The sequence below is a fragment of the Xanthomonas sp. 3075 genome (genome assembly GCF_014197275.1).
GTDB lineage: Bacteria > Pseudomonadota > Gammaproteobacteria > Xanthomonadales > Xanthomonadaceae > Xanthomonas > Xanthomonas campestris_B.
Genome location: NZ_JACIFI010000012.1, coordinates 115,344 through 170,700, shown reverse-complemented (window position 1 = coordinate 170,700; position 55,357 = coordinate 115,344). Strand labels below are relative to the sequence as shown.

At 65.6% G+C, this 55,357-nt stretch carries 41 protein-coding genes (1 of these 41 running past the window's edge); 26 read left to right on the top strand and 15 right to left on the bottom strand.

Features of this window, described 5'->3' with window-relative positions; translation table 11 throughout:
* Positions 1-219: 219 nt before the first annotated feature.
* Positions 220-375 carry an AraC family transcriptional regulator gene (locus GGR62_RS21255; RefSeq protein WP_184408328.1) on the bottom strand — a complete coding sequence of 52 codons (156 nt, stop codon included), beginning with the start codon at positions 373-375 and terminating at the stop codon, positions 220-222.
* A gap of 178 nt (positions 376-553) precedes the next feature.
* Between GGR62_RS21255 and GGR62_RS13150 the strand changes: the two genes are divergently transcribed.
* Entirely contained in the window at positions 554-1,075 is a 522-nt protein-coding gene (locus tag GGR62_RS13150; protein ID WP_260305961.1) for a hypothetical protein, read from the top strand.
* Positions 1,076-1,089: 14 nt separating this feature from the next.
* Here GGR62_RS13150 and GGR62_RS13145 read toward each other — a convergent pair whose 3' ends face one another.
* Together GGR62_RS13145 and GGR62_RS13140 are read right to left on the bottom strand one after the other, a co-directional pair.
* Positions 1,090-1,752 carry a hemolysin III family protein gene (locus GGR62_RS13145; protein ID WP_184408327.1) on the bottom strand — a complete coding sequence of 221 codons (663 nt, stop codon included), beginning with the start codon at positions 1,750-1,752 and terminating at the stop codon, positions 1,090-1,092.
* A gap of 217 nt (positions 1,753-1,969) precedes the next feature.
* Positions 1,970-2,434 (bottom strand): hypothetical protein, encoded by a 465-nt coding sequence (locus GGR62_RS13140; protein WP_184408326.1) that lies wholly within the window; start codon positions 2,432-2,434, stop codon positions 1,970-1,972.
* Positions 2,435-2,716: 282 nt separating this feature from the next.
* Here GGR62_RS13140 and GGR62_RS13135 point away from each other — a divergent pair, with 282 nt between their 5' ends.
* The 3 genes from GGR62_RS13135 (at position 2,717) to GGR62_RS13125 (ending at position 8,386) form a co-directional block, all read left to right on the top strand.
* Positions 2,717-5,209 (top strand): DEAD/DEAH box helicase, encoded by a 2,493-nt coding sequence (locus tag GGR62_RS13135; protein WP_184408325.1) that lies wholly within the window; start codon positions 2,717-2,719, stop codon positions 5,207-5,209.
* Complete coding sequence (locus tag GGR62_RS13130; protein WP_184408324.1) at positions 5,206-6,984, top strand: ribonuclease H-like domain-containing protein; 1,779 nt, start codon at positions 5,206-5,208, stop codon at positions 6,982-6,984. The genes GGR62_RS13135 and GGR62_RS13130 overlap by 4 nt, the downstream gene beginning before the upstream one ends.
* 613 nt (positions 6,985-7,597) lie before the next feature.
* Positions 7,598-8,386: a DUF1868 domain-containing protein gene (locus GGR62_RS13125; RefSeq protein WP_184408323.1), complete on the top strand. Its 789-nt coding sequence runs from the start codon at positions 7,598-7,600 to the stop codon at positions 8,384-8,386.
* 213 nt (positions 8,387-8,599) lie between these two features.
* Here the strand turns inward: GGR62_RS13125 and GGR62_RS13120 are convergent, their stop codons facing one another.
* The 3 genes from GGR62_RS13120 to GGR62_RS13110 form a co-directional block, all read right to left on the bottom strand.
* Positions 8,600-9,715 carry a saccharopine dehydrogenase NADP-binding domain-containing protein gene (locus GGR62_RS13120; protein ID WP_184408322.1) on the bottom strand — a complete coding sequence of 372 codons (1,116 nt, stop codon included), beginning with the start codon at positions 9,713-9,715 and terminating at the stop codon, positions 8,600-8,602.
* A gap of 345 nt (positions 9,716-10,060) precedes the next feature.
* Complete coding sequence (locus tag GGR62_RS13115) at positions 10,061-11,869, bottom strand: M56 family metallopeptidase (RefSeq protein WP_184408321.1); 1,809 nt, start codon at positions 11,867-11,869, stop codon at positions 10,061-10,063.
* Positions 11,870-11,872: 3 nt separating this feature from the next.
* Entirely contained in the window at positions 11,873-12,259 is a 387-nt protein-coding gene (locus GGR62_RS13110) for a BlaI/MecI/CopY family transcriptional regulator (RefSeq protein ID WP_184408320.1), read from the bottom strand.
* 840 nt (positions 12,260-13,099) lie between these two features.
* On the opposite strand from GGR62_RS13110, the gene GGR62_RS13105 reads away from it, so the two are divergent.
* Positions 13,100-21,643 (top strand): glucoamylase family protein, encoded by an 8,544-nt coding sequence (locus GGR62_RS13105; protein ID WP_184408336.1) that lies wholly within the window; start codon positions 13,100-13,102, stop codon positions 21,641-21,643.
* Positions 21,640-21,918, top strand: coding sequence for a hypothetical protein (locus GGR62_RS13100; protein ID WP_260305960.1), 279 nt, complete (start codon positions 21,640-21,642; stop codon positions 21,916-21,918). Before GGR62_RS13105 ends, GGR62_RS13100 begins: the two co-directional genes overlap by 4 nt.
* 334 nt (positions 21,919-22,252) lie before the next feature.
* On the opposite strand, the gene GGR62_RS13095 is transcribed toward GGR62_RS13100, so the two are convergent.
* Positions 22,253-22,867, bottom strand: coding sequence for an NAD(P)H-dependent oxidoreductase (locus GGR62_RS13095; RefSeq protein ID WP_184408319.1), 615 nt, complete (start codon positions 22,865-22,867; stop codon positions 22,253-22,255).
* 315 nt (positions 22,868-23,182) lie between these two features.
* Between GGR62_RS13095 and GGR62_RS13090 the strand changes: the two genes are divergently transcribed.
* On the top strand, positions 23,183-23,527 hold the full coding sequence (locus tag GGR62_RS13090; protein WP_184408318.1) for a hypothetical protein: 345 nt from the start codon (positions 23,183-23,185) through the stop codon (positions 23,525-23,527).
* Between the two features lie 83 nt (positions 23,528-23,610).
* Here the strand turns inward: GGR62_RS13090 and GGR62_RS13085 are convergent, their stop codons facing one another.
* Entirely contained in the window at positions 23,611-24,885 is a 1,275-nt protein-coding gene (locus tag GGR62_RS13085) for a DNA topoisomerase IB (protein WP_184408335.1), read from the bottom strand.
* A 57-nt stretch (positions 24,886-24,942) separates the two neighbouring features.
* On the opposite strand from GGR62_RS13085, the gene GGR62_RS13080 reads away from it, so the two are divergent.
* The 4 genes from GGR62_RS13080 (at position 24,943) to GGR62_RS13065 (ending at position 32,025) form a co-directional block, all read left to right on the top strand.
* Positions 24,943-25,323: an I78 family peptidase inhibitor gene (locus GGR62_RS13080; RefSeq protein WP_184408317.1), complete on the top strand. Its 381-nt coding sequence runs from the start codon at positions 24,943-24,945 to the stop codon at positions 25,321-25,323.
* A 202-nt stretch (positions 25,324-25,525) separates the two neighbouring features.
* Entirely contained in the window at positions 25,526-29,998 is a 4,473-nt protein-coding gene (gltB, locus tag GGR62_RS13075) for a glutamate synthase large subunit (protein ID WP_184408316.1), read from the top strand.
* A gap of 176 nt (positions 29,999-30,174) precedes the next feature.
* A complete protein-coding gene (locus tag GGR62_RS13070) occupies positions 30,175-31,656 on the top strand; it encodes an FAD-dependent oxidoreductase (protein WP_184408315.1) in 1,482 nt (493 codons plus the stop codon).
* 15 nt (positions 31,657-31,671) lie between these two features.
* Positions 31,672-32,025, top strand: coding sequence for a hypothetical protein (locus GGR62_RS13065; RefSeq protein ID WP_184408314.1), 354 nt, complete (start codon positions 31,672-31,674; stop codon positions 32,023-32,025).
* Positions 32,026-32,261: 236 nt separating this feature from the next.
* Here GGR62_RS13065 and GGR62_RS13060 read toward each other — a convergent pair whose 3' ends face one another.
* Positions 32,262-33,320 carry an NAD(P)-dependent alcohol dehydrogenase gene (locus GGR62_RS13060; protein WP_184408313.1) on the bottom strand — a complete coding sequence of 353 codons (1,059 nt, stop codon included), beginning with the start codon at positions 33,318-33,320 and terminating at the stop codon, positions 32,262-32,264.
* 310 nt (positions 33,321-33,630) lie between these two features.
* Between GGR62_RS13060 and GGR62_RS13055 the strand changes: the two genes are divergently transcribed.
* The 4 genes from GGR62_RS13055 to GGR62_RS13040 all read left to right on the top strand — a co-directional run bounded on the left by GGR62_RS13055 (position 33,631) and on the right by GGR62_RS13040 (position 38,418).
* Complete coding sequence (locus GGR62_RS13055) at positions 33,631-34,704, top strand: glycoside hydrolase family 5 protein (protein WP_184408312.1); 1,074 nt, start codon at positions 33,631-33,633, stop codon at positions 34,702-34,704.
* A gap of 313 nt (positions 34,705-35,017) precedes the next feature.
* The gene (locus tag GGR62_RS13050; protein WP_260287959.1) at positions 35,018-36,064 is read left to right on the top strand and encodes a glycoside hydrolase family 5 protein; all 1,047 of its coding nucleotides are present in this window, start codon (positions 35,018-35,020) and stop codon (positions 36,062-36,064) included.
* Between the two features lie 545 nt (positions 36,065-36,609).
* Positions 36,610-37,671, top strand: a complete 1,062-nt coding sequence (locus GGR62_RS13045) for a glycoside hydrolase family 5 protein (RefSeq protein ID WP_184408311.1) — start codon at positions 36,610-36,612, stop codon at positions 37,669-37,671.
* Positions 37,672-37,974: 303 nt separating this feature from the next.
* On the top strand, positions 37,975-38,418 hold the full coding sequence (locus GGR62_RS13040; RefSeq protein ID WP_184408310.1) for a PepSY domain-containing protein: 444 nt from the start codon (positions 37,975-37,977) through the stop codon (positions 38,416-38,418).
* Between the two features lie 151 nt (positions 38,419-38,569).
* Here GGR62_RS13040 and GGR62_RS13035 read toward each other — a convergent pair whose 3' ends face one another.
* The gene (locus GGR62_RS13035) at positions 38,570-40,387 is read right to left on the bottom strand and encodes a M28 family metallopeptidase (protein WP_184408309.1); all 1,818 of its coding nucleotides are present in this window, start codon (positions 40,385-40,387) and stop codon (positions 38,570-38,572) included.
* 58 nt (positions 40,388-40,445) lie between these two features.
* Positions 40,446-41,102, bottom strand: coding sequence for a hypothetical protein (locus tag GGR62_RS13030; RefSeq protein WP_184408308.1), 657 nt, complete (start codon positions 41,100-41,102; stop codon positions 40,446-40,448).
* Positions 41,103-41,229: 127 nt separating this feature from the next.
* Here GGR62_RS13030 and GGR62_RS13025 point away from each other — a divergent pair, with 127 nt between their 5' ends.
* Positions 41,230-42,498: a peptidoglycan DD-metalloendopeptidase family protein gene (locus GGR62_RS13025; RefSeq protein WP_326520259.1), complete on the top strand. Its 1,269-nt coding sequence runs from the start codon at positions 41,230-41,232 to the stop codon at positions 42,496-42,498.
* Between the two features lie 104 nt (positions 42,499-42,602).
* Entirely contained in the window at positions 42,603-44,114 is a 1,512-nt protein-coding gene (locus GGR62_RS13020; protein WP_184408306.1) for a S41 family peptidase, read from the top strand.
* A 309-nt stretch (positions 44,115-44,423) separates the two neighbouring features.
* Here the strand turns inward: GGR62_RS13020 and GGR62_RS13015 are convergent, their stop codons facing one another.
* The 3 genes from GGR62_RS13015 to GGR62_RS13005 all read right to left on the bottom strand — a co-directional run bounded on the left by GGR62_RS13015 (position 44,424) and on the right by GGR62_RS13005 (position 46,511).
* Positions 44,424-45,410: a D-2-hydroxyacid dehydrogenase family protein gene (locus GGR62_RS13015; RefSeq protein ID WP_184408305.1), complete on the bottom strand. Its 987-nt coding sequence runs from the start codon at positions 45,408-45,410 to the stop codon at positions 44,424-44,426.
* Positions 45,410-45,730 carry a DUF1820 family protein gene (locus GGR62_RS13010; protein ID WP_184408304.1) on the bottom strand — a complete coding sequence of 107 codons (321 nt, stop codon included), beginning with the start codon at positions 45,728-45,730 and terminating at the stop codon, positions 45,410-45,412. Before GGR62_RS13010 ends, GGR62_RS13015 begins: the two co-directional genes overlap by 1 nt.
* Positions 45,731-45,818: 88 nt before the next feature.
* Positions 45,819-46,511, bottom strand: a complete 693-nt coding sequence (locus GGR62_RS13005; RefSeq protein ID WP_184408303.1) for a rhomboid family intramembrane serine protease — start codon at positions 46,509-46,511, stop codon at positions 45,819-45,821.
* A 216-nt stretch (positions 46,512-46,727) separates the two neighbouring features.
* Here GGR62_RS13005 and GGR62_RS13000 point away from each other — a divergent pair, with 216 nt between their 5' ends.
* Together GGR62_RS13000 and GGR62_RS12995 are read left to right on the top strand one after the other, a co-directional pair.
* The gene (locus GGR62_RS13000; RefSeq protein WP_184408302.1) at positions 46,728-48,080 is read left to right on the top strand and encodes an outer membrane protein transport protein; all 1,353 of its coding nucleotides are present in this window, start codon (positions 46,728-46,730) and stop codon (positions 48,078-48,080) included.
* A gap of 344 nt (positions 48,081-48,424) precedes the next feature.
* Positions 48,425-49,126 (top strand): 2OG-Fe(II) oxygenase, encoded by a 702-nt coding sequence (locus tag GGR62_RS12995; RefSeq protein ID WP_184408301.1) that lies wholly within the window; start codon positions 48,425-48,427, stop codon positions 49,124-49,126.
* Positions 49,127-49,255: 129 nt separating this feature from the next.
* On the opposite strand, the gene GGR62_RS12990 is transcribed toward GGR62_RS12995, so the two are convergent.
* Positions 49,256-50,350, bottom strand: coding sequence for a PA0069 family radical SAM protein (locus GGR62_RS12990; RefSeq protein WP_184408300.1), 1,095 nt, complete (start codon positions 50,348-50,350; stop codon positions 49,256-49,258).
* Between the two features lie 134 nt (positions 50,351-50,484).
* Between GGR62_RS12990 and cls the strand changes: the two genes are divergently transcribed.
* From cls to GGR62_RS12960, 7 genes are all read left to right on the top strand, one after another.
* Positions 50,485-51,945: a cardiolipin synthase gene (cls, locus tag GGR62_RS12985; protein WP_184408299.1), complete on the top strand. Its 1,461-nt coding sequence runs from the start codon at positions 50,485-50,487 to the stop codon at positions 51,943-51,945.
* Positions 51,946-52,021: 76 nt separating this feature from the next.
* Positions 52,022-52,288, top strand: a complete 267-nt coding sequence (locus GGR62_RS12980) for a hypothetical protein (protein WP_184408298.1) — start codon at positions 52,022-52,024, stop codon at positions 52,286-52,288.
* Between the two features lie 10 nt (positions 52,289-52,298).
* The gene (locus GGR62_RS12975; RefSeq protein WP_184408333.1) at positions 52,299-53,066 is read left to right on the top strand and encodes a pyridoxine 5'-phosphate synthase; all 768 of its coding nucleotides are present in this window, start codon (positions 52,299-52,301) and stop codon (positions 53,064-53,066) included.
* Positions 53,067-53,203: 137 nt separating this feature from the next.
* Positions 53,204-53,461 (top strand): hypothetical protein, encoded by a 258-nt coding sequence (locus tag GGR62_RS21250; RefSeq protein ID WP_260305951.1) that lies wholly within the window; start codon positions 53,204-53,206, stop codon positions 53,459-53,461.
* 63 nt (positions 53,462-53,524) lie between these two features.
* A complete protein-coding gene (locus GGR62_RS12970) occupies positions 53,525-54,253 on the top strand; it encodes a transglutaminase family protein (protein WP_326520258.1) in 729 nt (242 codons plus the stop codon).
* Positions 54,253-54,918 (top strand): hypothetical protein, encoded by a 666-nt coding sequence (locus GGR62_RS21245; protein WP_260305949.1) that lies wholly within the window; start codon positions 54,253-54,255, stop codon positions 54,916-54,918. Before GGR62_RS12970 ends, GGR62_RS21245 begins: the two co-directional genes overlap by 1 nt.
* Positions 54,912-55,357, top strand: the 5' portion of a protein-coding gene (locus GGR62_RS12960; RefSeq protein WP_184408297.1) for a hypothetical protein. 4 nt of this gene lie beyond the right edge of the window; only the first 446 of its 450 coding nucleotides appear in the window; it begins with the start codon at positions 54,912-54,914; its stop codon lies off the right edge, out of view. Before GGR62_RS21245 ends, GGR62_RS12960 begins: the two co-directional genes overlap by 7 nt.

The window sequence follows — 55,357 nt, the reverse complement described above, 5'->3', positions numbered from 1 at the left end:
CACGCGTAAGCGCTTGATTTTCAGTAAGGGCATTTGTCGGGATCAGGCGAGGCTACAAGCTTCCCCCGATGGTCGGTGAGTTGTTCAGAGGTTCCTTAGTGGGCGGCAAGATCACTGCGCTGGGAATTCGCTGATATTATGTGTCCCCATGTGGTCGGCAGATGCGGCAGGTCATCTGCTCAAACGGCGGGCGTTCGTAGAGAGACCCATGCTGCGCGCTTACGCCACTTGCCCGAATCCGCTGCGGTACACCGAGGGTATCACTCCGACATAGCGGCGGAAGGCAGCCCGGAACGCATCCAGCATGCCGCAGGCGTCGGCGATGCGAGCCAGGTCCAGCGGGTCTTGTTCCAGCAGCACCGTTGCCGCGCGCACGCTCGCCCTGCAGCCAGTACGCCGTTGTGGTGACGATGGTGGCCGATGCTGCATCGTCAAAGCGATGCAGCTGGCCCATACCTGGCGATGGGACGGAAAGCAGCCGATACTGCGCGCCCGCGTTGCCTTGCGTAGGCGGTGCATATGCCACGCACGCTGCCCGTCCTGGATGTTTCGCTTGCCGCACAGTTCATTCCGTCTTTTCATGCCGCTGGCCTTGCTCGGCCTGCTGGTCGCCTGCTCTGGTGGCAGCGCACCTGACGCCACACCGCGCCCGGCGTCAGAGCACGTCAATCTTGACGATCTGCGACAGCTGGGTTGCAGCGTCGCCGCCACGCCCAAGCGCGATCTGCGCAGCATCCCGTTGATGGGCCAGATCGATGGCTATGGCTTTACCAGCACCACGCCCTGCGCGACCCAATTGGTCAGCCTGCTGCAATCGGCCGAGTACGAAGATGCGGCGTGGGAAGGCGCGCGCACCGCGGCCCGCTCGTTCGCCAAACAGCACGGGTTCGAGCAGGACAGTGGCGAAGGCCGGATCGGCGAGTACAGCGAGATCGAGATCTTCAGCCGCAACGGCACGCCGGTGGGGTTCGAATACAGCGTGCAGGCCAAGGGCCGGCTGCATTCGGTGATCCTGCTTTCCGACAGCATTGCGCCGGATGCCGCGTTCGAAGCGGTGTTGACGAAGAAACTGTAGGCGGCCCGCGCCTGCTACACCCCGCCCAACGGGCCCAGGCACAACCAGATCGCATACCAGTGCGACAACGCGCCACCGAGGACGTGGGCATGCCAGATGGCGCGGTTGTAAACCATCGATTTGCGCACGTAGAAGGTCACGCCCACCGTGTAGAACGCACCGCCGCCAGCGATGAGCCAGAGCACCGTGCTGTCCAGCCCGGCCATGATGGGCTTGATCACCACGATGCCGGCCCAGCCCAGCAGCAGGTAAATCGCCACCCAGAACCCCTTGGCGATACCGGGCAGGCACAACTTGGCGAAGACGCCGAACAAGGCCACGCTCCAGACGCCCAGCAGCATCGCCCAGCGCCAGGTGCCATCGAGCGTGACCAGAAAGAAGGGGGTATACGAGCCGGCGATCATCACGAAGATGCCGGCGTGGTCGAACTTGCGCAGCATCGGTTGGCGCTGCGGCGGAGCAAAGTTGTAGGCGGCCGAACAGGCGAACATCACCAGCAGCCCTGCTGCATAGACGCAGATGGCAAGCACCATCGTCTGGTCGGCATGGGCGCGCCAGACCATCCAGGCGCCCCCGACGATGGCCAGAAATAGGCCGGCAGCGTGGACGACGACATCGGCACGGCGGGCGCCGGCGGTCTTGTAATGTGCAGCAGGGGCGGGAGCAGGCACGGACAAGGGGGGTCTTCGACGCGTCAGGGACGGCGCCGCTGCGCGAGGGGGGAGCACAGGATACGCGTTGGCCGCGACGATCAGCTAGGCGTCGTCGGACCGCGAGCGCGCACATCGACGCGTGCTGCCGGCTTGGCTGGCTGGCAGCACGCGCCACGCAGGCAAGCGCGGCCACCCCGTTGCAGGCGCTGGAACGGCAAGCGCTAGCCTTCGGTTGCGACAATCACGCGCCGGTGGCGTAGAGCGCGTCGATGGAACGCTTGTTGTCCGCTGCCGAAGGGTGGCTCATGGCGCCTTCGCGCTCCAGTTCCACTTCCCAATCGCTCACCTGCACCTTGAGTTCGCGCGCGCAGCGCTTGAGTTGGGACAGCGTGACCTCTGCCTCGTCGCTCCAGAACGCCGCGTCGACCGACGTACGGAACGTGCCGTCGGCATAGATCCACAGGGCACGCCCGACCGTGCTGTCGTCGCCCTTGCGCTGGCCGAGCGCCTCGGCGTCGGCGGCGCTGCGCAGGGTGCCATGGATCTCGAAATCGGTGCGCTGCGCGTTGGTGAAGGTCACCTTCAGATGCGCGTGCAGGCCTTTGGCATCCTTCAACTTGCTGGTGACATCCTTGATGTAGACATCCTGGGCCGTCGAGGCCTTGTTGCTGAAACCGTTGTCCTGCAGAAACTGGGCACTGACCATGAGCTGACTCCGTAAGGGTAGGTAGAGGCATCCGTCGCCACGCGAAGGACATGCGCAGCGTAGGGACGCCGCGCATCGCACCACCATCGGTGCGATGCCCATTTCCGCTGCCCGATACACTGAGAACAAAGGCCCCCGGAATACCGTCGTCCCAACCTCTGATGATGGTGGCGTGCGCTGCGGGGATGAAGCGATCAGCTACGCGACCTGTCTGGCGTTGCTCCCGCGTCTCACTCTCTGAGACTCTTTCCTGCTCCCCTGCAACGCTTTGGATTCTCACGCATGGTTTACGCCCTAGCCCGCCGCACCGAAACCGCCGAACGCGCGCTGGCCACCACCGATGGCCGCCCCAGCCGCGATGGGGCGTTGCTCACCGAGCGCCTGGAACGGCGCTACCACGACCGCATCACCGGCAGCTTCACCCTGCCCGGGCGCGACGGCCGCTATGCGCCGATCCCCGACGATGTGCCAAGCGCGCTGGCCGATGCACTGCGTGCGCGCGGCATCAGCCAGCTCTACAGTCACCAGGCCGAGGCGTGGGCGGCGACCCAGCGCGGCGAGCACGTGGCGATCGTGACGCCCACCGCCTCCGGCAAATCGCTGTGCTACACGTTGCCGGTGGTGAGTGCGGCGATGACCTCCGGCGCCAAGGCGCTGTACCTGTTTCCGACCAAGGCGCTGGCGCAGGACCAGGTGGCCGAGCTGCTGGAGTTGAACCGCGCCGGCGAGCTGGGGGTCAAGGCCTTCACCTTCGATGGCGACACGCCCGGCGATGCGCGCCAGGCGATCCGCCTGCATGGCGACATCGTGGTGAGCAACCCGGACATGCTGCACCAGGCGATCCTGCCGCATCACACCAAGTGGGCGCAGTTCTTCGAGAACCTGCGCTATGTGGTGATCGACGAGATCCACACTTATCGCGGCGTGTTCGGCAGCCATGTCACCAACGTGCTGCGCCGGCTCAAGCGCATCTGCGCGTTCTATGGCGCCAACCCGCAGTTCATCCTGTGCTCGGCCACCATCGGCAACCCGCATGCGCACGCGCAGGCCTTGATCGAAGAACAGGTGCATGCGATCACCGAATCCGGCGCGCCCACCGGTGACAAGCATGTGCTGTTGTGGAACCCGCCGGTGGTCAATGCCGACCTGGGCCTGCGTGCGTCGGCGCGCTCGCAGAGCAACCGCATTGCGCGTATCGCGATCAAGAGCGGGCTGAAGACGCTGGTATTCGCGCAGACGCGCCTGATGGTGGAAGTGCTGACCAAGTACCTGAAGGACATCTTCGACCACGACCCGCGCAAGCCGCCGCGCATCCGTGCGTACCGAGGTGGCTATCTGCCCACCGAGCGGCGCGAGGTGGAGCGTGCGATGCGCGCCGGCAACATCGACGGCATCGTGTCGACCTCGGCGCTGGAACTGGGGGTGGATATCGGCGCGCTGGATGTGGTGATCCTCAACGGATATCCGGGCAGCGTGGCGGCGACCTGGCAGCGTTTCGGCCGTGCCGGGCGGCGCCAGCAACCGGCGCTGGGCGTGCTGGTGGCCAGCTCGCAACCGCTGGACCAGTACGTGGTGCGGCATCCGGACTTCTTCGCCGATGCCTCGCCCGAGCACGCGCGTATTGCGCCGGACCAGCCACTGATCCTGTTCGACCACATCCGTTGCGCCGCGTTCGAATTGCCGTTCATTGCCAGCGAACCGTTCGGGCCGATCGACCCGCTGGTGTTTCTGGAAGCGCTGGCCGAGAGCGAAGTGATCCACCAGGAAGGCGACCGCTGGGAATGGATCGCCGACAGCTACCCGGCCAATGCGGTGAGCCTGCGCTCGGTGGCCGACGGCAACTTCGTGGTGGTGGACAAGAGCGATGGCAAGCAGCAGATCATCGCCGAGGTGGATTATTCGGCCGCTGCGCTGACCCTGTACGAAGGCGCCATCCACATGGTGCAGAGCACGCCGTACCAGGTCGAGCGGCTGGATTGGGAGGGCCGCAAGGCCTATGTCACGCGCACCCACGTGGACTACTACACCGACAGCATCGACTACACCAAGTTGAAGGTACTGGACCGCTTCGACGGCAGCGTGGCCGGGCGCGGTGACTCGCACCATGGCGAGGTGCATGTGGTGCGGCGCGTGTCCGGCTACAAGAAGATCCGTTATTACACGCACGAGAACATCGGCTACGGCCCGGTCAATCTGCCCGACCAGGAATTGCATACCACCGCGGTGTGGTGGCAGTTGCCACAGGCCACGCTGGGGAAGGCTTTTGCCTCCAAGCAGGATGCGCTGGACGGATTTTTGGGTGCGGCATATGCGCTGCACGTGGTGGCCACGGTGGCGGTGATGGCCGATGCGCGCGACCTGCAGAAAGCCGTAGGCAACGGCGACGGTGCGTGGTTTGCGGTGGCCGACCAGACCGGACGCGGACAATTGCGCGGCGTGGACGAAGGCGAGCAAGGCGCGGTGGAACTGCAGCAGGCCTTCGTGCCCACGGTGTACCTGTACGACAACTTCCCCGGTGGCGTGGGCCTGAGCGAGCCGTTGTGGCTGCGCCAGGCCGAACTGTTGCAACGCGCCGATGAGTTGGTGCGGCGGTGCGATTGCAGTGCCGGCTGCCCGGCGTGTGTGGGACCGGTGCTGGCCGCGCATGAGGAAGGCAAGGGTGAATCGCCGAAGTCCTTGGCATTGACGGTGCTGGCGCTGTTGTTCGATGCGGATGCGCCGTTGCGGCATGCCACGCCGTTCGACGACGACCTGGCGCTGGATGTGCTTGCATGAGCGTGAGTGCGGACCGGTTGCGGGTGTTGCGTCGGCAGGCGGGACATGCGGATGTGCGTGCGCCAGTGGTGGTTGCGGACGGCGATGCACCGCATGACACGCAGGCAGCGGCTGCAGTTGATGCGAATGCCGACGTTGTGGGTGGCCTGTCGCAATCGCAGTCCAGTGCAGGCGCGCGTGGCGTACCGCATAGAGCGATGGCACGGCAGGTCGCGCGTCCCGCTCCCGCCGATGATGCTGCGCATGCGGGTGTGGGTTCGCCGCGGTTGCACGGTGAGGTGCGCAGTAGCGTCGTCTCGTCCTGCACTGCGCCGGCAACCGCGCAGAGCGGCCTGAGCGATGAAGTCGTTGCGTTGGCGACCGACGGCACGATGGGTTCGTCTACGCAACAGATGCATTCCGTCGTGGTCAAGCGCACGTCTGGCGACGCAACCGGCGTGGTCGCTGTTGTCGGCAGCGCGCACACCGGTCCGGCAACGGCAATGGCTGCAGCCGCACAGCCGCCGCGTGACCCCGCGCCGGCCCTGCCTGGCAGCGGCCCCGGTGTCAGCGCAGAACGTCTGCGCTTGCTACGCCGTCAGGTCGGCGGGCTGACACCTGCAGCGCGCAAGGACGAGGCGGTGATACCGACGCGTGCGCAGCGTCAGCCTGCGCCCGGTGCCACCTCGCAGGGGTGGCGCGCTGCGCCGCGCGATGCTGCTGCGCCAAGCGCGCAGGCAGGCAACGTAGACGCTGGCAGTGACAGGCATGCCCAGGCAGAGACACCGTCAACGACGCGCCGCACCTTGCAGGCACCGGGTGCTGCAGCACCGGCGCGCGATGCCTCCGTGTTTGCATGGGTGGAGCACGACGTGCGCCACCGGCCGGCATCGCCGTTGCAGTCGCAATCGCAGTCGACTGCAAATGCCGATGCCGCAAAGCGTCTGGCTACATCGAATGAAACATCCATCGCACCACTGCCCGCTTCACAGCGACGCACCGATATCGCCGGCTTGCGCAAGATGATCGGGCTGCGCGAGCGCGCCGTATCGGCGCAGACGCCAGTGCGTGTGACGTCCACCGACCGCCATCTGCCCGGCAACGAGATCGCCCCCGGCCTGCATCTGATCGAAGCATTCCTGCCGCAGCCGATTCCGCAGGAAGCCTTGTCGTTGGCATTCGCCAAACGCCAGGACGCGGTGAACCCGATGGATCTGCTGTTCTTCGATACCGAAACCACCGGCCTGGCCGGTGGCACCGGCACCCGCGCCTTTATGATCGGCGCAGCCGATTGGCAGGTGGATCAGGCACACGGTAGCGGCTTGCGCGTGCGCCAGTTGATGATGTCCACGATGGCCGCCGAAAGCGCGATGCTGGATCTGTTCCGTAGCTGGCTGTCGCCGCAGACCGTGCTGTCCAGCTACAACGGCCGCTGCTATGACGCACCGTTGTTGAAGACACGCTACCGCCTGGCGCGGCGCGGCGACCCGATTTCCGCACTGGATCATGTGGATCTATTGTTCCCCACGCGGCGCCGGTATCGCGGCACCTGGGAGAACTGCAAGCTGTCCACCATCGAACGCCAGTTGCTGCGCGTGGTGCGCGAAGACGACCTGCCCGGCTCCGAAGCCCCGGCTGCATGGTTGAGTTACCTGCGCGGCGGCAGCGCGCGCAACCTGCGCCGCGTGGCCGAGCACAATCACCAGGACGTGGTGACCTTGTCGCTGTTGATGCAGCGCCTGGTGGCGGTGGACGCGCAGGAGCGTGAAGTGATTCCGCTAATGGATACGCCGTAGAGTGCATGCGCACGGCTGGGCATACCTCGCCGGTAATCGCCAGCTGCGTGTGGCCATGCACCGGGAACAGGGGGTGCGTGTGCTGCATGCCGCACGCAAATCCGGTGTTCCGGCTTGTTTCCGCGTGGCGGCAAGCGCAGTGCGTGGATCGCCACGTCCGATGGACGCCTTGTCCACCTGCCGTGGCACCGCCGCCGCGTCCCGATCCGAACAGATGGCCGCGTTGACGAAGCCGCGCGTGCGCTGACGCGTCAAGGCCTGGCGTTGTCATCTCCGGCTCAACCCGATCACGTAGGGTGTGGCGCTGCACGACCTTGTCGGCAGGTGTATCCGCTCCGTTCATGGGCAGCGTTGTGCTGGCCCGCCTGCATGAGGAACTCCCGCAGGCGTCGTCTGCTAACGAACTTAGGGTCGCGCATGGCCTGCGTGTTTCGACAATGACGGGTTGGCGGCGATGCGACCTCGACGCAACGTTGCGCGCACCGGCTGCGTGCGGGCACACGCGGCGGTCAAGGATGGGCGTCCCGGTGTGGTGGTCGTCAGACCTCGACCCATTGCCGTGGATTTCTGACAGCGGTCCTCCACCTCAACCTCACCCTGCAAGGACTAACGCATGCCGTCATTCCTGGACACCTCCTTCAGCCGTCGCCGTCTGCTGATTGGCGCTGCCGGCGCAACGGCGCTGGCCACCGCGTTGCCAGCGCTCGCCGACCCCGCACCGCCCCGGGATGTGGGCAGCAAGTTCCTGCGCTCCAGGCGACCGATGCCATTTGCCGGCAACACGTTTCTGGGGCATCTGGATCAGCAGGGCGATGGCTACGACAGCTTCGATCGGGTGCTGGATATCTATCGCGAGCTCCCCGAGCACGGCTTTGCCAGCAAGCTCGCGGTGCTGCCGCCGAGCAGCTACCACGCAACGTTGCTGGGCGGGGTCAATGAGATCGACCGCGCGCGCGGGCCGTGGCCAAGCGATACGGCGCGCGATGTTCCGCTGGCCGACATCAGTGCCGGTTTCCTGGCACGGCTGAAGCAGCGCGGCGGTCCGCCGTTAGGGGCGTGCCGCTTCCTGGTCGACCCCACTGCGATGAAGGCCGGCCGCAAGGAGAATCTGTTGATTCCCTTGATCCCTGCCGATGCGCACACCGCGCAACGCTTGGAGGCTGCGCGTCAGGGGCTGATGGCGTTGACCAAGCTGCAGCGCCCGGACTACATCAATTTCCGTTTTCACATCTCGCTGGCCTACCTGTGCCAGACCCTCGATGCGGCCGAACAGGCTGCGTATCGCAGTGCCGTGTCCGGATGGCTCACGCGGCTTGCAGCAGCCGGGCCGATCACCGTGCCGCATTTCCACTTCTGTACGTTTGCGGATATGGATGCGTTTCGTACGGTGCACGAGGTATGAGGTTGGTCGCGTGGGATCGAACGGCTGTGTGCACGCCACAAGGAGCCGCAGCAGCGTCAACGCGAAGTGATCGTGTGCTGCCTTGCACTCGCCCATCCGCACTGGCGCAACGCTTACTCGCGCCAAGGGGGTGGAGCCTGGGCCGCTGGTGCTTGTTGGTTGCGGAGTGTCTGGCTCGTGCACGGCTGTGCGGTTGTATCGCATGACGTGTCATCACACACCCACCTCCGATAACTCGGTCGTCATGTGCCACGCTGCAAATTCCTGTTCGAACTCCGCCAGCGTCAGCAAGCCCATGCATGCCTGCGCACCGATCGGCAAGGGCTGGCCTGCGGCGAGTTTGCGGATCAACAGAATCGCTGCAAAACACGGAATCTCCGGGCCGTGCAGCATCGGCGCGGTGAGATCCCAGTTCAGCACCAGCGGCTGACCATCACGCACACCGCGCAGCTGCACGCGCATTCCGCCCAGATCGGTGCCGAAGCGGTCGAACCAGCGACCGGCACGGGCCATGGCCTCTGCCAGGCGTGCCATCGGCAGAGGCACACCGTGGCAACGCAACCAGGCGATGGCGGCCAGGCAGCGCTGCAGGAACGTCACCTCCAACGCGGCGCGAAATTGCACGGTATGCACACCGGGATAGCGCTGCGGCAACAGGTCGTGGTCAGGCACATCGCACGGCGAGGCAAGGCGTGGCGCGAGCTGGGCGAACTGCACGCGTGTTGGCCTGGCCCAGCCCACCACCGTTTGCCAACGGCCATCGCGCCACCACGCGAACGGCGTGCCGCAATACGACAGCGCCGCACCCACGGTGGCCAGGCCCAGCGGGGTGCCCTGTGCGGGCGCGATCAGCATGCTGATGGAATGCAGCGCAGAAAAGCGCGGCGACAACGCGTCGATCACCGCGCTCGACAGTGCGGGCAAGGTGCTGGCGCCGCTGATCGCCACGCACCGCGCCTGCTGCGCGATGGCGTCGAGTGCAGCGGGGAAATCGCGGACGAAGGCGCGGCCGTCGGCCAGGTCGATATAGTGCATGCCGGCCCTCAGACAGGTGCGGGCGACGGCATAGTCCTGGCCCTGGAATGGCCCTGCGGTATGCACCACCGCATCGGCATGGGTGGCCATCAACCGCGCGGCGAAGTCGGCTGCATCGATATCCAGCTGACAGGTGGAGATGCGTCCGGGCACCGCATCGGGCCAGGTGCGGCCGATATCGCCGGGATGCCGTCCGGCCGCGATCACCTGGATCTGCGCCGTCGCCGCCAGCGCCCGCACGATGCGCGCGCCGAAATGCCCGAAACCTCCCAACACCACTACCCGGTACGTCATCGCCCACTCGCCGTCTACGCGTATTGCACAGTATCAACGCGCAGACGCGCGAGGGGCGATCATCCCGAGAGCGGCGTTGCAGCGTGACCGGTTGGTGCGCACACGCATCGCGCAGACGGTGCCGAGCGTCATTGCATACGCCACACGTTCTGTCGTCGGCTGCTGGCCGTCGGCGCGCCGCACAGCTATCGAGGCATGGGGTGACCGCTTCGCGATCAACACGGCTGGCGCATCCGCAGATCGCGCACCGCGTGTGTTGGTCGATTCAAGGCCAGCCGATCCGTCAGCACCCCGCTCGTCGTCTGCGCATGCTGTCCGTTGCCAGCGGGCTGCGGCGCAAGGCGATCAGCCGTCGATCTGCGTGGCCACGCCGCGGGCGATCGCCTCGCGCATGATCTGCCGGGTTTGCTTCTCTGCGCGCGCGCTGGCGGCGGCCTGCTTGCTGGCCAGGTCGGCCTGTTGCATGCCGAGTGCGGCCTGTTGCCTGGCCAATGCCTGGATCTGTTGCTCGACACCACTGCGCCGCATGGCGTCTTCTGCTTGCTGCGCAGCACGCACGGCCGCCTGTGCGGCAATCGCATCGTGGTCCAGTGAGCTGCGGACGCGTTCGCTCGCAGCGGCGGCGACCTTGGCACCCAGCTCGGCCATCTGTTCACCCAGCCTGCCCTGCTGTTCGCCGAGGTTGCCCTGGCGCTCGCCCAGCGCGCCCTGGGCCTGGCCCAGTTCGGTCACTGGCGCATACAACGCATCCAGGCGCTTGAACGTCCCCGGATCGCGCACGACGTACTGCTTGCCATCCGTGCGGAACCACATCAGCCGACCGTCTTTGCCGGCCAGACGACGCACATGTTTGAGATCGTCCACCGATCCGTTCATCACGCTGTCGTTGCCCTGCAGCAGCACGTAGGCATCGCGGTCGGGATCATGCGACAGGTGGATCTGGCCATGCGTGGTGGTGGTCTGGCTGGTGGACGCAGCCGGTGCGACAGGTGTCGCCGGCACGGCGGTTTTCGCGGGTGCGGCATCGCGTGCCGCAGCGGCAGCGGCCGCCGGTGCCACGGGTGTGGAGGTCGCGGCCGCCGGCTTGGCCTGGGCTGGCGCCTGTACAGGTGCTGGTGCGGCAGCAACCGCCGGCGTGGCGGGCATGGCCACCAGGCGCAGCGGCAACACGCCGGTCACCGCCACGGCGCCCAGGATCAATGCGGCTCCAAGCCGCGGGAACGAGGTCGGGTTCTGCAGCATGAGCAATCTCCGTTTGAGGCTGAGGAAGGACGGCGAAGCGCTGGCCACGCCAGCGTGCGGGCGCGGTGCCACGCCCAGTTGCAGCAGCAGGCGGCCGTAGTCGTGGCGGCAATGCCGGTGACCTGCGACCACGGCGGCATCGCAGGCGGCTTCGCGGGCGGTGGCGTATTCGCGGGCGGCCAGATGCACCAGCGGATGGAAGAAGAACAGGTGCTGCGCCAACGACGGCACCAGCCCCCACCACAGATCGCGCCGACGCAGATGGATCAACTCGTGGGTCAGCGCCATGTCCAGATCATCGTCGGCCATGTGCAGCAGGCGCGCGGCAGGCAACAGCAGGACTGGCCGCCAGGGGCCGATCAACTGCGGCGAGGCGATCTGAGACGACAACCGCACCTCCGGCGCTTGCGACAGGCCATGCGCTTCTGCGGCCATCTGCAGCGCGGCGATCAGGACACGATCGGTACACGGTACGGCGGCGCGCACCAGCGCGCGGCTGCGTCGATATGCACGCACGGTGCCGAACACCATCACGGCAATGCCGGCACCCCACAGCGCAATCAACCACAATGCCCAGGACGGACCACTGGCAGCCTGCAGTGCGCTTGCGACGCTCGCATTGCTGGCCGTGGTCGCGCTGGAGGCAGTGGCCGTCACCAGCGGCGCCAAGCTGTCGACGGCGACCAGTGCCGGCGCCGTTGCCGTTGCCGGCAACACCGGCAGCTGCAGCGGCGCGTTCCATAACAATCCCACCACCGCCTGCACACTCACCAACCACCACAGCCAGGTTTGCGTGGTGGCCGGCAAGCGCCGCACGCTGCGGCACAGCGCCCATACCGCCAGCGCCAGCGCCACGGTCTGCACACTGGTGGCACCGAGTTTCCATAACAGCGATTCGATCAGCGGCGACATGGCTCAATCCTCCTTGCGCTGCGATTGCAGCTTGGCGACCAATGCTTCGAGTTCGGCCAGCTCGCGATCGCTGACCTCGGCGCGCTGCGACATCCACGCCACAAATGGCGATACCGAGCCCTGCAAGGTCTTCTCGACAAACTGCCCCACGGCCGAGCGCACTACATCGTCCTGGCCGGTCGTGGCGCTGTAGCGGTACATGCCATCCACCTGTTTGCGGCGCAAAAAGCCTTTGCCACGCAGGCGCTCCATCATGGTCAGCACGGTGGAGCGCGCCAATCCGCGCGCTTCGCCAAACGCAGCGGCGACCTCCCCCACACTGGCGTGCCGCTGTTCTTGGATGTATTGCAGCAGGGCCAGTTCCTGGTCCCCGATGGTCTTGCCGCGCATGGCGAGCTCTCTGACTACAGGTGTCGCTACCGTAGGCGTGACGACACGTGTAGTCAATAGGCCGGATGGCATGGACTGCTGACTGACGCGTTTCTGCGGTGGCGTCTGGTTGTTGCCGTATGACGACAATGCGATCGCGTGGCTTGCGGTCTCGCGGGATGTGATGCGTCACTGCCACCGCGTCGTGCAGTGACGGCACTGGATCTGGCGGTGTCGAATCACGATGTCGAGCGATGCGGCAACTCCGACATCTGACACGCACGGGTTAGGCAGCGCTGTGATCGCGCGTGGGCCACACGCGGTCGCGGTCGCCATTTGGGCGATTGGGCGATTGCATGCCTGACGCGCGGCGAGCACTGCATGATCGGTAACCGCAGAAACCCGCATGCAACACCCACTGCGGCCAATCGCCAGGGCGCCATGTACCACGCGCCAGTCGTCAATGCATCTGCATCGACGGCGCAACCAGCATCGACGGGGCATGCACACGATCACGCGTCGCAACACGTCGCTACATGCTGCCCAATGCATCGCGCCTGCAGCCTCCAACGCCGTCAACGGATGCAATCCCATTGAATGCCGACTGCAGGGTGTGCCGCAATCACGAAGGCAGGTCCGCGATTTGCATGCTGTCTTCACATGCAGCACGGAGTGAGCGCGCATGATCGGCCGCTCTAGCGGCTCGTATGCTGCACAGGTCACGTCTCCATGCCGCCACAGCGGAAGGCTTCTGCGTTTTCTCTCTGGTGGCAGTCGATCACCCAACCAGCAGCAACACTGCAACACGCTCCGGTCCGCGATGCGGTACCGCACGGCGCGGCCTTGTTCGGCGACGAACAGATGCAGACGCTCGGGCGGACATTGGCGCAGGCGCATGTGCTCTATACCGGGCCAACGCGCGAACTGCTGTTGGCGCAACTGAAGTCCAACCAACGTTCGCTTGGCAGTGCGGCAACCCGATTGACCGAGATGGCGGCCGACGGCGTGCGCTTGCATCCCGCCGGCGAATGGTTGCTGGACAACTATTATCTGGTCGAAGAGCAGATGCGCCTGGCGCGCCAGCATCTTCCGCCCGGTTACAGCCGGCAGTTGCCGCGCTTGCGTACGCCAACCTCGGTTGGTCTGCCGCGCGTCTACGAATTGGGCCTGCAAGTGGTGGCGCATGGCGACGGGCGCGTGGATGCGGTCACGCTGAGCCGTTTCATCGCGGCCTATCAACAGGTGGCGCCGCTCAAACTCGGCGAGCTGTGGGCCATTCCGATCATGTTGCGGCTGGCGTTGATCGACAACCTGCGCCGCATTGCCGACGACATCATGCACGATGGACGCGATAGCGGCCTGGCGGCGCATTGGGCCGGATTGCTCAACGCCACCGCTGCCGACCAGCCCAAGGATGTGGTGGTGGTGGTGGCCGATCTGGCGCGCTCGCAGCCGCCGGTCAGCGGCGCGTTCGTGGCCGAGCTGACCCGCGGCATCCAGGGCCGTGGCCCGGTGCTGTCGATGGCCAGCGCCTGGGTGGAGCAATGGCTGGCCAGCGAAGGCCACAGCGTGGAAGGCCTGGTGCACGCCGAAAGCCAACGGCAGGCGGCCGAACAGGTATCGATCAGCAACAGCATCGGCAGCCTGCGCTTTCTGGACGAAATGGATTGGCGCGAGTTCGTCGAGACCATGAGCGTGGTCGAGCAGACCCTGCGCAAGGATCCGGCCGCTGTCTATGCGCGCATGGATTTCCAGACCCGCGATGCGTACCGGCATGTGGTGGAACATCTGGCCCAGCGCCTGGATCGCGATGAGCCGGCAGTGGCCGAGACGGTGCTGCGCTTGGCGGCGCAGGCAGGTGCCGCTACGCAGGTGGCCTCCCACGTCGGCTATTACCTGCTGGATGCAGGCCTGCCGCTGCTACACACCGCATTGCGCGACCCGGCCACGTCCGCTGCACCGACACCGACACCAAGCGTCGCGCGCGCGCGACGCGTTGCGCTGCCCGTCTATCTACTGCCGATCGCGTTGATCGCCCTGCTATGGACCGGCGTGTTGCTGCAGGGCGCCGGCACGCTGTCGCCGACACTGTGGTGGATCACCGCCGGCATCGGGTTGCTGGCCGCCAGCGAGCTGGGCATCGCGCTGGTCAACTGGGTGGCAACGCTATGGGTGCGCCCGCGTCCGTTGCCGCGCATGGACCTGCGTGCAGGCATTACGCCCGATTGCCGCACGCTGGTGGTGATGCCGAGCATGCTCGCCAACACCGAGGCCATCGACGAGCTGGTGAGCGCATTGGAGGTGCATTACCTGGCCAACCGCGACGCACAGCTGTACTTCGCACTGCTCACCGACTTTCTCGATGCCGCGCAGGCCTTGCTGCCTGCCGACATGGCGTTGGTGACGCATGCGGCGCAGCACATCGACCGCCTCAACGCCGCCTATGCCGATGCGCATGGCGACCGTTTCTTCCTGCTGCATCGCGCACGCCAGTGGAACCCCGCCGAACGCTGCTGGATGGGCGCAGAGCGCAAGCGCGGCAAGCTGGAAGCGCTCAATCGCCTGCTCTGCGCCGACGATGCGCCGCTGCAGGCAGCCAACGAATTCCTGCAGGTGCAAGGCGATGTCTCCGCGCTGGTGCGCGTGCGCTATGTGATCACGCTCGATAGCGACACCCATTTGCCGCGCGATGCGGCGCGCGCGCTGGTCGGGGCGATGTCGCATCCGTTGAACGTGCCGCGCATGGACGCCTCCGGGCAGATCGTGCAAGCCGGTTACGGCATTCTGCAGCCCGGCCTGGGCACCGGCATGAGCGAGGGCGGCGAATCGCGCTTTGCGCACATGTTCGGCATCGAGCCGGGTATCGATCCTTACACCCGCGTGGTGTCGGACGTGTACCAGGATCTGTTCGGCGAAGGCTCGTTCATCGGCAAGGGCATCTATGCGGTGGCCACCTTCGAACAGGTGCTGGCCGGCCGCTTCCCCGACAACCGCGTGCTCAGCCATGACCTGCTGGAAGGCTGCTATGTGCGCGCCGGCCTGCTCAGCGATGTGCGCCTGTACGAACGGCATCCGCAGCGCTATGCCACCGATGCCAAGCGCCGCGCGCGCTGGGTGCGTGGCGACTGGCAGTTGCTGCCATGGCTGCTGCCGTGGGTGCCCGACCGCGGTGGCCGGCGCGCGCGCAATCCGCTGTCATGGTTGTCGCGCGGCAAGTTGCTGGACAACCTGCGCCGCAGCCTGGTGGCACCGGCCGCGCTGAGTCTGCTGTTGATCGGCTGGCTGGGCTCGCCCACACCCTTGCGCTGGACGCTGTGGCTGCTGGGGCTGTGGCTGCTGCCGGGGCTGTGTTCGGCGGTGTATGCGCTGGCGCATCCGCCCGAGGGACTGGGGCTGCATCATCACGCGCGCCAGGTGGGCATGGCAATGCGTCAGCAATTGGTGCGTACCGGCGTAGTGCTGGCCTGCCTGCCGTTCGAGGCGGGACTGCAGCTGGCAGCGATCGCCCGTACGCTGGTGCGGATGGCGATCACCCACCGCCACCTGCTGCAGTGGGCGCCGTCCAGCGAAGTGGAGCGCAGCGCGCGCAGCGGCTCTGCCGAACATCAGCTGATGGCCGGAGCGGCCTGCAGCGCAGCGCTGGTGGTCGCGGCAGTGACGTGGTGGTCGCCTTGGGCGTTGTGGGCGGCACTGCCGCTGGGGCTGGCATGGATGGCCGCGCCCTGGCTGATGACCTGGCTGGGCGAGCAGCCCGCCGCGCCGGTGGCGCAGCTGTCGCAAGAACAGCGCGATTTCCTCGGCAGGTTGTCGCGGCGCACCTGGGCGTTCTTCGAGAGCCACTGCACTGCGCAACATCACTGGCTGCCGCCGGACAACGTGCAGGAGTATCCGGTCACGGTGGTGGCCAACCGCACCTCGCCGACCAACATCGGCCTGGGCCTGCTGGCCAATCTGGCCGCCTACGATCTGGGCTACCTGACCGTGGCGGGCGTGATGTCCCGTGTTGCCGCTACGCTGACCACGCTCGAAGCGCTACCGCGCCATCGCGGGCATTTCTACAACTGGTATGACACCGAAACGCTGGTGCCGCTGTTGCCGCGCTACGTCTCTACGGTCGACAGCGGCAACCTGGCCGGGCATCTGCTGACGCTGCGGCAGGGCCTGTTGGCGCTGGTGGACGCACCTGCGCTGTCGATGGCGGTGTTCGATGGACTGGCCGACACCCTGGGCGTGCTGGCATCGCAGGCAGGGGCGCGCAGTAGCGACGCCACCGCAGCCCTCGGCGCGATGTCGCAGACCTTGCACGACATCCGTCGCCAACCCACGCCAGGCCTGCACCAGGCCGACCAGGCGCTGCGCCTGCTGCTGGCGCAGAGCCAGGCAATCCTGGCGCTGCTGCCGGCCAATGCCGACGACGACGAACCGTGGTCACAGCGCCTGGTCGACAGCTGCCAGGCGGCATTGGCCGAGCTGGCGCAGTGCGCAGCTGCGCCATCCAGCACCGATCTGCAGACGACAACGACAGACGCGGCCGGCAATGCGCTCGCCACGCTGCGACAACTGGCCGACAGCGACCCGATTCCCGGTGTGCAGCGCTGGGCCGCCAGGCGCGTGCAGGAGCTGCAACGGCTTGCGCATATCGCCGGACAACTGGCGCAGATGGACTACGACTTCCTCTACAGCCCCGCCCAGCAGCTGTTGTCGATCGGCTACAACGTCGACGACCGACGCCTGGATAGCGGCCATTACGATCTGCTCGCCTCCGAGGCGCGCCTGGGCGTCTTCGTGGCGATCGCCCAGGGCAAGCTGCCGCAGGACAGTTGGTTCGCGCTCGGACGCACGCTCACCGACACCGGCGCCGAGCCGACGCTGCTGTCGTGGAGTGGCTCGATGTTCGAGTACCTGATGCCCGACCTGGTGATGCCCAGCTACCCGCAGACGTTGCTGAACCGCTCGATGCGCGGCGCGGTACAGGCGCAGATCCGCTACGGCGCCGCGCGTGCGGTGCCGTGGGGCGTGTCCGAGTCGGGTTACAACACGGTCGATACACGGCGCAATTACCAGTACCGCGCGTTCGGCGTGCCCGGGCTGGGGCTCAAGCGCGGGCTGGGCCAGGATCTGGTGATCGCCCCGTATGCCAGCGCGATGGCGTTGATGGTGGAACCGGATGCGGCCTGCCGCAATCTGGCGCAGCTGCAGGCGTTGGGATTCGGCGGGCGCTTTGGCTTGTACGAGGCGATCGATTACACCCCCTCGCGCGTGCCGCGTGGCGAACAACACGCCCTGGTGCGCTCGTTCATGTCGCATCACCAGGGCATGGCGTTGCTGGCGCTGGACCACGTGTTGCGCGATGCGCCGATGCAACAGCGCTTTGTCGCCGACCCGCAATTCCAGGCCACGCTATTGCTGCTGCAGGAGCGCGCACCGCGCGCCGGGGTGTACGTCAAAGGCCTGGCCAACGCCGCCGAACGCCCGGTGGCCACCGAGGCGGGCATGGCGCTGCGCATCCATCGCGATCCCAACCTGCCGCAACCGGCGTTGCAACTGCTCTCCAACGGGCGCTACCACGGCATGCTGACCTCGGCCGGCGGCGGCTACAGCCGGGCGCGCGACATGGCGGTGACCCGTTGGCGCGAAGACGGCACCCGCGATCACTGGGGCACCTTCTGCTATCTGCGCGATGTGGACAGCGGCGCGGTGTGGTCGGCCGCGCATCAACCGACCTGCGTGCCGGTAGAGCGTTACGAAGCGATCTTTTCCGACGCCAAGGCCGAGTTCAAGGGCAGCCACCAGCGCTACGACAGCCATCTGGAAATCGCCATCTCCGCCGAGGACGATGTGGAGCTGCGCCGGCTGCGCATCCGCAACCGCTCGCGGCAGACGCGGGTGATCGAAATCACCACCTACGCCGAAGTGGTGCTGGCCCCGGCCGCATCCGACGAAGCGCATCCGGCCTTTAGCAACCTGTTCGTGCAGACCGAGATCCTGGCCGACAAGCAGGCGCTGTTGTGCACGCGCCGCCCGCGCGGGCATGACGAAGCGCAGCCGTGGATGCTGCATCTGGTCGCGGTGCACGATGCCGATGTGGCGTCGATCTCCTACGAGACCGATCGCGCCGCGTTTGTCGGGCGCGGGCACAGCACCCGCGATCCGGTGGCCTTGCGCGATCACGCCAGCCTCTCCGGTGCCGCCGGCTCGGTGCTGGACCCGATCGTGGCGATCCGTTGCCGTATTTCGCTGGCGCCGGATCAACAGGCGCAAGTGGACATGGTCTACGGCGTCGGTCCCCAACGCGACGCCTGCACCGCCTTGATCGACAAGTACCGCGATCGCCGGCTGGCCGATCGCGTGTTCGATCTGGCGCTGACCCAGAGCCAGGTCACGCGCCGGCAGATCAATGCCTCGCTGGAAGACGCGATGCGCTACGAGCGGCTTGCCGCGCGCGTGCTGTTCGTCGACCCGCAGCTGCGCGCCGACAACGAGGTATTGCTGCACAACCATCGCGGCCAGTCGGCGCTGTGGAGCCACGCCATCTCCGGCGATCTGCCAATCGTGCTGTTGCGCATCACCGACCCGGACAATCTCGAACTGGCGCGCCAGCTGGTGCAGGCGCACGCGTACTGGCGTCTGAAAGGCCTGCGCGCAGACCTGGTGATCTGGAACGAAAGCCAGGCCGGCTATCGGCAATCGCTGCAGGACGCCATCCTGGGCCTGATCGCCGCTGACCCCGAAGCCAATGTGCTCGACCGCCCCGGCGGTATCTTCGTGCGCGCCATCGAACACATCTCGCAGGAAGACCGGGTGCTGCTGCAGACCGTGGCGCGCGCCATCCTGAGCGATGCCAACGGCACGCTGGATGCGCAACTGCAGCGCCATCCCAGCGCGCGTGCGCTGCCGCCATTGCTGGAGCCGATCCAGGCGCTGGACAGCGGCGACGCCATGACCGGCGCGCACGCCGCCTACCTGGACAACACCCTGCAGGCCGCAGCCGAAGAACCGGTGGTGTTCGACAACGGCCTGGGCGCGTTCGCCGCCGATGGCCGCGAATACCGCATCACCCTGGACGACGGCGCGGCCACGCCGGCGCCGTGGTGCAACGTGATGGCCAATGCGCAATTCGGCACCGTGGTCAGCGACAGCAGCCCCGGCTACAGCTGGGCCGAGAACGCGCACGAATTCCGGCTCACGCCGTGGCATAACGACCCGGTGGGCGATGCCTCCAGCGAGGCGTTCTACCTGCGCGACGAGGACACCGGCCAGGTGTGGTCGCCGATGGCGCTGCCGTGTCGCGGCAGCGGTCGTTATACGGTGCGCCACGGCTTCGGTTACAGCGTCTACAGCCATATCGAACACGGCATCGGCAGCGAGCTGTGGGTGTTCGTCGATGTGGACCGGCCGGTCAAGTTCAGTCACCTGCGGCTGAAGAATCTGTCGGGGCGCCCGCGCCGGCTCAGCGTCACCGGTTACGTGGAATGGACGCTCGGCGACATCCGCACACACTCGCAGCTGCACGTGGTCAGCGAGGTCGACCTGGGCAGCAACGTGCTGACCGCGCGCAACCCGTACAACACCGAGTTCGACGGGCGCGTGGCGTTCTTCGATGCCGATGCGCCCAGCCGCAGCATCACCGCCGACCGCAGCGAATTCCTCGGCCGCAACGGCAACCTGGCCGCACCTGCCGCGCTCGCCCGGCAGCGCTTGTCCGGACGCGTCGGTGCCGGCCTGGACCCGTGCGCGGCGATCCAGATCCCGGTGACGCTGGCGGCAGAGCAGAGCTTCGAGACGGTGTTCCGCCTGGGCGCGGGCGTCGATCGCGAGACCGCGCTGACCCTGGCACGCCAGAGCCGTGGCGTGGCCGCCGCGCAGGCCGCCTTGCTGGCGGTGCGCGCGCACTGGCAGCAGATCCTGGGCACCGTGCAGGTGAGCACGCCCGATCCGGCGGTGGACCTGCTGGCCAATGGCTGGCTGCTCTACCAGACCATCGCCTGCCGGTTCCTGGCGCGTAGCGGTTACTACCAGTCCGGCGGCGCGTACGGTTTCCGCGACCAGCTGCAGGACAGCATGGCGATGGTGCACGCGCAACCGGCGCTGGCCCGCGCCCACCTGCTGCGCTGCGCCGCGCATCAGTTCGTGCAGGGCGATGTGCAGCACTGGTGGCACCCGCCGCAGGACCGTGGCGTGCGCACGCAGTGCTCGGACGATTTTCTGTGGTTGCCGCAGGCGCTATGCCGCTATCTGGACACCACCGCCGATACCAGCGTGCTGGACGAACGCGTGGGCTTCATCGATGGGCGCGAACTCAAGCACGACGAGGAATCGTATTACGACCTGCCACAGCTCACCGGCAACGTGCAGTCGCTGTACGCGCACGCCGTGCTCGCCCTGCAACGCGGCATGGCGCGATTGGGCGAACGTGGCCTGCCGCTGATCGGCAGCGGCGACTGGAACGACGGCATGAACCGGGTCGGCAAGGACGGCAAGGGCGAGAGCGTGTGGCTGGGCTTTTTCCTGTACGACACGCTGCTGCGGTTCGAAACCGTGGCCGTGCAGCGCGACGATGCGGCATTCGCAACGACCTGCCGCACGCATGCCCAGACCTTGCGCGCCGCATTGGAACAGCATGCCTGGGATGGGCGGTGGTACCGACGCGCCTGGTTCGACGACGGCACCCCGCTTGGGTCGAGCGATTCGGACGAATGCCGCATCGATTCGTTGTCGCAGAGTTGGGCGGTGCTGTCCGGTGCGATGGATCCGGCACGCAGCGCGCAGGCGATGGACGCGATGCACCAGCACCTGGTCGACCCGGAAGCAGGCATCGTCAAGCTGCTGGTGCCCCCGTTCGATCGCACCGAGCACGATCCCGGCTATATCCGTGGCTACCTCCCCGGCGTGCGCGAAAACGGTGGCCAGTACACGCATGCGGCGGTGTGGGCGACGATGGCCTTCGCCCATCTCGGCGACAGCGCGCGGGCCTGGCAACTGGCCGGCATGATCAACCCGATCCACCACGCCCGCGATGCGGCGGCGGCGCAGCGCTACAAGGCCGAGCCTTACGTGCTGGCCGCCGATGTCTACGCGGTGGCACCGCACGCCGGCCGTGGCGGCTGGAGCTGGTACACCGGTGCGGCTGGCTGGATGTACCGGTTGCTGACCGAATCGCTGCTCGGCCTGCAGCGCCGCGGCGAACGCATGCACATCGTGCCGTGCATTCCGGTCGGCTGGCCGGGGTATCAGCTGCGTTATCGCTTCGGCACCAGCACCTACATCATCGACGTCACCCAGCGCCCGGGCGGGCAGGCGCGGCTGGAGATCGATGGGGTGGCGCAAGCCGAGCTTGCTTTCACCCTCATCGATGACGGTGCGGTCCACGCTGTCGCACTGGACTGGCCTGGAGTCGCGACATGAGCACACGCAGCCACACCGATCATCAGCTCTCCGACCTGGACAAGATGTTGGGCGTGTGGCCGCAGCGGGTGCGCGACCCCAGCCAGTTCTGGCCACAGTTCGATGCCCTGGCCCAGGGCATCCTCGATGCCGCCGCACGCACCGATGTGGCCCGCGTGCGACGCCAGTTGCGGCACCTGCTGCGCTGCCACGGGCTCACTCGCACGCCGACGCCGTGCAGGTCACGCATCGCTGCTGCGCCTCGGCTTCGACACGGCGTTTCCAGAACTGTCTGATACGTCCTTGCGGCCGCATCGATAGCGCACCAGAACACCGCCACCCGCCGGTTCACGCGCGGACCGGCCGGCAGACTGCGCGTCTTGCCGCCGAACGCCGCCACGCGGTGTGCGGTCGCGTGCACACCCCGGTCACTCACACGCTGTGCGGTGTCTGCATTGACGTGCGGATACGGACCGCATCGGTGGTGCGCGACGATGCGCCGTGTGGTGCAGCGAACCCGGCAGCGCGCGCGCTAATGCCACCCGATGCGCCGTGTTGCCGGGCCTGGATGCGGTGGCCGGGCCGGGTGTCCTCGCCACCTGCGCCGCGAGGAACGCCGGCGCCTGCGTCTCAGACAGCCAGTGCGTCGATCTGCCGTAGTGCGCCAGCCAGCGCCTCGTCGCGTGCGTCCTCACCGGTCGCCAGGCCTTCGGCGACGATCACCTCCAGCTGCTGCACACCGATGAAACCCAGCGCGGTGCGCATGTAGCTTTCGGCATGCTCCAGCGCTGCCATCGGCGTGCCGGCGCCGTAGAAACTGCCGCGTGCCACCAGCAGGATGACGCGCTTGTCGCCGGCCAGCCCTTCGGGCACGCCCTGGGCGTCGTAGCGGAAGGTCTTGCCGGTCACCAGCACGCGATCGATCCATGCCTTGAGCTGGGTCGAAACGGTGAAGTTGTACAGCGCCACGCCGATCACCACCGTGTCGGCCTCCAGAAATTCCTGCAGCACCGCTGCGCTGGTGGCCAGTTCGGCCGCCAGTTCGGGGGGCTGGTCGCCGCTGGCGTTCTGCTGGGTGGCCAGGTGCGCGCCGGACAGATGCGGCAGCGGCTCGGCCGCCAGATCGCGGTAGGTGAGCACGACATCGCGGCTGCCGGACTGCAACTTGGCGACAGTGGCGGCCGACAGCTGACGGCTGGCCGAATAATCGCCAAGGATGCTGGAGTCGAGATGGAGCAAGTTCATGGTGTGCCTCGCGTGAGTGGGGACGTGGGAGCCACGACAATGGGCTGGATACCAAACCCGAGCATAAGGCGCGCGCGCCGGCAAACGAAACCGCACCACCGCTGCGGCACCTCTTGCGCCCAGTCGCTGCCGCCCTGCGCATCCGCACACCGCCTCCTTCCTGGCGCGGCATGCGCGCAGCAGGCAATCGACCAACGGCAGGCCGGCCGATCGCCGCACACGCGTGGCGCGGCCTTGCGCGCAGCCGGCGGTCTTCATGCCACACCAACAACGAAACCTTCACGCTTGTGCCATTCTTGCGCTGGAGGTCCCCCGATGATCCGCACCCTTGCTCCGCTCGCTGCCGTCCTGCTGTTGTCGTCCTGCGCATCCAACCAGGTCGCCCAGGTGCAGCCCATCGACGGGGTCATCTCCGGCCAGTGCCATAGCGATAGCGTGCGTGGAGCGGTCGGGCTGGCGGCGGCGGCGCAGACCATCGAGCGGGCCCGCGTGGACAGCGACAGCCTGCAGGTCAGCGTGCGCCGTGGCGAACGCGCAACGGGCGGCACCACGGCCAGCGGCCTGGCCGACCCGGCACAGGGTGCCAGCAGCACCGGTGGCGATCACCTCACCATCGAGACCGGCCCGAACAACAGCATCACCGCGATCTACTGCGGCTAACCGCTTGCCGGGCGCGGGCCAGGGGTGGCAGGCGGTTACCCCTGCCAATCAACCGGCCGCGATCACGACACCGCCAATCCCGCTCACGTGCGTTTGGTGGCCTTCACCGGCTGCCTGGACTTGCTGCGCGAGTCGGTCAGAAACCGCAGCGTGGCCGCCTCCCATTGGCGCTCGCCACGCACGCCGGTGGCCATGGCCTGCAACTGGCCGGCGCGCCAGCCTGCGAACACGCACGGGTCGATATAGGCCTTGCGACACACCGAGGGCGTATTGCCCAGCGCATCGGCCACTTCGCGGATGACATCGTTCTGCACCTGGGTCAGCGCGCGTTCGCTCATGCGTTCGGGTAGCGGCAAGCGCGCCAGGCGTTGCAAGGCAGCCAACGTGCCGCCCCAGGTGCGGAAATCCTTGGCGGTGAAATCCTCGCCCATCGCCTCGCGCAGATACTCGTTGACCTCGCCCGAATCCACCGGCTGCAGCTGGCCGTCGTCGTCGCGGTACTGGAACAGCGATTGCCCCGGCAATTGCTGGCACTGCCGGATCAGTTTGACCAGTTGCTTGTCGTCCACTTCGATATCGTGGTCCTGGCCGCTCTTGCCGCGGAACTTCAGCCGCGCACGTCCGCCACGCAGGAATTCCATATGCCGGTTGCGCAACGTGGTCAGCCCATAGGAACGATTGCTGCGCGCATATTCGGCATTGCCCACGCGCACCAGGGTATCGGCCAACAACGCCACCACGATCGCCAGCACTTTCTCGCGCGGAAACCCCGGCAGCACCAGATCGCGGCGCAACCGGCGGCGCAGTTTGGGCAGCGCCTGGCCAAAGGCGATCACCCGCTCGAACTTGCCTTCGCCACGCACCTGCGCCCACTCGGCGTGATAGCGGTATTGCTTGCGCCTGCGTGCATCGCGGCCGGTGGCCTGCAGATGGCCGTTGGGCTTGGCGCAGATCCACACCTCGGTATACGCCGGCGGAATCGCCAACGCACGGATGCGCTGCAAGGTATCGGCATCGGCAACGCGTTGCCCGTCCGCATTGCGATAACTGAAACTCCTGCCCGCCTTGCGGCGGCTGATGCCGGGCTGCTGATCGTTGACGTAGGTGAGCCCGGCCGCGCGCGCGGTGGCCTTGGCCTGTGCGACCGCCGCCACGCTCGCTGCTGCAGCGGTAGCGGTAGCGGCCACCGCATCGGCGGCAACGGTGGCCAGCTTGCCGGCCGCGCTGGCGGTGGCTGCGGCATTGCGAACAACACGTTTGGCTTTCATTGCGCACGGATCGGAGGACAGGCGCCGATTGTTCAGCCGGGTAGGACTAGGCCGCGTCAACGTAGCGACAACGCGGTGTGGGCAAGCGATGCCCGCCGGGCGCTTTTCTGCTTATGCTTGGCGCTCCCCAACGTGCTGGAGTTATCGATGCGCTCTGTCCTGCCTACCGCCCGCCTGGCCTGCACCCTGGTCGTGCTGGCGGCCTTGAGTGCCTGCGGCAAGCCGCAACCGGACGAGCAGGAAGCCGTCTCCGCCAAAGCGCAGCAAGCGGCCGAACAAGCCGCCGCGCCAGCCCCTGCCGCCGCGCCCGAAGCGCCGCCGATCGGCAGCTGCGACGCCACCCAGGTGCAATCGCTGGTGGGCCAGGCGCTGACCGAGACGGTGAGCGAACAGGCCCGCAACGATGCCGGCGCCAAGACGGTACGCGTGCTCAAACCCGGCCAGATGACGACCATGGAGTTCAACGGCGAGCGGCTCAATCTGGAAGTGGACGCAAAGAACGTGATCGCCTCGGTGCGTTGCGGCTGAGCACACGTCGGCGCCTGTCGGCGAACAGGCGCCAAGCCAGCTGCGACAAGGCCTTGCAGCCGCCCTCGTTGCAGCTGTAACGGTGTATTGCGGCACCGCATCAACTGTGGTCTAGTCGATCATCCGGTGACCTCTTCGAAACGCTCCACGGATCGAGCGCTGCAACGTTGTCGCCGCTCTCCCAGATCGCAAAGAGGCACACATGGCCCCCCGCACTCGCCAAGGGCTCAACGAGCACGGTCTCTACAACAGCGCGCGCGACGAACGCGACGCCTGTGGTTTTGGCATGGTGGCGCAGTTGGACGACCAACCTTCCCGTTCGCTGGTAGACACCGCGATTGCGGCGCTCTCGCGCATGACCCACCGTGGCGGCGTGGCCGCCGACGGGCTCACCGGCGACGGCTGCGGGTTGCTGATCCGCAAACCCGACGCATTCCTGCGCGGGCTGGCCCGCGATGCGGCCATCCCCCTGGGCACGCGCTACGCGGCCGGTGTGGTGTTCCTGCCGCTGGACGAGGCCGAAGCGTCGCGCTGTCGTGCCGAACTGGAAACCCAGTTACTCAGCGCCGGCGTGCAGTTCCGCGGCTGGCGCGTGGTGCCCACCGACGACAGCGTCTGCGGCCAGCTGGCGCGCGACACCCTGCCGCGCATCGAGCAAGTGTTTGTCGATGCCGGTGCCGAACAGACCGAAGACGGCTTCACCCTGGCGCTGTTCCTGGCGCGCCGCCGCGCCGAACAGGCGCTGCGCGAGGTGGATAACTTCTACGTCACCACCTTGTCGCCCAACGGCATCAGCTACAAGGGCATGGTGCTGCCGGACAAGCTGAGCACGTTCTACCCGGACCTGCAGCGCAGCGATCTGTCCTCCAGCGCGATTGTCTTTCACCAGCGCTTTTCCACCAATACGCTGCCGCGCTGGCCGCTGGCGCATCCGTTCCGGCTGCTCGCCCACAACGGCGAAATCAACACCATCGAAGGCAACCGCCGCTGGGCGCAGGCGCGCAGCAAGGTGTGGCAGACCCCGCGCTTCGATATCGCCGAATTCGACCCGGTGATCTCCATGCATGGCTCGGATTCGCAGAGCCTGGACAACATGCTGGAGCTGCTGATCGCCGGTGGTATGGACCTGCTGCAGGCGTTGCGCATCCTGGTGCCGCCGGCGACCCAGTCGCTGGAATTCAAGGACGCCGATCTGGCCGCGTTCTACGAGTTCTACGGGTTGAACACCGAGCCGTGGGATGGCCCGGCCGGCATCGTCGCCTGCGACGGCCGTTACGCCGCCTGCATGCTCGATCGCAACGGCCTGCGCCCCGCCCGCTGGATGCTCACCTCCGACCGCCATTTCCTGGTGGCCTCCGAGGCCGGCGTGTGGGAATTGCCGGCCGAGCGCATCACCCGCAAGGGCAAGCTGGGCCCGGGCGAGATGATGGCGATCGATCTCAAGCGCGGCGACCTGCTCGACTCGGACGCCATCGACCGCATCAACCGTGCGCGCGCGCCGTACAAGCAATGGCTGCAGCAGGGTGTGACCTACCTGCAAACCGAACTGATCGACCCCTCGCTGGTGGAAGAACCCTTCAGCGAGCAGACCCTGCGCAGCTACCACAAGCTGTTCCAGCTCAGCATCGAAGAAGTGGAGCAGATCCTGCGCCCGCTGGCCGAGACCGAGCAGGAAGCCACCGGCTCGATGGGCGACGATACCCCGATGGCGGTGCTCAGCCGTCAAACGCGCCCGTTGTACGACTACTTCCGCCAGGCGTTCGCGCAGGTCACCAACCCGCCGATCGACCCGCTGCGCGAAGGCATCGCGATGTCGCTCACCACCCAGCTCGGCAAGGAGACCAACATCTTCCATGCCGGCGCGGAGACGGTGAACCACGTCATCCTGAATTCGCCGGTGCTCAGCCAGCGCAAGCTGCGCCAGCTGCTGAAGATGGAGCAGTACGTCGCGCGCAATCGCCTGATCGACCTGTCCTACAGCGTCGAAGAAGGGCTGAAGGCCGGCCTGGAGCGCATCTGCCAGGAAGTGGAAGCCGCCGCCCGCGATGGCGCGGTGATGCTGCTGCTGTCCGACCGCTACCCGGTGCCGGACCGGCCGATGGCGCATGCGCTGCTGGCCACCGGCGCGGTGCATCACCACCTGTGCAAGGTGGGCCTGCGCTGCGACGTCAACCTGATCATCGAAACCGGCACCGCGCGCGATGCGCACCACATGGCCTGCCTGCTCGGCTTCGGCGCCACCGCGGTGTATCCGTATCTGGCCTACCAGACGCTGTTCGACCTGGGCCGGCGCGGCATCCTGCAGCTGAGCAAGGGCGGCGAGCAGTCGCAGATCGGCCGCCGTTATCGCAAGGGCATCTACAAGGGCCTGTCCAAGATCATCTCCAAGATGGGCATCTGCACCATCGCCAGCTACCGCGGCGCGCAGTTGTTCGAGATCGTCGGGCTGGACCCGGACGTGGTGGAGCTGTGCTTCGCCGACACGCCCGCGCGTATCGGCGGGGTCAGCCTGCCGCGGCTGGACACCGAAGCGCGCGAGCTCGCCGCACGCGCCTGGAACGACCAGCTCAAGCCGGAAGTGGGCGGCCTGCTCAAGTACGTGCACGGCGGCGAGTACCACATGTACAACCCGGACGTGGTGATGACGCTGCAGCGCGCCACCCGCACCGGCGATGCCGGCGACTGGCAGAAATACGTGGATGCGGTGCATTCGCGCCCGGCCTCCACGCTGCGCGATCTGGTCCAGCTCAAGCGTGCCGACACCCCGACCCCGCTGGACGAGGTCGCCCCGGCCAGTGACGTGCTGCGTCGCTTCGACACCGCCGCTATCAGCCTGGGCGCGTTGTCGCCCGAGGCGCACGAGGCGCTGGCCATTGCGATGAACCGCCTGGGCGGGCGCAGCAACTCCGGCGAAGGCGGCGAAGACCCGGCCCGCTACGGCACCGAGAAGCGCTCCAAGATCAAACAGGTGGCATCGGGCCGCTTCGGCGTGACCCCGGAGTACCTGGTGAATGCCGAGGTGCTGCAGATCAAGGTCGCGCAGGGCGCCAAGCCCGGCGAAGGCGGCCAGCTGCCCGGCCACAAGGTCAACGAGCTGATCGCCCGGCTGCGCTACGCCAAGCCCGGCATCGGCCTGATCTCGCCGCCGCCGCATCACGACATCTATTCGATCGAAGACCTGGCCCAGCTGATCTACGACCTCAAGCAGGTCAACCCGACCGCACTGGTGTCGGTGAAGCTGGTCGCGCATGCCGGCGTCGGCACGATTGCCGCCGGCGTGGTCAAGGCCGGCGCCGATCTGATAACCGTGTCCGGCCACGACGGCGGCACCGGCGCCAGCCCGGTCAGCTCGATCCGCTATGCCGGCGTGCCGTGGGAACTGGGCGTGGCCGAGTCGCACCAGGCACTGGTGGCCAACGACCTGCGCGACCGCACCATCCTGCAGACCGACGGCGGCCTGAAGACCGGCCTGGACGTGGTCAAGGCCGCGCTGCTGGGCGCCGACAGCTTCGGCTTCGGCACCGCGCCGATGATCGTGCTGGGCTGCAAGTACCTGCGCATCTGCCACCTCAACAACTGCGCCACCGGCGTGGCCACCCAGGACGAGCGCCTGCGTGCGAACTACTTCACCGGCTTGCCGGAGCGCGTGGAGCATTTCTTCCGCCTGCTGGCCGAGGAAGTGCGCCAGTGGCTGTCGTTTCTGGGTGTGCGTTCGCTGGACGAGATCGTCGGCCGCACCGACCTGCTGGAACAGCTGGAGGTCTCGCCACGCCCGGGCGTCAAGGTCGATCTCTCGCGCCTGCTCACCCATGCGCAGTACGACGGCAGCCATTGCGCGGCCCAGCGCCTGTACGAATCGCCGGACAGCCTGGCCACGCAGATGGACGGCCTGCTCGCCGATGCGATCGCCAACAAGACCGGCGGCGACCATCGCTTCCTGATTCACAACACCGACCGCTCGATCGGCGCGCGCCTGTCCGGCACCATTGCGCGGGCGCACGGCAACCACGGCATGAGCGATGCGCCGTTGAACCTGCGCTTCCGCGGCACCGCCGGGCAGAGCTTCGGCGCGTTCAACGCCGGTGGCCTGCAGCTGGAGCTGGAAGGCGAAGCCAACGACTACGTCGGCAAGGGCATGGCCGGCGGCCGGCTGGTGGTGCGCCCGCCGCGCGGCGCACGCTTCGAGGCCCGCAGCACCCCGATCGTCGGCAACACCTGCCTGTATGGCGCCACCGGCGGCGAGCTGTTCGCGGCCGGCCGCGCGGGCGAACGCTTCGCGGTGCGCAACTCCGGCGCGCTCGCGGTGGTGGAAGGCGCCGGCGATCACTGCTGCGAATACATGACCGACGGCGTGGTGCTGGTGCTGGGCAAGGTGGGCCTGAACTTCGGCGCCGGCTTCACCGGCGGCCTGGCCTACGTGCTGGATATCGAACGCGACTTCGTGGACCGCTACAACCACGAGCTGATCGACATCCACCGCGTCTCCGCCGAGGGTTTCGAAAACCATCGCCAGCACCTGCACACCCTGATCAGCCGCCACCGCGAGCTGACCGGCAGCATCTGGGCGCAGCAGATCCTCGACGAGTTCCGCGACTACATCGGCAAGTTCTGGCTGGTCAAACCCAAGGCCGCCAGCATCGAGTCGCTGACAGAGTCGCTGCGGCGCGCCGCCTGAGTGACGGGATTGGGGAGTCGGGATTGGGGATTCGCTCAAGCTATGCGAATCCCGATTCCCGAATCTCCACTCCCGGCCTTCCAGCGTCGTGATTGTTTGTTCGAGATTCGCCCTGCGTCCGCCCCCCGTCGCCCGCTGTTGCGAATCCCCAATCCCAACTCCCGAATCCCAGCCCTATGAGCCGCAAGCAAGCCTTCCAATTCCTCGACCTGCCCCGGACCATGCCCACGCGCATCCCGGTGGAGCTGCGTACCTCCGGTGACTGGGGCGAGTTGTACGGCAAGTTCGACAAGGCCGACGCGCAGTATCAGTCCGGCCGCTGTCTGGATTGCGGCAACCCGTACTGCAGCTGGAAATGCCCGGTGCATAACGCCATCCCGCAATGGCTGCAGCTGGTGCAGGAAAACCGCATCGAAGAAGCCGCCGCGCTATGCCATTCCACCAACCCGCTGCCGGAGGTGTGCGGGCGGGTGTGTCCGCAGGACCGCCTGTGCGAAGGCAGCTGCACGCTGGAGGAATTCGGCGCGGTCACCATCGGCGCAGTGGAAAAATACATCGTCGATACCGCGTTCAAGATGGGCTGGCGCCCGGACCTGGGCAACGTGCAGCCCACTGGCTGGCGGGTGGCGGTGATCGGCGCCGGCCCGGCCGGCCTGTCCTGCGCGGACCGGCTGGTGCGCGCTGGCATCGAAGCGGTGGTCTACGACCGCTACGAGCAGATCGGCGGGCTGCTGCAGTTCGGCATTCCCAGCTTCAAGCTGGACAAGTCGGTGATCGGCAAGCGCCGCGAGATCCTGGAAGGCATGGGCGTGCAGTTCCGCCTGGGCGTGGAAGTGGGCCGCGACGTCAGCATCGAGCAGTTGCTGGGCGAATTCGACGCGGTGTTCCTGGGCACCGGCGCCTACCGCTACACCGATGGCGGCCTGCCCGGGCAGGATCTGAAGAACGTGCTGCCGGCGCTGCCGTTCCTGGTGCAGAACAGCCGCATCGTCAGCGGCAACGACCCGCACGGCCGGCCGATCGCAGGCTGGGAAGACCAGATGGCGCTGCCCGATCTCAACGGCAAGCGCGTGGTGGTGCTGGGCGGCGGCGACACCGGCATGGACTGCGTGCGCAGCGCCATCCGCCTGGGCGCGGCCAAGGTCACCTGCGCCTACCGCCGTGACGAGGCCAGCATGCCGGGCTCGGCGCGCGAGGTGGCCAACGCGCGCGAAGAAGGCGTGCGCTTCCTGTTCAACCGGCAGCCGCTGTCGATCGAATCCGGCGCCGACGACGAGGCCATTGGCGTCACCGTGGTGGAGACCAAGCTCGGCGAGCCCGACGCTAGCGGCCGCCGCAACGCGGTACCGGTGGAAGGCAGCGAATCGCTGCTGGAAGCGGACGTGGTGATCATCGCGTTCGGCTTCTCGCCGACGGTGCCGGAGTGGCTGTCATCGCAAGGCGTGGAAGCCGGCAGCAACGGCCGCATCGTGGCGCCATCCGACGACAACGGCCGCCTGCCCTACCAGACCAGCAACCCCCGCCTGTTCGCCGGTGGCGACTGCGTGCGCGGCGCCGACTTGGTGGTGACTGCCGTCGCCGAAGGCCGCGATGCGGCGGGAAGCATCGTGCAGCTGCTGGGTGTGAAAGCGCAGGTCAAAGAGCCGGCTGCGGCTTAAGGGATGCTAGGCCGCATGCTCAGGTCACTCGTTACCGGTTTGCTGATCTTGACTGCCGGTAGCGTGGCTGCGGCGCAGACCGCGACATGCCAGGAATCGGACAATCTGCGTCTTGATGGCCTGCCTCTTTCCATCGTGCAGATGGAAGAGATTGGTCTCAAGTACGCGGCGGCAAATAAGAAGGCGCCTCAGGTGCCATTTGCTTATGGCAACAAAGATTGGATGCGGCTCAAGAAGCAGTACCGCTCCGGCGATTACTTCGTAGCTTATGAGCAGCTGTGGCCTGCAAGTGGGAAGCCATTCGCCTGGGGTTATGCGCTTGTCCGAGGAAAATGTGTACTTGGAGTGCTGAGCGCTCGAGTCTCATAGGCCTAACAATTCTTCTGATCGAAGCGCGTTCGCGGCTCAGTGCACGCGGGTCGCGGCATTCTGACAAAAATCCCTCCAGTCATTAGGCCGGGCAAAACAGTTCGATGCGCATAGAGGTTAGGGCATCAACCTTTTTCATGGTCGATAGCCGCGCGGTTGACACAACGCAGCCCACCACCGCTTGCGTCATACAAAACGACGCAAGCAGTGGCATCACACCCTGCTGCAGTCGCCGATCAGGCCGCCTTATCCAACGTAGCCATATCGATCACAAAGCGATACTTCACGTCGCTCTTGAGCATGCGCTCGTAGGCAGCGTTGATTTCGTCGGCGCGGATGGTTTCGATGTCCGAGACGATGTTGTGCTTGGCGCAGAAGTCCAGCATTTCCTGGGTCTGGCGGATGCCGCCGATCAGCGAGCCGGCCAGGGTGCGGCGCTTCATAATCAGGTTGAACACGGCCGGCGACGGGTGCGATTCCTCGGGCACGCCCACCAGCACCATTGCGCCGTCGCGCTTGAGTGCATTGATGAACGGGTCCAGGTTGTGCGGGGCGGCCACGGTGTTGAGGATGAAGTCCAGGGTGTTGTACTGCGCCGCCATCTGCGCCTCGTCCTTGGAGATCACCACTTCGCTGGCGCCCAGGCGCAGCGCGTCGGCGCGCTTGTTCTCGGAGGTGGTGAACAGCACCACGGTGGCGCCCATCGCCTTGGCGATCTTCACCGCCATGTGACCCAGGCCACCCAGGCCGACCACGCCCACCTTCTGCCCCGGGCCCACCTTCCAGTGCGCCAGCGGCGAGTAGGTGGTGATACCGGCGCACAGCAGCGGCGCCACGGCGGCCAGGTTGTCGGTGTGCGAGATGCGCAGCACGTACTTCTGGTCGACCACGATATGGTCGGAGTAGCCGCCGTAGGTGTTCTCGCCGCCGCCGAACATCGGGCCGTTATAGGTGCCGGTGAAGCCGGCTTCGCAGTACTGCTCCTCGCCTTCCTGGCAGGAGGCGCAGCTGCGGCAGCTGTCGACCATGCAGCCGACACCGGCCAGGTCGCCCACCTTGAAGCCGCTGACGGCGTCACCGACGGCGGTCACACGGCCGACGATCTCGTGGCCCGGCACGGACGGATACCGGGTGTTGTGCCATTCGTTGCGTGCGGTATGCAGATCCGAGTGACACACGCCGCAATAGGCGATCTCGATCTGTACATCGTCGGGGCCGGGCGCGCGGCGTTCGAAGACGAACGGGGCAAGCGGTTGATCGGCGGTCTGGGCAGCGTACGCGTGCGCTTTGCTCATGGGTAAGGCTCCGGTGGGGTTTGCGTGGTCGGCCACGGATGCCGACGACAGAAAAGGTGAGCGCTAGCTTAGAACAGCCGCCTGTCGCGCTCCTGCGACAGTGCGTTTTGCCCGCCCTCTTGCGAACGGCTGCACCGCCGCACGGCGCACGCTGCGTGCGTTCGCCTGCGATCGACGCGCGACGCGCGTGAATGGCCCGCTAACGCGCGAGCTTCTAGGCTCACCAAGCAACGTATCGCGCTGCACCATCCTTGCTGGCCGTGCCCCCTCCCCCACGCGGCCGCCCACGTCGATGCCGAAGGAGGCTTCCATGTTCCGCTCTCCCCCGATGTTCCCTGGTCTACGCAATGCCGCACTCGCCCTGACCCTGCTCGCTGCAATGCCGTTGGCGCAGGCCAAAGAACCGGCCGGCCCGCAGAAGCCATCCACCGGCCTGAAGTATGTCGGCGTCAGTCTCTCCGGCGCCGAGTTCAACTCACGCAAGAAACCCGGCACCTTGTACAAGGATTACACCTATCCGGCGGCGTCGGATTTTAGTTATTTCGCCGGCAAGGGCATGAACACGATCCGCCTGCCGTTTCTGTGGGAACGCGTGCAACCCGCACTCAACGGCGACCTGGATCAGGCCCAGCTGGGGCTGATCAAGAAGGCAGTGGAAGCGGCCAAGGCCAACAAGCAGTTTCTGGTCCTGGATCTGCACAACTACGCCAAGTACAACGGTAATCGCCTGGGTACCAACGAGGTGCCCACTGCTGCGATGGCCGACCTGTGGCGCCGGTTGGCGCTGGAATTCAAGGACGACAAGGCGGTGATCTTCGGGCTGATGAACGAGCCCAACGGCATCTCCGCGCCCGATTGGGCCAATGCAGCGCAAGGCGCGATCAATGCGATCCGTAAGACCGGTGCAAAGAACCTGATCCTGGTGCCGGGCACTGCCTACACCGGTGCGCACAGCTGGCGCAGCACCAGTTATGGCGTGTCCAACGCCAAGGCGCTGGAGATCCTCAAGGATCCTGGCAAGAACCTGGCTTTCGAAGCGCATCAATATCTCGATAGCGACTACAGCGGCACCAAGCCGGTATGCACCAGCGCCACGGTGGGCGAAGAGAAATTGCGTGGCTTCACTGCGTGGTTGCGCGAGAACAAGCAGAAGGGATTCCTGGGCGAGTTCGGCACTGCCGACAATCCCGTCTGCAACCAGGCGCTGGAGGGCATGCTGACCTACATGGAAAAGAACAGCGACGTCTGGCTGGGCTGGAACTGGTGGGCGGCCGGTGCGTGGTGGAAGCCGGACTATCCCTTTACGGTGCAGCCGGGCAAGGATGGCAGCGACAAGCCGCAGATGGCGATCCTGAGCAAGTACGCACGCCGCGCCGGCAAGTAATCCGCGCACGCCAGTGTGGTCACGGTGGTCGCAGCGATGTGCTGCGGCCACCGTTTTTTTTGCGTGCGTTGCCGGGTAACTACATTGCCGCGCGCGCACGACATCGCGGCAGGGCGATCGCACGCTGCACCTCTCAGTCCGCGTGCAGATTCGGCGATAACTGCGAAGTCACTCACAGCTCGGACTAAGTGATACCTCACATCCGTATCCTGCGCGCGTCGATGCGCCTAGGGTGGAACGCGATGCGTTGTCGCCATGGCTATGGCAGGCCCACGCCAACGCATCTCCCCCGCGAATGCACCAGGAGTCACCCATGTTGCCCTCCCCCACCCGCGTACGCCGGCTACTTCGGCGTGCGCTGGTCTTGTTGCTGCTTGCGGTCGTGCCGCTCGCACATGCGCAGACGTCGCTGAAGTACGCAGGCGTCAATCTTTCCGGCGCGGAAATCAAATCCTCGCAAAAGCCCGGCGTGCTCAACGTCGATTACCTGTATCCGGCCGCCAGCGATTACCGCTACTTCGCCAGCAAGCACATGAACACCATTCGGCTACCCATCCTGTGGGAACGCCTGCAACCCAGTGCCGGAAGCGAGCTGGACGCCGCGCAGCTGTTGCTGATCCGCCAGGCCGTGACCAACGCGAAGGCGGCCAAGGTCTATCTGATCCTGGACATCCACAACTACGCCCGCTACTACGGCCACAAGATCGGCAGTCCGCGCGTGCCGATCAGCACCTTCAACGATCTATGGCGACGTCTTGCGATCGCCTTCAAGGACGACGATACGGTGATCTTCGGGCTGATGAATGAGCCCTACGACATCAACCCGCAATCCTGGGCCAACGCGGCACAGGCATCGATCGACACCATCCGCCAAACCGGCGCCAACAATCTGATCCTGGTGCCCGGCGCGCTGTGGAGCGGCGCGCACAGCTGGTATTCCACCGTGGCCGGGCAATCCAACGCGGTGGCATTGGCGTCCATCAACGATCCGCTCAATCGCTACGCCATCGAAGTCCATCAATATCTGGATACGGACTCAAGCGGCACCAGCGCCGGCTGCGTCAGCAGCACCATCGGTGCCGAACGCCTGCGCAGTTTTACGCAGTGGCTGCGCCTCAATCACAAGCGCGGCTTTCTGGGCGAGTTCGGTACCGGCAACAATGCCACCTGCAACAGCGCACTCAACGGCATGCTCGGCTATATGGAAGCCAACCGCGATGTCTGGCTGGGCTGGATCTGGTGGGCCGCCGGTGCGTGGTGGAATGGCACCTATCCCTTCAACGTGCATCCGGACGCACAGGGCCGCGACAAGCCGCAGATGTCGATCCTGAGTGCGCGCGCAAAGCGCATCACCGAGTGAACGCTGCGAACACGCCATAGCACGATCGTCAGACTGGGGCGGAAGTCGCGCGCAGCATCGCACTGTCCATCTGCTCGTTGTCGATGGGCATACCGAGCGCGACCGCCTTGCAGGCGACTGCATACCGGCTGCTTTGAAACCGCAGGGCAGATTGCCCAAGTCGAGTGACCCAGGTCGATCGCCACCGCACGTCAGTTCGCGCATGCCGCATGCGATGGCGCGGCAATGTGGCGTCATTGATTCGACGTCGCATCGTTGACGGCGAGCGCATCCATTCGCCGATTTTTCGACAGCGCATGGAGATGGATGGCGCATTCAACAGACGTGCGCACTTGTTTTTCGTGTGCGCCGTTACAGCGTGCTGTTTCAGAACGTGACCGGTGTGGCATGTACCTGCGGGCCGATTAACACATTCAATTCACATTCGATGTGGTGAGCGATTAGGCACGGCAGATGCATTGGTTACGACAGATGTGGCGCGCCTCGCGCGGATCGCACGCAACGCGCGGCGACACATCCTTCCCGTCGTCGAAGGAGTTGGTTTTATGTCTGCTGTCTTTCAATCGCTACGCAACGTGATCCGTTGCGCCGTGCTCTGCATCCTGCTCGGCACATTTCCGTTCGCCCATGCACAGACGCGTGCGCTGCGGTACGCCGGCGTCAATCTTTCCGGTGCCGAATTTGCATCCTCCAAAAAGCCGGGAGTCCTCAACAAAGACTATATGTACGCCTCGGCCAACGATTACGCGTATTTCGCTGGCGTGGGCATGAATACGATCCGCTTGCCGATCCTTTGGGAACGCCTGCAACCCAGCGCGCGTGGCGAACTGGATCCAACCCAGTTGGCGCTGGTGCAACAGGCCGTGGCACGCGCCAAGGCATCGGGCATGTATCTGGTGCTGGACATCCACAATTACGGGAAATACTACGGCTACAAGGTCGGCGGCGCCGAAGTGCCGATCGCGACCTTCACCGATCTGTGGCGGCGACTTGCGCTGGTCTTTCCCAGCGACAATGCGGTGATCTTCGGTCTGATGAACGAGCCCAACGGCGTGTCGGCCAGCGGTTGGGCCCGTGCTGCACAGGCGGCCATCGATACCATTCGCGCTACCGGAGCCAACAACCTGATCCTGGTGCCTGGCGCATCGTGGACCGGTGCGCACAGTTGGTACTCGGCCACCAACGATGGCTATTCCAATGCAACCGCATTGGCATCGATCCACGATCCGCTCGAACGCTATGCCTTCGAAGTGCATCAATACCTGGATACCGATTCCAGCGGCACCACCCATGTCTGCGTCAGCGGCACCGTCGGTGTCGATCGTTTGCGCAACTTCACCACCTGGTTGCGCACCAATCAAAAACGCGGCTTCCTGGGCGAATTCGGCACCGCCAACAACGCCGTCTGCAACGAAGCACTGCAGGGCATGCTGTCCTTTATGGAAGACAACGCCGATGTCTGGCTGGGTTGGACATGGTGGGCTGCCGGTGCATGGTGGAACGTCAGCTATCCGTACAACGTGCAACCGAACAAGGACGGCACCGACAAGCCGCAGATGTCGATCCTAGCGCCGCATGCCGCAAGGGCGACGCGCGCGATTCCTTAACGTTTCGTCGCAACGCAAGTTCTCGGATCGGGCCACCGCAAGGTGGTCCGATTTTTTTGTAGAGCAGAGTTTTTTTGGAAAGATCACCGCCTGCCGGCTACGGTTTTCAGGCTCATTGGGAGCGCTGTACGTTGTCCCTTTCCTCCGGCATGCGCCCGGATGTAAACATGCCGTGCAATGCACATGAATTGGCATGCAGTCGTTTCAGCTAACTGAACTGGGGTCGTGCGCATCTGCGTTTTTTCACCTGCCGGCGATGACGCGGCGTCCAGCATGAGCGCACTTCACTGCAGGAGCATTCGCATGACGTATCGATGGATGAAGGCCGCGCTGATTGGCACGCTTGCATTGGCATCGCACGCTGCCTTTGAACAGGCGGCGGCCAAGCCGACCAAGGCGCTGACATCCCACGAGGTCACCAGCATGCTCACCGGCAAGGGCTACACCAAGGTGCACGACGTCAAGTTCGAGCACGGCGTGTGGACCGCTGACGCGCGCAGCGGCGATGGCAAGGACGTGGATGTGCGCATCGATCCGGTCACCGGCCGCGTCTACGGCGACCAGACCACCTCGGCATTGAGCGAGGCAGATGTCCGTGCAGCGTTGTCCAGCAACGGCTATTCCAACGTGCACGATCTGAAGTTCAAGGATGGTCTGTGGAAGGCGGATGCAATGCAGGGCGCCCAGAAGGTGGAGCTGCACATCGACCCGGAAGATGCGCACGTGGTCAGCCGCGAAAACGACTGACAGCGGGCGATCGACGACAACCCAAAGGGCCTCCGACAGGAGGCCCTTTTTATGGCGAATGCCGTTATGCGAAGCGCTGCAATGACCACCGGCACCGATTGCAGTGCGGCGAACGCGTCACCGGCGCCACGCCGGTGACGCATCCAGGCGCTCAGCGCGCAGGCGTGGTCTTTTTCCCATTTGTCTTTTTTCCATCTGCGTCCGCGTTGCCATCGGCCTCAGGCTTGGGCGCGTCCGCTGCCGCACTTGCACCACGCGTGCCGGCCATCATGCGATCGCGCGCGGCCTTGAATGGATTGCCGGCATACCAGTTGGGCCAACGCTCGCCAGCGGCTACCTCCTTGCCCACGCCATACACCACCTGCAAGTCTTCGAGCGTGCCATCGAGTTTCCACGTGGCCGCATCGTACTGATCGCCAGGGGCGTGGTAGCGGTTGCGTCCATAGTCTTCGGCGGCGGCACGTCCGGCGGCGCTGCCGCCTTCGCGCAGGTCTTCGCCACCATCGGCATACAGCGCCGGCACACCGGCCTTGGCGAAGTTGAAGTGATCCGAGCGGAAGTACGAGCCGCTTTGCGGGGTGGCTTCGGCGTGCAGGGTGCGGCCCTGCATCGCGGCGATCGGCTTGAGGATGTCCTCCAGCTCCGAACTGCCCATGCCCACCACGGTGACATCGCGCGCGCGACCGGCCACCGACATCGCATCCAGATTGATCACGGCGGCAATCTTGTCCAGCGGGAAGCTGGGATTGGCCACGTAATACTTGGAACCGAGCAGCCCCGATTCCTCCAGCGTCACCGCCACAAACACCACCGAGCGCGCCGGCTTGGGATCCTGATGCGCGAACGCATCGGCGATTTCCAGGATGCCGGCCACGCCGGTGGCGTTGTCCACCGCACCGTTGTAGATGTTGTCGCCGCTCTCGCCCGGATGCTTGCCCAGGTGATCCCAGTGCGCCATGTACAGCACCGCCTCATCGGCATGGCTGCTGCCCGGCAGCACCCCGACCACATTGCGCGAGGTCTTTTCGGCGATGGTGCTCTTCAGGTCCACCGACCAGTTGGCCTTCAATGGCACCGGCTTGAAGCCGCGCTTGCTGGCGTCCTTGTAGGCCTGCGCCAGGTCCAGCCCGGCGTTGGCGAACAACTGCTTGGCGGTGTCGGCGCTGATCCAGCCCTGCACCGGCAGGCGCGGATCGGGGTCGTCCTTGGCCGGCAGGTCGTATTGCGGGCCGGACCAGGAATTTTTCACCACGTCCCAGCCATAGCTGGCGCCGGGGGTGTCGTGCACGATCAAGGCGGCGGCCGCGCCCTTGCGCGCGGCCTCTTCGAACTTGTAGGTCCAGCGCCCGTAGTAGGTCATGCGCTTGCCGTCGAACAACGTGGCGTCGCCGGTATGAAACCCCGGATCGTTGACGAACATCACCACCGTCTTGCCTTTCCAGTCCTGGCCGGCGTAGTCGTTCCACTGCTGCTCGGGCGCATCCACGCCGTAGCCGACGAAGACCAGCTCGCTGTTGTCCAGCTTGACCTCGGCCTGGCCGGTGCGCGTGCCCACCACGATGTCGGTGCCGAAGCTCAGCGCGCGGGTTTGATCGCCGCTGCGCAGGCTGGGGGCAGTGGCCGCATCGGCGGTGGTTTCCACCATCGGTACGTCCTGGAACCAGCTGTCGCCATTGCCCGGCTGCAACCCGATGCGCTGCATCTGGTCGCGGATGTAGGTGACGGTCTTCTCTTCGCCCGGTGTGCCGGGGCCGCGTCCTTCGAAGGCGTCCGAGGACAGCGTCTTGACCAACTCGGCGAAGTCGCCGGTCGTCATCTCCGGCGAGAACGCGTGCCGGCTGACCGGTGCGCTGGGTGCGGTATCGGCCGGGGTCTGCGCGCTGGGCGCGGCAGGTGCGTCGGCAGGCTCACGTTTGCAGCCGGCCAGGGCCAGCGTCGCGGCCAGGCACAACAGGATCTTGCGGGGCATCGGGACTCCTCGTGCGGCGAAGGTTCCCCGATTCTAGGCGGTGGCTGTGGTCGGCGCGTCAGTCCTCGGGTGCCACGTCGCTGTTGAAGCTGCGCGCGGTCGCGCCGGTCACCGCGCCGATCTTGGCAGTGCGGTGCACGTACAGGCTGACTTCGCGCTTGAAGACCAGCGGCCCATCGACCACCGCATCCGGGCCGATCACCACGCGCGGCTTGCGCGCAGGCTTGAACGAGAAACTGAAATTCGGCTTGGTGATCTCGATCCCGCCGCGCACGTGCGAGCGCACCCCCACGGTGATATCGCCGTTGACGGTCTCGATCCCTTTGCCGAGCTCGGTTTCCACCAGGCCGATGCTGCCGTTGACCGTTTCCACGCCGCCGCTGATCCGGCTGCCGCGTTCCACCAGGATGCTGCCGTTGACCGTCTCCAGCCCGCCGGACACCACCACCTTCTGGCCCAGGCTGATCTTCCCGTTGACCGTGGACACGCCGCCGGTGCGCGCGGCATCGCCGATCTGGATGCCGCCATTGACCGTTTCCACGCGCTTGGTTTGGGCACCGGCACCGATCTCGATGGAGCCGTTGACGGTGTCCAGGCCGCCATAGACCTTGCCGGCCTCGGCGCTGATGCGGCCGTTGACCTTGCTGATGTCCTCGTCGGCCCAGGCACTCGCGCAGACCAGAGACAGCGCCAGGAGGAGATGCTTAGACTTCATGCTGAACCTCGCGCGGCGGCGGCTGTCTGGGGCGTGGCGGTGATCACACCATGCTTGGCTACAATCGCGCACCTGCCTGAAGTCACTGGACCTTTCGTTGCCCCCTTTGCCCGCCCTGCGATTGCGCTTGCCACTTGCCCCCGCCACCGGCCGTGGACGCACGTGGCTGGCCGCGACCGTACTGGCCTGCCTGTTGCTGGGCAGCACCGGGGCCAGCGCGCAGAGCCAGCGCGAGGCCGAGCGCAAACTGCAGCAGTTGCGCGATGAGCTCAAGACCATCAGCGCCGACCGCCGCGAGCTGGAAGGCAAGCGCGGCACCGCTGCCCAGCAGTTGCGCCAGGCCGATGAAAAGGTCGCCAAGACCGCGCGCGCCCTGAGCGAAACCGAAACGGCCATGCGCGAACACGAACAGCACCTGAGCAAACTGCAGCAGGAGCGTGCGCAGTTGCAGCGCGGTCTGCAGGACCAGCGCGTACAGCTGGCCGCGTTGTTGCGCGCCGCCGATCAGGTCGGCCGCAACGCGCCGCTGAAGGTGCTGTTGTCGCAGGACACGGTGGGCGATGCCACGCGCATGCTGGCCGATCATCGCTACGTGCAGAATGCGCGCGCACAACGCATCCATGCGCTTACCACGCAGCTGGATGCCCTCACCAAGGTGGAGCAGGACATCGCCACCCGTCGCCAGGCGCTGGATGCCGCACGCGCGCAGCAGAAGGCGCAGGCCTTGTCGTTGCAGAAGGACCGCTCGCAGCAGGCGGCCACGGTCGCGCAGCTGGACGATCGCTACAAGCAGCGCGCCGAACGCGAAAAAGCCCTGGGCCAGGACGCCAAGTCGCTGGAACAGCTGCTCGCCAATCTGCGAGCGGCCGCCGCCAAAGCCGAGGCCGAACGTCGGGCTGCGGCCAAGCGCGCGGCTGCGGAGGCCGCTGCACAGGCCAAACGCGGCAAGACCGACCGACCTGATCGGCCTGGCAAGACGCCGCCCAAGGTGGTCGCCAACGCGCCGGCACCGAAGGTCGGCGGGCTGAGCTGGCCGGTGTCGGGCAACCTGCTGGCGCGCTTCAACGCCACACTGCCGGACGGACACACCAGCAAGGGCGTGCTGATCGGCGCTCCCAAAGGCACCACCGTCACCGCGGTGGCCGACGGCACGGTGGTGTTTTCCGACTGGATGACCGGCTACGGCATGATCCTGATCGTGGACCACGGCAACGGCTACATGAGCCTTTACGCGCACAACGACACGCTGTTGCGCGATGCCGGCGCGGCGATCAAGCGCGGCGATGCGGTGGCCAAGGTCGGCAGCTCGGGCGGGCAGGGCGTGCCGGCGCTGTACTTCGAATTGCGCCGCAATGGACAGCCGGTGGATCCATCGAGCTGGCTGCAGCGCCGCTGAGTGCGGCGCAGCGCCGGCAATTCAACGCGGATTTACCGCTGCTTCGCGCATAATCCAGTCAGCTCCGGCGTACGGGGCGTCATATCTCTTTGTCGGAGTGCTTCATGCGCGTAGCCGTCCTGTCCGTTGCCCTGTCGCTGGCCCTGTTCGCTTCACCCGGTTGGGCGCAGAAAGCCAGTCCCACCGCCGAGCAGGCCACTGCGGACGATCCGGAAGCCAATGAAGCGGCCGTCTCCAAAGTCCCGTTGGACGAGATCCGCCGCTTCGTGGCGGTGTACAACGCGGTCAAACAGGCCTACGTCGACCCGGTCGAAGACAAGAAGCTGATGCACGCCGCAGTGCGCGGCCTGCTCTCGGACCTGGACCCGCACAGCACCTATTTCGACAAGGAAGACGCCGAAGCCTTCGACGAACAGGCCACCGGCGCCTACGACGGGATCGGCGTGGAATTGCTGCAGCAGCAGGACAACACGCTCAAGGTGATCGCGCCGATCGACGACACCCCGGCCGCGCGTGCCGGCATTCGTGCCGGCGACGTCATCGTGGCCATCGACGGCAAGGCGATCGACGCCAGCAAGGCGATGGAGCCGCTGCGTGGCGATTCCGGCAGCACGGTGGTGCTCACCATCATGCGCGAGAAGACACCCAAGCCGTTCGATGTCAGCTTGAAGCGCGAGACCATCCGCGTGGCCAGCGTGCGCAGCAGGCTGCTGGAGCCGGGCTATGGCTACATCCGCATCAGCACCTTCCAGGCCGACACCGGTGCCGATTTCCAGAAGAACCTCAAGCAGCTGCAGGCCGGCGGCAAACTGCGTGGGTTGGTGCTGGATCTGCGCAGCAACCCGGGTGGTCTGCTGACCTCGGCAGTGCAGGTGGCCGACGATCTGCTCGACAAGGGCAACATCGTCAGCACGCGCGGGCGCATCTCCATCAGCGATGCCAAGTTCGACGCCACCCCGGGCGATCTGCTCGGTGGCGCGCCGGTGGTGGTGCTGGTGGACGCCGGCTCGGCCAGTGCGTCAGAGGTGCTGGCCGGCGCCCTGCGCGACAACCAGCGCGCGCGCATCATCGGCAGCCGCACCTTCGGCAAGGGCTCGGTGCAGACGGTGTTGCCGCTGGACAACGGCGATTCGGTCAAGCTCACCACCGCGCGCTATTACACGCCCAGCGGCAAGTCGATCCAGGCCAGCGGCATCGTGCCCGAAGTGATGCTCAGCCCCGAACCGCAACCGGGCGACGCCGACGTGCCGGCCAGCCTGGCCGACTACAGCGAAGCCACCCTGCCGGGCCACCTGCGTGGCGACGAAGAGGGCGAAGAGGGCTATAGCGCAGGCGACGTGCTGCCGGGCGACGGCCCGATTGCAGCGGCATTGGCCGAACTCAAGCAACCCGGCTCCGCCGCCAAGGCACAAGCCGCCCGCAAGGCCAAGGCACAGGCAGCGCAGAAGGCGAAGGCCGCCAAGACAGCGGCCGACCCCAAGCAGTCAGCAGCGCGTCCAGCCAGTACGGACAAGCCCAAGACGGCCGAACCCGCTGACACTGCCAAGCCGCCGGTCGCGCCGGCAGCGCCAACCGCGCCAGCAGAGACGCCCAAGCCGGTCGAGCCAAGCAAGTAAGGCTGGGCAAGGCCCCGCTGCTGTGCGTTCGCGCAGCAGCGGACCTGGCGGTGGCGCACTTGGCAGTGAATGCGTTTGCGACCAGGCAGGCTCTTTGCAGATCATGCCCGTTCGGTTGAACCGGTTTGAAACTGCAGTGCTGCGGTCGCGTCACCGTCCACAAGCAACGCTGGCGCGGCGATCGCCAAGGCGCCTGGCATTGCCGTTGACTGATTTCAAAAGTGGTCAGATCGAGGATGTTCGACCTACCCAGTGGCGAGGTGTGCAAGCGCAGCGCCATGAACCGCATGGTCTGCAACTGCAGTGGCGTTACCGCACGATCGCCAACGCTTCGGGATTGACCAGGTTGCGCGGCGAGCCCGCAGCAAACGCCAGCACATTGTCGAACGCTGCATCGAAGTACAGCGCGTAACTGTCGCGTTCCACATAGCCCAGATGCGGCGTGGCCAACACGCGCGGATGCTGCAGCAACGGGTCGCGCGCATCCAGTACCGGTTCGCGTTCGAACACATCCACTGCGGCCTGTGCAGGGCGCCCGGCGTCGAGCGCGGCCAACAATGCGCCGGGCGCAATCAACTCGGCGCGGCTAGTGTTGACCAGCAACGCATCCGGGCGCATGCGCGCCAGATCCTGTGCGCTCACCTGGTGGCGGGTCTGTGCGGTCAGGCGTCGATGCAGCGACAGCACATCGCTGCGCTCGAACAGCGCTTCACGGCTGGCGGCGATCTCGAAGCCATCGCGTGCAGCCTGCGCGCAGGAGGCTTCACCACCCCACACCAGCACCTGCATGCCGAATGCCCGGCCAAAGTGTGCCACGCGTTGGCCGATCCGTCCGTAACTCCAGATGCCCAGCGTGCGCCCATGCAGTACGCGTCCCAGTCCAGGATCGCCGAGCGCCTGCCAACGGCCCTGCTGCAGGGCACGCTGATAATCGCTCAAGCGGCGGCTGGCCGACAGGATCAAGGCCCAGGTGAGCTCGGCCGGCGCCACCGGCGAACCGACGCCCTCGGCCACCGCCACTCCGAATTCGGTGCACGCGGCCACATCCAGATGCGCACCCACGCGCCCGGTCTGGCTGATCAGTTTCAGCCGCGGCAAGCGCCGCAACAGCGTCGCGTCCACGCGGGTGCGTTCGCGGATCAGCACCAGCGCGTCGGCTTCGACCAGGCGCTCGGCCCATTCGTTGGGATCGGTGGCCAGCGCGCCCAGCACCTGCACCTCATGCCCGTGCAGCCGCTGCAGGCAGGGCAGCTGCCGCACCGCGCCCTGGTAATCGTCAGGCACCAGGATGCGCATCAGCGCGGCTTGCCCGGCAGCGGGAACGGCGTGACCACCTTGTCGCCGGTGGCGGCATCGCGGATCACCGACTGGCCTTTCTTTTCCACTTCTTCGATCCGCACGATGCTTTGCATGGGCAGGTGCAGCGTCTTGGTGTTGCCGAACTCTTCGCGCAGGCGTTCTTCGGTGGGATCGACCACCAACCCGTCGTGCACGTCGAACACCAGCTCGCCGATCTGGTTGAAGCCCCACAGATGGCTGCCGGTGACCTGCCGCGCGTAAAGCTCGTACACCTTGCCGTGATTGAGGAAGGTGACTTTGTACAAGGGCTTGGACATGGCGCAAGTATAGGCGCGCCAGCGCAGCCGAGGTCGTGCAGCCCCTGCGCCGCGCAGCACGGCCGTTCGCATCGACTCGATCACCGCGCTAGAACCCGTGGCGCTTGCGCAGCCGTCGCGCGATCGCCGCACGCACATACAGCCCATAGACGATGCCGAACACGAAACCTGCGATATGCGCCGACCATGCCACCATGCCGAACGCCGGGCCGATATAGGCGAACACCACCTGCAGCAGTGCCCAGGCGCCGATCAGCAGCGGCGCCGGCACCCGGATGAATTCCAGAAACACCCCAAGCGGCAGCACCACGCCCAGCTTGGCGCCCGGAAACAGCGCCAGATAGGTGCCGATCAACGCCGACACCGCGCCCGAGGCGCCGATGATCACCCGGTCCGGGGTGCCGATGGCGAAGATCGCCGCCAGATTGGAGGCCGCACCGCCGACCAGGAACAGCAGCAGCAAGCGCCACGGCCCCAGAATGCGCTCGGCCGGCAGCCCGAAGATCAGCAGGAACACCAGATTGCCGAGCAGATGCGACCAGTCGGCATGCAGGAACAGCGCAGTGAACAAGCGCAGCACGCTACCGTCGCGCAGCGTCGCCCACCAGTCGGCCAGGTTGGACACGCCGCTGGACAGCGCGCCCCAGTCCAGCCACAGCGTATTGCGCGCTTCGCCCGGCCGGCTGATCGACCACAGATAGGCCAGCCACACCGTGGCAAACAGCAGCGGCACCGCCCAGCGCGGCGCGGATTTCTTGCGGGAGGGGATCGAAACGAACATCGGAGTGGCACTCTAGCGGGTTCACGCTCCTGAACCCATCCCTAACCTGTCTGAGCGATCAAAATGCACTTTGTTATTGTTCGGTTAATCGTCATGGGTATACTACGTACGGCGTCGTATGTCGGGGGGGGGTCTCCGGCGCGCTCCAGCAGCCACTTGGCGCTGGGCGCGGGCGCTGTACCGACCACTGCAGTCCTTATCCGGAGAGCAACACTTATGTCTACCGCTTCTACTCTTAGCCGCGCCACCCTGTTGGCCGTTGGTATCGCCGGTGTGCTGGCCGTTGGCCAGGTCCACGGCGCCGCGTTCCAGTTGAAGGAAAACAGCGCCAAGGGTCTTGGCCGCGCCTTCGCAGGTTCGGGCAGTGCCCCCGACGATGCCTCGATCATCGCCAACAACCCGGCCGGCATGCGCCAGCTCGACGGCCGCCTGTTCCAGGCCGACGTCAGCGCCATCAGCTTCTCGGCCAAGTTCCAGGGCGACCGCGCCAGCTATGCCAACGGTGCGCCGATCTCCGGCGGCAATGGCGGCGACGCCGGCATGATCGCGCCGGTCCCGGCGATGTACTTCCACGTGCCGTTCGGCGAGAACGACAACATGCACCTGGGTACCTCGCTGACCGTGCCGTTCGGCTTCAAGACCGAATACGACCGCGACTGGGTCGGCCGCTACCACGGCACCAAGACCGAGCTGCAGGCGATCGACTTCAATGTCGCGTTCTCCTATGACGTGAATCCGTACGTGTCCTTCGGTGCCTCGGTGTTCGCCGAGCGTCTGGATATCGACCTGGCCAACGCCGTGGACTTCGGCAGCATCCTGGCTGCGCGTCGCGTGCCGGGCTTCGCACCGGGCAGCGCCGATGGTTACTCGCGCATCAAGGGCGACAGCACCGAAGTGGGCTTCACCCTCGGCGGCTTGTTCAGCATCGACGAAAACACCCACATCGGCTTCAGCTACCGCTCGGAAGTCGAGCACAAGATCACTGATGGCGACGCCGACTTCAGTGCCTCCGGTGCAGGTGGTACTGCCGCGCTGGCCGTGCTGGCACAGGCAGCACCTGGCACCTTCGTCGACACCAAGGGTCGCGCCACGGTCAAGCTGCCGGCCAGCGCCACCGCCAGCTTCACCCACAACGTGAACGAGCAGTGGTCGATCATGGCCGACGTCACCCGCACCGCCTGGAGCAAGTTCGACCAGGTGACGGTGGACTTCGCCTCCAACCAGCCCGACAGCGTGCTGGACTTCTCCTACCGCGACACCACCTTCGCCTCGATCGGTGCCGATTACCGCATGAGCGAGACCGTGACCCTGCGCGGCGGTCTGGCCTACGACCAGACTCCGACCACCGCCGAGCACCGTGACGTGCGCGTACCGGATGCGAGCCGCAAGTGGGTGTCGGTAGGTATGAGCTGGCGTCCGTCGGACAAGGCCGAGTACAACTTCGGCTATACGCACCTGTTCACCAGCGACCCGACCACCAACCGCACCACCGCCACCGGCAACACGCTGGTCGGTGATTACCAGGTGCGCGGCGACGTGCTGGCTGCCTCGATCAACTACAAGTTCTGATCGACGCTCGGCCACACGTGTGATGAAAACCCCCGCTTCGGCGGGGTTTTTCTTTGCGATCGTGCGGACGCTGTGCGCGTGCACCGATGCTGCACGCGCGCAGCATCGTCATCGACAAGACCGACGCAACGCGGCGTTGCCTTGCGTGGCAGGGACACTGCGGCGGAAGATCCGGACGGCGCGGCGCCGGTTGCACTGGCGCGGTCTTGCGCGCGAAACCCGCCAGGTCCAGCAGCGCGCATCGAAGCAACCCCGGCGCGACATGGCGCAGCGTATCGATCCACGTGTGTGCACTAGCGGCACCGATCATGCAGGCTGCGGCCGAGGTTGCTATGGTCATGCGCATGGACCAACCCGACTTCATCCAGATCACCGACCACGCGGTATCGCGCGAGGATTGCGCGACGATCGTGCAACGCATGCGCGCCAGTCAGCAGCTGCAACCGGGGCGCGTCGGTAGCGGCGTGTTTCCCGACCTCAAACACAGCCGCGACCTGCGCATCAGCGGCGTGGCCGAGTGGGCGGCAGCGGAAAACCGCATCCAGCACGCTGTTTTCGAGGGCGTGCTCACCTATCTGCGGCGCTATCCGCAGGCGCTGATCTCGCCATTGATGTTGCAGGTCACCACCGCCGACGGCAGCCCGCACCGGCTGGTTGCCGAAGACATCGTGCAGATGAGCGACCAGGCGCTGGGCGATCTGGCACGCACCTGCCTGCGTCCGGGCGCGATCAATCTGCAGTGGTACACCGCCGACCAGGGCGGGTATCCGTATTGGCATTGCGAACTGTATCCACGCGATGCCAGCGCCGACACCTTGCACCGGCACCTGCTGTGGACGCTGTACCTCAACGAGGAATTCGAACAGGGCGAAACCGAATTCCTGTTCCAGCAACGCAAGGCACGCCCCCGCACCGGCAGCCTGCTGATCGCGCCCACCGCCTTCACCCACACCCACCGCGGCAACCGCCCGGTCGGCGGCGACAAGTTCATTGCCACCAGCTGGATTCTGTTTCAGTCGGCGAGCGCCTTGTACGGCGGGGAATAGGGAATAGGGAATAGGGAATAGGGAATAGGGAATAGGGAATAGGGAATAGGGAATCGCAACGGCAACAGCAATCGCAACAGCGCGGCACTGCTGTTGCGATTCCCGATTCCCGATTCCCGATTCCCCGCCCTAGAACAACTGCCCCTGCGGCGATGCCGGCACCGGTTTGACCGGTGGAGCGGGGCGGCGGAACTTGGCCGTGTCCAACCGCGGCATCTGGCGTGCGTCGAAACCGCAGCGGCGGTGGGCCAGCGCGAAACGTCGTGCCAACAGGTCCGCGTACACGCCTTGCCCACGCATGCGCGCGCCGAAGGCGCTGTCGTAATCCTTGCCGCCGCGTAGTTGCTGGATCGTGCTCATCACATGCGCGGCGCGTTGTGGGTGATGGGTCTGCAGCCAGTCGCGGAACAGCGGCGCCACTTCGTGCGGGAGCCGCAGCAACACGTAGCCGGCGCTGTGCGCGCCGGCATCGGACGCGGCCTGCAGAATCGCTTCCAACTCATGGTCGTTGATCCACGGAATCACCGGCGCGGCCATTACCCCGACCGGCACGCCGGCCGCGTGCAGCGTCCGCATCGCGCGCAGGCGGGCATGCGGTGCGGACGCGCGCGGTTCCAGCTTTGCCGACAGCTGCGGGTCCAGCGTGGTCACCGAAAAATGCACGTTGACCAGGCCCTCGCGTGCCAGCGGCGCGAGCAGGTCCAGGTCGCGCGTCACCAACGCATTCTTGGTGATCAGCGTGAACGGATGGCGCGTTTCCCACAGCACCTCGATCAACCGCCGCGTCAGTGCACGTTTGCGCTCGATCGGCTGGTACGCATCGGTGTTGATGCCCAGTGCGATCGGGCTGGGCACATAGCCCGGGCGCGACAATTCCCGGCGCAGCAGCTCCGGCGCATTGGTCTTGGCGAACAGCTTCGTCTCGAAATCCAACCCGGGCGACAGATTGAGATACGCATGCGAGGGCCGTGCGAAACAGTAGCTGCAGCCATGCTCGCAACCGCGATACGGATTGACCGATTGCGAAAACCCGATGTCCGGCGACTGGTTACGGCTGATGATGCTGCGTGCGGTTTCCTCGGTGACTTGCGTACGCAATGCCGGCGCGACGAACTCTTCGCCGTCGTCGGCGTACCAGCCATCGTCCACTGCCTGTTGGGTGGTGACTTCGAATCGCCCGGGCAGATGGCCGGTCGCACCACGGCCCTTGATCGCGCTCGCCATCGGCGCATCGTACTGTCGGTGAGTCTCAGACGCCGCGACGGCGCGCGCTCGGATGAAGCTTTCAGATCGCTACCTCGGCGCCACGTTGCTCGCCCGGTCATCGCAGCGTGGCATGCGGCCCGTAGAATCCGCGCATGCTCGCATTCGTCCAGAGCGCGTGGGACTGGTTGGCCACCATTCCCCACCTCGAAGCGCTCCTCATCGCCGCCTACGTGCTGTATCTGCTGTGGATCTCCAGCTGGATCGTGCTGCAGAAGCGCGAGCCGGTGGCCACGCTCAGCTGGGTGCTGTCGCTGGCCGCGCTGCCGTATCTGGGTCTGCTGATCTACTACTGGCTCGGCCCGCAGAAGGTCAAACGCCAGCGCCTGCGCCGCGGCCGGTCGCGCTCGGGCATGGAGAGCTATAGCAGCGTCTGCCCACCGGACGCCGACTGCACCGAACTTGCCAAGATCGCCCAGTCCACTACCGGTCTTGCGCCCAGCAGCGCCACCGAAGTGCACTGGCTGGTGGATGGCGCGGCTACCTACGCCGCCATCATCGAGGCGATCCGCGATGCACGCGACCATATCCATCTGGAGTACTACATCTTCCAGCCGGACCACAGCGGCACTGCGATCTGCGCTGCGTTGATGGAGCGCGCGCGCGCCGGGGTCAAAGTGCGCTTGCTGATGGATGCGGTGGGCTCGTCGGCGATGACCCGGCGCGTGCTGCGTACGCTGCGCCAGGCCGGGGTGGAAACCGCCTGGTTCCATCCGTCCCAGCTGCTCAAGCCGTTCAAGCGGCCGTGGCTGAATCTGCGTACCCATCGCAAGGTGGTGGTGATCGACGGCCGGGTCGCCTTTACCGGCGGCATCAACGTCACCGACGACGAGAACGAGCAGGTGCGCGTGGCCGCATATCGCGACCTGCATGTGCGCCTGCAGGGCCACGTGGTGCGCAGCCTGCAGCTGGTGTTCCTGGAAGACTGGCTCTACGCCACCGGGCAGGGCCGCATCGCGTTCCAGGGCCAGCAGTTATGGCCGGAGGACGTGCCAAGCCGGGCGCAAGGCGATGTCGATGCGCAGGTGCTGGTCTCCGGCCCGGATTCGTCGTGGGAGTCGATCCATCGCCTGATGGTGGCGGCCATCCACGAGGCCAAGCACCGCGTCTGGCTGGTGACCCCGTACTTCGTGCCCGGCGAGGCGGCGCGCATGGCGCTGACCTCGGCCGCACTCGGCGGGCTGGACGTGCGGCTGCTGGTGCCACGGGTCAGTGATTCACGCCTGGTCACCTACGCCGCGCGCTCTTACTTCGACGAGCTGCTCGAAGCGGGGGTGCGTATCTATGAATACGGCCCGCGCATGCTGCATACCAAGGCGCTGCTGGCCGACGACGACGTCAGCATCGTCGGCAGTGCCAATTTCGACAGCCGCAGTTTCCGCCTGAACTTCGAGCTGTCGATGCTGTTCCGCGACCAAGCGGTGGCGGCAGAACTGGCCGGGATGATAGAGACCGATCTGCAACAGGCGCAGGAAGTACGTTTCGTGCAGCACCGGCCGTTGTGGCGCTCGCGCCTGCCCGAGGCCTGCGCGCGGCTGCTGTCGCCGCTGCTCTGACCCATGCCGCGCAGCTCACGTGGAACCGCGTCGGGCACGGCGCTACACTGCCGCCATTGATCGGGGGGAACGCGTCATGCATTGGCTGTTTCTGCTTATGGCACTGGGTGCGCTGGTGCTGGCTTTCAGCACGCCGCACGTGTGGTTGCTGGTGGTTTCGCTGCTGGTCGCATTGCTGCTGCTGTTGCTGTGGACACGCGGCTGGTTCGCCTCGCGCATGGACGGCACCCAGCGCGCCACCAGCAGCATGATCGACCCGGCCGAACTCCGTCGCCTGCGCGAGATTGCCGAAACCCGCAAAGCGGCGCTTGCAGCACAACGCGATGGCGAACCACAGGCGTGAGAACACCGTCGTGACCACCCGGCTCAGCGTCAATGTCAACAAGATCGCGGTACTGCGCAACTCGCGCGGCGGCCTCGATCCGGATGTGGTGCACGCCGCGCGGACCTGTATTGAAGCCGGTGCGCACGGCGTCACCGTGCATCCGCGCCCGGACCAACGGCATATCCGCGCAGACGACGTGCTGGCGCTGAGCGCACTGACACGTGAGCACGGAGTCGAATTCAATATCGAAGGCAACCCGTTCGCACCACCGCGCGCCGGCTATCCGGGGCTGCTGGAACTCTGCCGTGCCACACGCCCGGACCAGGTCACCCTGGTGCCCGACAGCGATGGGCAACTGACCTCCGACCACGGCTTCGATTTTGCGCAGGACACAACCCAGCTGGACGAATTGATCGCTGCGTTCAAGGCGCTGGGCAGCCGGGTCAGCCTGTTTGTGGATGCCGGCAATCCACGTCTTGCCCACGCCGCCGCGCTGGGTGCGGACCGTATCGAGTTGTACACCGGACCGTACGCGTCTGCGCATGCCAGCGGGCAGGTGGATACCGTATTGGCGCTGTTCGCCGATGCCGCGCAGCGTGCCAGTGCCGCCGGCCTGGGCATCAATGCCGGGCACGATTTATCGCAAGCCAACCTTGGCGACTTTCTCGCCGCCGTGCCGGGCGTGCTGGAAGTCTCCATCGGCCACGCCTTGATCAGCCAAGCGCTGTATCAAGGGTTGGATGCGACCGTGCGCGCGTACATCGACATTCTGCATGGCGGGCGCGTTGGCGTCTGAGCCTGCGCGGTAACGCCTACGTCCGGTGTGATAGCGCACTGCAGCGACGCTAATTGCGAGAACAAAGAAGTGCATCAACTCCGGACGTGGGCGTATAAACTGGCCTTGCCAACGACTCGCACAGCCGGGGAACGGAGATGCCAAGCACTTTGCCAAGGATTGCAACCAGCTTATTTAGTGCCTTTCTGCTGCTCGGATCGACAGGCGATGTGACAGCTTCGCCTCCTGGCGATTTTAATGTCTCGCAGGCGCCTGACAGCAATATTGCGACCCTCCGGAAACTGCTCGACCAGCCCGAAGAGCAAATCGACTTGGCGCGGGCCAAGGTCACGATTGACCACATGGTCGATCCGAAGATCGACGCGAACGGTATGCTCCGCCAGCTCGACCAATAGGTCGCCAAGATCCGCTCTCGCCTCCCGCTTGGTGCCACCAACAAAGTGAAAGCGGACATCTTGGTGTCGACGCTCTACGAGCCAGGGGTGTGGAACGACAGCCGCCCCTTCGGTTACGACTATTCCGATCCTTACGGGCAGGACATCAATAAATCGCTGCTGTCCACGTATCTGGCCATCCGCAAAGGGCAATGTGTCGTCATGCCGACATTTGTTGTGCTGTTGGGCCAGAAGCTAGGCTTACCGATGACACTGACGACGGTTCCCTACCATCTGATCGTCAAGTACGGCGACGAAGAGCGGGGCACCTGGACCAATCTCGATGCCACCAGCGGTCTGTTCCATGATGACAGCGGCTACGAACAAGCGCTGAACATTTCGCCATTAGCGCTCAAGAACGAAATCTTCTTGCGACCCTATTCGCAGAAGGAATCTGTTGCACTGTTCGCCACTGCGGTGCTCGCGCCGCACTACCTCAAGAAGGGTCAGGCAGAGGAGGCCCTGCAAGTACTCGACTTGATCCTAGCCGCCAACCCCAAGGACACGGTAGCCATGACGCTCAAAGCCAATGCTTACGGCCTATTGGTGGAACAGCGCTTCAGGAGCAAGTACCCAAAGGCCGACCAGATCCCGGCGGCAGAACAGGCAGAGTTCAAAACCTACAATAGCCAGATCGTTGCGTGGCGCACCAATGCTGAGACACTAGGCTGGCGCGAGTGGACGCAGGCCGATTGGGACAAGTATCTAAAACGCTTCAGCAACGAGAAAACGAAAGACAACGGAGGTAAGTGATGGACAAGCTGAAGGTTTCGGCCAGTGCCTTACTGGCGTTGTCGTCCCTGATCTGTGGCCACGCGCCGGCGTCCACTGATCCAGTAAAGGTCAATCCGAATACCGGCACCAGCTTTAATCGATACAGCTATGCCAACAACAATCCCTATAAGTTCATCGATCCTGATGGGCGCGAGGTAAGGTACGCCGTTGGTGGAACCGTTAATGAAGCACAGCTGCGTGGTTTTCTGGTCAGAATGGCCTTCTCGCCTACAGGGCGATCCGAGTTTCAGCAGTTGGAACTATCCAAAAACACCTACACCTTCCAACTTGACTCCAGGGCGTCGAATTGGTTTGACCAGTCAAGCAACACGATCTATGTCAATCCTGTTTCTCATACCATCATTCAATCAAGCGGGGAAACGCTCGCACCAGAACTTATCGGTATACACGAGGTTTCACATGGAGCCCAATATGATCGTCTAGGTTCTGATGCTTTTAACCAAGCACTTCAGCCCACTCTCACTAAGGCTACTGACTCGAACGGCAACACTACCGTCACACGTGGGACAAGTCCTGAGGAAACCCGCGCGACACAGGTTGAGCAGGCTGCGGCTCAAGAAATAGGTTTGCCCGCTCGGCAAAATTACCAAGACGTCTGTCGTCGAGGAGAAGATGGATGCTAAAGCACGTGCTAGTTGCTGCAGTGCTGACCGTACTCCCTACGGCATGCTTCGCAACGCCGAAAGAGGCGCATGATCAAGATGCGGTTAGCCTGACGAAAGAACTGCGCAACTCACGGCATTTTTGGCTCTACTTCGTCACCAGAACCGAAGATTATTCGTTGACGAATGACCAAATAAAGGTGCAATCCACGATTCGGATCTACAGAGTGTGCGGCGCAAACTGCGCCAACACCCTTGATTTGGTTGTACAGCATTTACGTAACGCACAGCCCATTGCCTGTATTCCTGGGCCAGGAATGGAGAATGTCTTACTGGAACTCTCATCTGGCGAGCACGTTGTCTATAGCCATGCAGGGCTACAATTAAAGCTTAACAACCATTGCTATCTGAGCAGCATCAGCATCAATAAGGTTCTTGATCAGACTAACTATATCTTCAA

Bases quoted from the DNA above. Each gene is read 5' to 3' on its own strand.
- GGR62_RS13140 (WP_184408326.1), bottom strand. From the start codon at position 2,434: ATGGTCAGTGCCCAGTTTCTGCAGGACAACGGTTTCAGCAACAAGGCC.
- GGR62_RS13135 (WP_184408325.1), top strand. From the start codon at position 2,717: ATGGTTTACGCCCTAGCCCGCCGCACCGAAACCGCCGAACGCGCGCTG.
- GGR62_RS13130 (WP_184408324.1), top strand. From the start codon at position 5,206: ATGAGCGTGAGTGCGGACCGGTTGCGGGTGTTGCGTCGGCAGGCGGGA.
- GGR62_RS13125 (WP_184408323.1), top strand. From the start codon at position 7,598: ATGCCGTCATTCCTGGACACCTCCTTCAGCCGTCGCCGTCTGCTGATT.
- GGR62_RS13120 (WP_184408322.1), bottom strand. From the start codon at position 9,715: ATGACGTACCGGGTAGTGGTGTTGGGAGGTTTCGGGCATTTCGGCGCG.
- GGR62_RS13115 (WP_184408321.1), bottom strand. From the start codon at position 11,869: ATGTCGCCGCTGATCGAATCGCTGTTATGGAAACTCGGTGCCACCAGT.
- GGR62_RS13110 (WP_184408320.1), bottom strand. From the start codon at position 12,259: ATGCGCGGCAAGACCATCGGGGACCAGGAACTGGCCCTGCTGCAATAC.
- GGR62_RS13105 (WP_184408336.1), top strand. From the start codon at position 13,100: ATGCAGACGCTCGGGCGGACATTGGCGCAGGCGCATGTGCTCTATACC.
- GGR62_RS13100 (WP_260305960.1), top strand. From the start codon at position 21,640: ATGAGCACACGCAGCCACACCGATCATCAGCTCTCCGACCTGGACAAG.
- GGR62_RS13095 (WP_184408319.1), bottom strand. From the start codon at position 22,867: ATGAACTTGCTCCATCTCGACTCCAGCATCCTTGGCGATTATTCGGCC.
- GGR62_RS13090 (WP_184408318.1), top strand. From the start codon at position 23,183: ATGATCCGCACCCTTGCTCCGCTCGCTGCCGTCCTGCTGTTGTCGTCC.
- GGR62_RS13080 (WP_184408317.1), top strand. From the start codon at position 24,943: ATGCGCTCTGTCCTGCCTACCGCCCGCCTGGCCTGCACCCTGGTCGTG.
- gltB (WP_184408316.1), top strand. From the start codon at position 25,526: ATGGCCCCCCGCACTCGCCAAGGGCTCAACGAGCACGGTCTCTACAAC.
- GGR62_RS13070 (WP_184408315.1), top strand. From the start codon at position 30,175: ATGAGCCGCAAGCAAGCCTTCCAATTCCTCGACCTGCCCCGGACCATG.
- GGR62_RS13065 (WP_184408314.1), top strand. From the start codon at position 31,672: ATGCTCAGGTCACTCGTTACCGGTTTGCTGATCTTGACTGCCGGTAGC.
- GGR62_RS13060 (WP_184408313.1), bottom strand. From the start codon at position 33,320: ATGAGCAAAGCGCACGCGTACGCTGCCCAGACCGCCGATCAACCGCTT.
- GGR62_RS13055 (WP_184408312.1), top strand. From the start codon at position 33,631: ATGTTCCGCTCTCCCCCGATGTTCCCTGGTCTACGCAATGCCGCACTC.
- GGR62_RS13050 (WP_260287959.1), top strand. From the start codon at position 35,018: ATGTTGCCCTCCCCCACCCGCGTACGCCGGCTACTTCGGCGTGCGCTG.
- GGR62_RS13045 (WP_184408311.1), top strand. From the start codon at position 36,610: ATGTCTGCTGTCTTTCAATCGCTACGCAACGTGATCCGTTGCGCCGTG.
- GGR62_RS13040 (WP_184408310.1), top strand. From the start codon at position 37,975: ATGACGTATCGATGGATGAAGGCCGCGCTGATTGGCACGCTTGCATTG.
- GGR62_RS13035 (WP_184408309.1), bottom strand. From the start codon at position 40,387: ATGCCCCGCAAGATCCTGTTGTGCCTGGCCGCGACGCTGGCCCTGGCC.
- GGR62_RS13030 (WP_184408308.1), bottom strand. From the start codon at position 41,102: ATGAAGTCTAAGCATCTCCTCCTGGCGCTGTCTCTGGTCTGCGCGAGT.
- GGR62_RS13020 (WP_184408306.1), top strand. From the start codon at position 42,603: ATGCGCGTAGCCGTCCTGTCCGTTGCCCTGTCGCTGGCCCTGTTCGCT.
- GGR62_RS13015 (WP_184408305.1), bottom strand. From the start codon at position 45,410: ATGCGCATCCTGGTGCCTGACGATTACCAGGGCGCGGTGCGGCAGCTG.
- GGR62_RS13010 (WP_184408304.1), bottom strand. From the start codon at position 45,730: ATGTCCAAGCCCTTGTACAAAGTCACCTTCCTCAATCACGGCAAGGTG.
- GGR62_RS13005 (WP_184408303.1), bottom strand. From the start codon at position 46,511: ATGTTCGTTTCGATCCCCTCCCGCAAGAAATCCGCGCCGCGCTGGGCG.
- GGR62_RS13000 (WP_184408302.1), top strand. From the start codon at position 46,728: ATGTCTACCGCTTCTACTCTTAGCCGCGCCACCCTGTTGGCCGTTGGT.
- GGR62_RS12995 (WP_184408301.1), top strand. From the start codon at position 48,425: ATGGACCAACCCGACTTCATCCAGATCACCGACCACGCGGTATCGCGC.
- GGR62_RS12990 (WP_184408300.1), bottom strand. From the start codon at position 50,350: ATGGCGAGCGCGATCAAGGGCCGTGGTGCGACCGGCCATCTGCCCGGG.
- cls (WP_184408299.1), top strand. From the start codon at position 50,485: ATGCTCGCATTCGTCCAGAGCGCGTGGGACTGGTTGGCCACCATTCCC.
- GGR62_RS12980 (WP_184408298.1), top strand. From the start codon at position 52,022: ATGCATTGGCTGTTTCTGCTTATGGCACTGGGTGCGCTGGTGCTGGCT.
- GGR62_RS21250 (WP_260305951.1), top strand. From the start codon at position 53,204: ATGCCAAGCACTTTGCCAAGGATTGCAACCAGCTTATTTAGTGCCTTT.
- GGR62_RS21245 (WP_260305949.1), top strand. From the start codon at position 54,253: ATGGACAAGCTGAAGGTTTCGGCCAGTGCCTTACTGGCGTTGTCGTCC.